We start from the raw sequence: 57,671 nt of genomic DNA, 5'->3' as shown, positions 1-57,671 counted from the left end.
GGGATTCCTTTTTTTCGCTCCCCATTCAAGTGAATAGGTTGTATGGAAAGGGACCGCATTATTTTGAGTTGGGAGGTGGTTTTACCTTTATGGCCTTCAATAGTGACACCTTTTCCTATTGTCAATCTGGTACCTATGACAATAATACCGGAATGTTTATTTGCGACAAGCAATTCACAAGCAGGAGTGACAGGACTGAGTTTATCCTGGAAATCGATGGGTCTCCCAATGTGATGGGAACGCTGAACTTAGGCTATCGAAGAATCCCGGTGGATGGCGGATTCACTTGGCGAGTGAACCTGAACCCGATTTTCAACTCCAATGGTTTCTGGCCATTATGGGTTGGAGTGGGTTTTGGCTATGCGTTCTGATGGAGAAAGATCGTCATTGGGGTTTTGAAGCTTTGCTTCAATTTGGATCAATTCCTCACTTGTCCATTTCCCCGGATCACCCATTTATAACTGGTCAATTCATGGAGTGCCATTGGCCCACGGGCATGGAGTTTTTGGGTGCTGATGCCGATCTCGGCGCCTAGTCCAAATTGGTTGCCATCGGTAAAGGCGGTCGAGGCATTCGCGTAGACAGCTGCGGCATCTACGGATTTCAGGAAAATATCGATATGATCGGGATCTTCGGAAAGGATGGCTTCGCTGTGTTTTGAACTGTTTTGTGCAATATGATCCAGAGCTTCTTCCAAATTTGCCACGGTTTTGAGGGACATCTTTAGGGATAAAAATTCCGTACCGAAATGTTCAGCCTTTGCCAATTGGATCCTCTCAGGTTCATGCATTTCTTTCAGTGCGTCGAATGCTTTTTCATCGGCATACAGGATAACTCCCTTTTCCAATAGGGGAGCGATGATCAAAGGCAAATCCTTCAACCGGTCCTCATGGATGATGAGGCAATCCAAGGCGTTGCAGACACTCACCCTTCGGGTTTTGGAATTTAAAATTATAGCTGTTCCTTTTCCCAAGTCTGCAGTTTCGTCGAAATAGGTGTGTACGATGCCCGCACCAGTTTCGATAACCGGTACTTTTGAATTTTCCCTGACAAAACTGATCAATCCCTGACTTCCCCTAGGAATGATGACGTCCACATAACCGACAGCTTCCAAAAGCGCTTTTGTCGCAGTTCTTTCCGCAGGCAAAAGTTGAAATGCCGCAGTGGGAAATCCGTTTTCATCAAGTGCCCGGTGGAGGAGCGTCATGATGGCCCGGTTGGAATGGTCGGCATCTGAACTTCCTTTGAGGATTAGCCCATTTCCCGATTTCAGGCTTAGGCAAAACACGTCGAAAGTGACATTGGGCCTGGATTCATAAATGACCCCGATTACGCCAAGGGGGACGGTGATTTTTTGAAGCAGAAGACCATTTTCAAGCTGTTTTTCCTCCAAAACCCGGTCGAGTGGACTGATCAAGCTTCTTACCTGAAGTATTTCTTTTACGATTCCATGGATTCTTTCTTCTGTCAGTTGAAGCCTGTCGTATTTTGGGTCTTGTGGGTCCATCCGCTCCAGATCCCTTTGATTGGCATCCAAAAGAAAAGGAATCTTGGAAAGGGTGAGTTCGGCAAGGGTTTGAAGTGTGTTGTCCACTTGTCCCGGAAGCATTCTGTTGAGCTTTCGTGAAGCTTGTTGAACGCTTTTGAAAAGAGGAGTGAGTTCAGACATGGTTGAAAAGATAAAGGTAATCGTAATGGATAAATGGTTTTTGATTCTTTTGTCCGATTGTTTCCAAAGCGGTTTTGGAAGAAATTTCGGCCCTTCCCAAGCCAAGCTTGTTCCCTTCCACATCGAGGATTCGGATGATGTCCCCTTTTGAGAAATCTCCTTTTATCTCCAAAATCCCGACAGGAAGCAGGCTGGATATATTTTGGGAAAAGAGGGCGGTTTTAGCGCCTTCGTTGATGATCACTTCTCCCTTGAAGTATTGGTCTCCATGAGCGAGCCATTTTTTGGGGCTCTGTTTGGAAGGTTTGGGTTCGAAGTAGGTACAAGTGATGGATTTTTCATGAAAATCTAGGAGGATGTTTTCTTTCTTTCCATTTGCGATCAATACTTGGATGCCGAGGTCCGCGGACTTCTTTGCCATCGACAGTTTGGTCAGCATTCCCCCTCTGCCAAAAGAGGATTTGATCGGACTGATCACATGATCAAGATCTGGCATTTTCGTCCCGATATGGGGGATCAATTTAGAAGTAGGGTCGGAGGGAGGACCATCAAAAACACCATCTACATTTGTCAAAAGAATCAAAGTATCGGCATTAACCATGGCGGCAGTCAGTGAAGCCAGTTCATCATTGTCTGTAAACATCAATTCGGTGATGGCCACGGTGTCATTTTCATTGACGATTGGGACAATATCCTGAGACAATAAACCAAGCAGACAATTTTTCATGTTCAGGTAATGCTTTCGGTCCCTGAAATCTTCTTTGGTAACCAAGATTTGAGAAATCGTGATCCCCAATTCCCGGAAAAGATTCTTGTAGGTATTGATCAGCTCAATTTGTCCAGCAGAAGCCCAGATCTGTTTTTTCAGGATCGGATCTATCTTTTCAGGCAGGGTGATTTCCTTCCTTCCAAAAGCCACCGCACCGGAAGAAACCAAAATGACCTTTTTTCCATTTTCTCTTAGAAAAGAAACTTGTTTGACCAAGGAAGCCATGCGTGCCAAATCCGGTTTGCCGTCTTCTTTTGTCAAGACGTTTGAACCGATTTTGATGACCATCAACTTGGATTTTTGTATTTCAGGACGCATTGTGGAGAAATGTATTTAAACCACAATATTAAAGGATATATTAAGAATTCGCTAAAAAGTCTTTCTGTATTTTGAATTTTGGGTGTGAAACCCTATAAAAATTTGAAATATTCGGAATTCTCTTTTTTTTGAATTGTAGGATGAAATCCGATTTGAAAAAAGGATTGACACTTCTGGAGAATTCGAAATTTAGCGGGTTGTATCCACCTGGTTTTTAGGAACTATGAAAAGCGGCTATACTACTTGCTTTGTGGAGAAATGGGGATGCACCATTTCTGGAGATTTTCAACGGGAATGCCAAAGCATAAGCGAAAAATCAGATGGGAATGCAGAAAAAACCTTGAATCAAGCGCAAATGACTTTAACCCATTTTATGCAATGCGAAGTCAATCCCAGCCTAATACCACTTAATAATAAGTCCTTGCTCACTATTTTTAGCTCACCCTATCGGAAGGTTACCTTATTCTTCAAATAGTCTGATTATCGTACAGTTTCAACCCTTATTGCGAATCCTACTGCATTTATCGGGTTTAAAACCAATGTTTTCTTTTGAAATACACGACCATGGACAAGGTCGTTCCCAAGAACAAAATCCAAATGCTGATGTAGCCATATTTCCAGGACAATTCCGGCATGTAATCGAAATTCATCCCATAAACACCGGCGATAAAGGTCAGCGGGATAAAAATGGTAGCGATGATGGTTAGGGTTTTCATCACCTCGTTTTGTTTCAAGCTGATGTTGGATATGAAAATTTCAACAAGTGTGGTGATGGATTCCCTTTGGATCTCGAGGTTTTCAATGATTTCGACACTGTGCTCGTACAAATCATTGATAAACGGGACGGTCTTTCGTTTAAGCAAGGGACTTTCCGATTTCCTCCAAGCGGAAATCATTTCCCGAGTGGGCCAAACATTGCGTTTTACTTCCAGTAGGGATTTGCGCTGGAGATAAATATCGGAAAGCTTGATGTTTTTGTTTTGGCTGATGATTTGATCTTCAAGCTCCTCTATTTTTTCCCCGACCATTTCCAGTATGGTATAATATTGATCCACGATGGCATCCAATAAGGTGTAGGTGAAATAGTCTGTCCCCATCTTTCTCATCTTCCCTTTCGGGTTTTCGAGGCGAGCCCTGATTTGATCAAAAATATCAAAGGGGGTTTCTTGGAAAGAAATCACAAAATTTTTCCCAAAAACCAGACTGACCTGCTCTACCTCAAGTTCTGTAATGTGGTCTTTCGTGTAAATCATTTTGGAAACAACCAATATCAAATGCTCGAATTCCTCCAGTTTGGGTCTTTGATGATTGTTCTTGATGTCCTCCATGGCTAAAATGTGGATGTCAAAAAGGACACGGATTTCTTCCAAAAGGCTTAGGTCTTCCAGCCCTGATATGTTCAGCCAGAATTTCCTTTCCTGGTGTAAAAATGGTTCAATTTCCTTGGTGTCCTTTATAAGGTACTTCTCTAAAAAATCCTCCCCAAAAACATATAAATCCATGAGGGTGGGTTGGTTTTGGGGCTCGCTAATTTCCATTTACAAGATTTTTTTTATTTTTTCTGGGGTCAGCGGTTTTTCGATAAACCCATTTACACAGGAAAATAGCTTTGCTTTTTGCCTGTCTTGGAAATCAATCGAACTGGAGAGCATCACAATCTTGTCATTCCTCTCCTGAAAAACTTCAATATACTTGCTTAGAAAATCCCAGCCATTCATCACAGGCATGTTAATGTCCAAAAATATGAGGATTTTTTCATCACAATTCAATGATTTTATCCTTTCTAAGGCCCTTTCGGCCACTAAAAATTCTTCAACTTGGGGGGATAGATTTAATTTTGATATTAATCTTTTGTTAATCAAATTATTGATGGGATCGTCGTCAACCAAAATAATTGAATAAAAAGATTGCATCAATAAATGGATTCGGGTGGTATTTGTTTCTATAAATAATGACAATATTATTACAAAGATAGATGAAATATTTACTTGAATTTACATAATTATAAAAAGATAAAAAAAGATTGAACTTATTTTTTTAAAATCAACTCCAAAATCTTGTAAGCCATTGGGGAATAGGGGTAAAAAAAAAGGGAACCCATTTTGGGTTCCCTTTTTTTTTAGGGGAATGAATTACATCATGCCACCCATTCCGCCACCACCCATTGGAGGCATGCCGGAATTTTCTTCTTTCACATCCGCAACCACACATTCGGTAGTCAAAAGCAGACCTGCAATAGAGGCTGCATTTTCCAATGCCAAACGCGTAACCTTAGTAGGATCGATAACACCTGCTTCGAATAGATCTTCGTAAATATCCGTTCTTGCATTGTAACCGAAATTACCTTTGTTTTCCTTTATTTTGTTGATGACAACAGATCCTTCGCCGCCAGCATTTTCCACGATAGTTCTCAATGGAGCCTCGATGGCAATCCTGATGATGTTGATCCCTGTGTCTTCATCTTCATTTAGACCTTTCAAGCCGTCCAAAGAAGCAGCAGCTCTTACCAAGGCAACACCGCCACCGACAACAACACCTTCTTGAACCGCAGCTCTAGTTGCATGCAATGCATCGTCAACTCTGTCTTTCTTTTCTTTCATTTCCACTTCAGTGGCTGCACCAATGTACAAGATGGCAACGCCACCGGACAATTTGGCCAATCTTTCCTGAAGTTTTTCTTTGTCATAATCAGAAGTGGTTTTCTCTACCTGCGCCTTGATCTCATTGATCCTGGCTTGGATATCGGCTTTTTCACCTGCTCCGTTGACGATGGTCGTGGTGTCTTTGTCAATGTTGACTTTTTCAGCAGTTCCCAAGTAATCCAAAGTTGCATTCTCAAGCTTGTAACCTCTTTCTTCAGAGATCACTGTTCCCCCTGTCAAAATTGCGATGTCTTCCAACATTGCTTTTCTTCTGTCTCCAAATCCTGGAGCTTTCACAGCAGCAACTTTCAAGGCACCTCTGATTTTGTTTACCACTAGAGTAGCCAAAGCTTCTCCGTCAACATCTTCAGAAATGATCAACAATGGTCTTCCTGTCTGTGCCACTGGCTCCAATACTGGAAGCAGTTCTTTCATGGAAGAAATCTTTTTGTCATAGATCAAGATAAATGGCTTCTCCAATTCAGCTTCCATTTTCTCAGTGTTGGTCGTGAAGTAAGGAGAAAGGTAACCTCTGTCAAACTGCATACCTTCTACAGTTCTCACTTCAGTTTCCGTTCCTTTGGCTTCTTCTACCGTGATGACACCGTCTTTACCCACTTTTTCCATGGCATCGGCGATCATTTTGCCGATTTCCTCGTCATTGTTGGCCGATACAGTGGCAACTTGTTCGATTTCTTTTCCAGTGGTGATATGTTTGGTAGTCGCTTTCAAAGAAGCAACAACAGCTTTAACTGCTTTGTCAATGCCTCTTTTCAGATCCATTGGATTGGCACCAGCGGCTACGTTTTTGATCCCAACATTAAAGATGGCTTGGGTCAATACGGTGGCAGTAGTAGTTCCGTCACCTGCATTGTCTGCAGTTTTGGAAGCCACTTCTTTTACCAATTGTGCACCCATGTTTTCGATTGGCTCAGAAAGCTCAATTTCCTTTGCAACGGTCACACCGTCTTTGGTGATGATGGGGGCACCGAATTTTTTGTCAATGATTACGTTTCTGCCTTTTGGACCTAAGGTCACTTTTACGGCATCGGCAAGAGCATCCACTCCTTTTTTAAGTCTGTCTCTTGCGTCGGTATCGAAAAATAATTGTTTAGCCATGATAATTGGTTATTTTGAATGTTTTGGATTGAATAAAATAGAGGGTGCTTAAAGGATCGCGAAGATATCCGATTCTCTCATGATCAGGTAATCCTGACCGTCTACAGAAAGCTCAGTACCTGCATATTTGCCATAAAGCACTTGATCACCTACTTTTACAGTCAGGGGCTCATCTTTTTTTCCACTTCCTACTGCCACGACAGTTCCTTTTTGTGGTTTTTCTTTTGCAGTATCCGGGATATAAAGACCGGAAGCAGTTTTCTCTTCAGCTGCAGCAGGTTCAACAAGAACTCGGTCTGCAAGAGGTTTGATGTTCACGTTTGACATAATTATTTTATTTTTATGTTAGTTCTAAAATTCTTTGACCTTATATCATTTCCTATGCCAATTGAAGGCGATTTGGATATCCTGACATAAAGGCGGAATTACTTCCCGCTTTGCTGTCATCCTTAAGAATCCATAGACTTTTTCACTGCCAATTTTTCCCAAGAACTTTTTTTTGATGTCAGTTTTCGTTAAATTTTTACAAAATTATTCCTATGAAAAACTTATCTGAAAACTGGATTACGGAAGGATGGATAGATTTTGAATACAAAAAATACCTCCTGCTGGCTTATCTTCAAGAAGTTTCCTCGCAATTCAAGGAAGTCAAACTTTATCCACCCTTGGCGGATCTCATCCGCCATCAATCCCGGCTCAAATCCTTTTTGGAAAACAGGGATTTGATGAAGGATGCTTTTCCAAAAATGCTGAACGAATCGGCATTCAAGGAAATGAAATTGAATTACAGGCCGCTTTATCAAGACGATGAAACCATGCGGCAACTTGAAGAAATCGTTGCTTATGCCCTGCCAAAACTTCAGCTTCACATCGAGGAGGGGAAAAACATCTATGATTTTTTGGAAAATGAAATGAAGATCGAACCCATTGGGCTGTCACCTCTTTATCAGAAGGAAGGCTATGCGTTTTTGTCTCTCGAAAAATCAAAAGACATCTATGTGTACCGGTATAAAATCAATCTCTTCCAGAACAGTGTGGATTCATTCAAGGGCATCATGATGGAGTTTGTCAAAAGGGTCAGACGAACCTTTGTCAATACCCTTGAGCAGGTGAAATTGGACTTGATCAAATCCTACCGGGAATTGCCCAATCCTGCAACTTATAGGATTCACAGCCGCTTCCAGATTCCTTTTCAGGAAAGCTTTCTTCCCATCAGCAAAAGACTTTTGCTCAAAAAAGTGGAATAAAAAAAGGGTCTGGAATTACTTCCAGACCCTTTTTTGAGGTTAGATTCTTTTAATTTTCGGTAGTATCCATCTCTGTTGGTTGCTCAGTAGCTGGAGCTGGCAAAAGACCTTCAGAGTCTCCAAAAGAAGGAGCTACGATTTGTTTTTTGGCGCTTTCCACGTTTGGAGAGGAAAACTGGTCTCCACTGGAGCTGGTATAAAAAGCTGATGATCCCAAGGAGAGTACCAAGATGGCGATAGCCAGGATCCAAGTTGATTTTTCAAGGATATTTCCAGTTTTGGTGACACCCATTACCTGGGAAGCACCCCCTCCGAATGCAGCACCTACGCCGCCTTTGGAGTTTTGAGAAAGGATCACGAGTATCAATAATACCGATAAGATGATGATGATGCTGATAAGTACGGTGAACATGTTTTTAAATTTTGTCTTCTAGTGCATTCAATAACTCCGTAAAGTAAACGCTTTTCTCTGGGAATTTCACCATCAATTTCCGATAAATTTCTTTGGCTTTTTGTTTTTTCCCCTGTTTTACCAGCAAAAGGGCGAAGGATTCCGAAATCAGATCATTATTCAATTGCGTACTGGTTTTCGACAAATCATCCTGTTTCTGGAAATTGGCCATCTCTTTCAAGCTGGCCAATTTGAATTCCCGTTTGCTGAAGGCCTTGATCATGTCAATCTGCGCCTTTTGTTTTTCATCGATGATCTCCTTCTTTTCCTTTTTCCTGAGGTTTTCTATCAGTTCTTCCCCATCTCGATTTCCAACAGGTATTTTCCTGGACAAAACCCGTTCATCGGCATCCTCTTTTGCGATGTCTGTTTGGATTTTGTTGGGATTGAGGGTTTCTTCGAGTTTTTTGAGTGCCTCGGCCCTTTCTTGGGGATTGACCAGGGGCACTTGATCGGGCATGAGGGATTTACCGTCCTCCAAGGAGTCCTCAGATTCAGGTAAAGGTTTTTTCGCTGAGGAAATTCTTTCTTTTTCTTGGGTTTTTAGAATCAATTCCTTTTTCAGAATCTCTAAAGGGGTCTTGGTTTCGACCAAAGATTGGAGCCATAGCCTGTTGGGGCTGGTGACAGCAGCCCAATGGAGAAAGTCCTTTTCCTGCCCACCGCTTTGGTCAAATTCGTATTTGGCCAGGAGCACTTTTGGAATCTGAAAATAAGGGAAAGTTTCATGCAGCTTCAGCAACTGGGAGATTTCCTCTCGATGAAGAGCATTGCTATGTTGAATGATTTCCAAAAACTGCTGGGCGTTCACGTGAGTGGGATTTAGTGGTTCTAAGATAGGTGTTTTTACCAGTTGGCAACCGTTGCCGTGAAAATATCCTGAATGATGTTTTCAAAGATTTCTTCAATCAGCTCTCCTTCCACCTGGAGAAGGGAGGTCGTCCTTACATCATAATCCCTGAAAAAGGAAAATGTCCTTTTCAGGTTTTCCTCCTCATTCGCCATATTGAGATATTCTACTTCCACCGAAATGGTAAGTCTCATTTGTCCAGCCCTGTCGGGCAAATTCGGGTCTTGGCTGGATACCGTGGCTTGTGGGGTAATCGAATACCTGCTGATGGCTCCCGCAAATTGAAGGTCGCCATTGTTCCTTACCAATTCCAATTGGGTGTTTCGCTGGTAATACTCCTTCATCGATTCCGTAAATAGCTGCCCCATGTTGGCAGGGCCACCACCGGAATCGTTGAAAAAGTTCTCCACCGAAAAACTCTTGGTCAACTCATAGTTGATGTTGGTTCCTGTGAAGCTGTATTTAATCGCGCATGAGCCCAGCAATATACCGGTCAGGATGCCCAATAAACTGCCTTTTTTCAATACCCTATTCAATATCATACTGTTTGATTTTTCTGTATAACGTCCTTTCGGAAATTCCAAGGTCGTAAGCAGCGTATTTTCTTTTGTTGTTGTGCTTGCGAAGCGCCCGGAGGATCATCTCCTTTTCCTTTTTTTCCAAGGAAAGGGAGTTGTCATCTTCTTCATGCAAGATATCCTCTACACTTTCTTCCTCATAATCATCATCATGGTCATTCTGTTTTTGAAGGTCAATGGCCAAAGGAGAGTGAACTGCCGGGGAACTGGATTTTTTGTCTTCAAAAGTGACCGGTGATTCCAGGTCTTCGAAAAGCCCTTGATGCTTGTTGATGATGGATGAATTCAATCCACCGGATTGGTAACTTTCCAGAACAAGTTTTTTCAGGTCATTCATGTCCTTTTTCATGTCAAAGAGCACCTTGTAAAGAATGTCCCTTTCTGAAAAATCCGTGGATTCATGCCCACCCGGCCCCGTATAGGTGGCAGGAAGACGGCTTTGGACCGAAGGTAAATATCGGTTTAAAGTCGATGCGCTAACTTCCCTTTCCTCCTCCAACAACGAGATCTGTTCTGCCAGGTTTTTCAACTGACGGATATTCCCCGGAAAAGGGAATTTGACAAGGAGTTTTTTGGCATCTTCATCCAAGGAAATCGGTTTTACCTTGTATTTTTCCGAAAAATCGGAAGTGAATTTCCGAAAAAGCAAGACCATATCCTCACCTCTTTCACGAAGCGGGGGGACGTAAATGGGGACTGTATTCAGCCTATAATAAAGATCTTCCCTGAATTTCCCCTTTTCAACAGCCTTGATAAGGTTGACATTTGTCGCGGCAATGACCCGAACATCCGTTTTCAAAACCTTGGAAGAACCTACTTTGATGAATTCCCCATTTTCGAGAACCCTTAGCAATCGGGCTTGTGTCCCCAAGGGCATCTCTCCAATTTCATCCAGAAAAATGGAGCCGCCATCCGTCACCTCAAAATATCCTTTTCGGGCTTCGTGGGCACCGGTAAATGACCCTTTTTCGTGACCAAAAAGTTCGGAATCGATCGTCCCTTCCGGAATGGCTCCGCAGTTGATGGCGATGAACTTGCCGTGTTTTCTGGCACTCAGCGAATGGATGATTTTCGAAAATGATTCCTTTCCACTTCCACTTTCCCCTGTGATCAACACGGTCATTTCGGTCGGAGCAGCTTGCATCGCTACTTGGATGGCATGGTTGAGCAAGGGGCTATTTCCGATGATGCCAAATCTCAATTTGACACTTTGGATTTCTGATGCTGTGATCATGTTGACGGTTTAAATTCAGGAAATGACTTCACCAAATAATGTTGCGGGGGTGCAATCCGTAATCTTTACGGTCACATAGTCTCCCTTTTGGAATTTTCCCCGGGGAATGATCACGACTTTGTTTGCGGAATTTTTCCCCTTCAATTGCTCGGAAGACCTTTTGGATTCCCCTTCAATGAGGATTTCCTGTGTCTTCCCAAGATCAAGTTGATTGCGTTCCAGAGATAGCGCGCTTTGCTTTGCGATGATTTCGGCCAACCTTCTTTTTTTCACTTCCAGGGAAATATCATCTTCCAGCTTTTTGGCGGCGAGGGTTCCTGGGCGTTCGGAATAAAAAAACATGTACGAAAAATCAAATTTCACGATGTCCATCAGCGTCAAGGTGTCTTGGTGCTCCTCCTCGGTTTCAGAACAAAAGCCAGCGATCATGTCCGATGAAATCCCACATTCCTCACCCAGTATCCTTCGGATGCTGGCCACCCTTTCCAGGTACCAATCCCGGTCATAGGTTCTGTTCATCAATTCCAAAACCCTGGAATTTCCGCTTTGAACCGGCAGGTGGATGTATTTGCAGATGTTGTCGTATTTTTGGATGGTGTACAATACCTCGTCCGTGATGTCCTTTGGATGGGAAGTCGAAAATCTGACCCGAAGCAGGGGGCTAACTTGGGCCACCATCTCAAGAAGATGAGCGAAATGCACCACTTGCGTCAGATTGTCTTCATTTTTGTTTAGCCTGGCCTTGTTGTTTTCCTCAGCGGACCATTTGTAACTGTCCACATTCTGTCCCAAAAGGGTGACTTCCTTATACCCCAGGTCAAAGAGTTCCTGAGCTTCTTTGACAATAGAGTGGGGGTCGCGGCTCCTTTCTCTTCCTCTGGTGAAAGGGACCACACAAAAGGAACACATGTTGTCGCATCCCCGCATGATCGATATCAAGGCCGAGACGCCATTGGAATTCAAACGTACCGGAGAAATGTCCGCATAGGTTTCTTCCCTTGATAAAAAGGTGTTGATCCCCTTGCTTCCGTCTTCTGCGATGGAAACCAGGTTGGGGAGGTCACGGTAGGCATCCGGTCCCGCCACTACATCCACGATTTTTTCCTCCTCCAGTAGTTTTTCCTTCAGACGCTCCGCCATACAGCCCAAAACACCGATGGTCAACTCTGGTTTGCTTTTTTTGAGGGTATTGAACTGACTCAGCCTTTTGCGGATTGTTTGTTCCGCCTTTTCCCTGATCGAACAGGTATTCAAAAAAATCACATCTGCTTGTTCAAAGTCGGAAGTGGTATCGAATCCATTTTCTTTCATAATGGATGCGACGATTTCCGAATCAGAAAAATTCATCTGGCAGCCATAAGATTCAATGTATAGTTTTTTGGTGTTTCCGTTATTTTCGTCTCCTGTCGTTTTGAAATCACAGGCCTGTGATTCCTCTGCCGTAAGGATGTCAATGTCTTTTATTATGTTTTCCATAAATCAGTAAACTTTCAGAAAGCGAAATTAATAAAATACGGACATAATGACAGTCTTAATTTTGGAAATATTTCACGGGCATCCCCACTCCAAAGGCGCTTGCAAGATTGTAATTCTCAGAGGCGACGCTCAGGAATGTCTATTCATCCCCTTTTTTAAATTTGAGATATCGAGGAAAAATTTTCGAAATTGGTGAAGAATGGGTAACTTTAAAATATGAGTATTTTGATTTTTATTAAAAACTATTGAAGATATGACCAAGAAAATATTGATGTTGGTGGGGGATTATGTAGAGGATTATGAGGCAATGGTCCCTTTTCAAGCCATGTTGTCGGTAGGATTGGCTGTGGATACGACAGCACCTGACCGCAAAAAGGGAGAAACCGTACCAACAGCGGTACATGATTTTGTGGGGGATCAGACCTATAAGGAAATGGTGGGACACCGATTTGGGATTACGGTCAATTTTGACTCCGTAAATCCAGCGGATTATGACGGATTGTACATCGCTGGGGGCCGTGCTCCCGAGTACACGCGTTTGAATAAAAAGGTGATCGAGATAACCCGACATTTTTTTGATGAAAACAAACCTGTAGCAGCTATTTGCCACGGGATCCAAATATTGACAGCTGCCAGGGTTTTGAAAGGGAGAACCCTGACGGCCTATCCCGCCATTGGTCCGGATATAGCGTTGGCGGGTGGGATTTGGGAAAATGTCCCTGTCGATCAAGCGGTTGTAGATGGTCAGCTCGTCACCTCTCCTGCATGGCCCGGACATCCTGCTATTTTGAAGGAATTCTACAAGATATTGGGCTTGAAAATATCTTCTTGATCCAAAGCAAACAATAATTTCCCCATCAAAAGGTTAGTAGATAATCATTACTGAAAAGCTTTTTATTTTAAAATTTTGATAACAACAACCAAAACAAGCCATCCATGTCTGACGAAACCAAGCACAATAAACTCACTACGGCATCCGGTAGGATTTATGTGGAAAATGAAAACTCGAAAACGGTGGGTCCAAGAGGTCCAATTCTTTTGGAAGATTATATTCTTCACGAAAAAATGGCCCATTTCAACAGGGAGAGAATTCCCGAAAGGGTGGTGCACGCCAAGGGTTCCGGCGCTTTCGGGACTTTTACTGTCACCCATGACATTACCCAATATACCAAAGCGAAAATCTTCAATAAAGTAGGAAAAAAAACAGAGATGTTTGCCCGTTTTTCTACCGTCGGTGGTGAAAAAGGATCTGCCGATACGGAGAGAGATCCACGCGGTTTCTCTTTGAAGTTTTACACAGAGGACGGAAATTGGGATTTAGTGGGGAACAATACACCAGTTTTTTTTGTGAAGGATGCCAAAAAATTCGGTGATTTTATCCATACCCAAAAAAGAGATCCTTTTACCAACATGAAATCCCCTACGATGATGTGGGATTTTTGGTCCCTCAATCCCGAATCCTTGCATCAGGTGTTGATCTTGATGAGTGACCGGGGTACGCCGGATGGTTACAGACACATGAACGGATATGGATCGCATACCTTTTCGCTGATCAATTCAAAAAACGAAAAGACCTTTGTCAAATTCCATTTTAAAACTGCCCAAGGCATCAAGAATTTCACTGATGCAGAGGCCTCCGCAATGAAGGCAAAGGACATGGATTATGCCCAAAGGGACCTGTTGGAATCGATAGAGAATGGGGATTGTCCAAAATGGAACCTCCGGATTCAGTTGATGACCGAGGAGCAATCAAGAAAAGTTGAATTCAATCCTTTTGACTTGACCAAAGTTTGGCCGCATAGCCTATTTCCCTTGATCGATGTTGGGGTAATGGAATTGAACCGCAATCCGGATAATTATTTCCAGGATGTGGAGCAAGCTGCCTTTGCACCGGCGCATGTGGTGGATGGGATCGGATATAGCCCCGATAAAATGCTTCAGGGAAGATTGCTTTCCTACCCGGATGCGCATAGACACCGATTGGGAGGGAATTATGAGCAAATTCCTGTGAATAGATGTCCCTATGCCGTCAACAACTATCAAAGGGATGGCCAAATGAGGATAGATGGGAACGGAGGCAGAAAGCCGAATTATTTCCCGAACAGCTTTGACAATATCGAAATAGACGAAAGTTACCGAGAGCCTTCAGAGCAATTGGAAAGCACCATCGCAGACTGGTATGACAGAAACTCCAAGGTCGGAGACAATGACCATTACTCTCAGCCTCGGGCACTCTTTCGGGATGTCATGTCAGAGGAGGAGCAAACCAATACGATCAACAATACCATAGGAGCGATGTCAGGCATTTCCGGCCCTATGCGGGAGGTGATTGTCAACAGACAGTTGTGTCACTGGTTTAGGATGGACAATGAATTCGGGTCAAGAGTTGCCGAGGGTCTTGGCGTGGACGTAAACGCCATGATGGAAAGCATGAATGTAATTCATGATTAAGGCTTAATTCTTTTCTCTTTTCCTAAAAAGGCCACTCTTGTGTAGCGAGAGTGGCTTTATTTTTGATCAATAAATTCTTTATTCTGTTATATTTGTTGATTACACTCACTAAAGCGCACTCTTATCAAAAAATTTTTCTATAAGCTGCTAAAAATCATAGGGATAACCTTGGCTATACTGCTTATCCTATTGGTTTCGCTGGTATTTTTTATCAGAAGTCCTTGGGGCCAAGGCATAATCGTGGAGAAGGCAACATCCTATGTTTCAAAAAAAACAGGAACCAAGGTTGAAATCGAAAAACTTTTTTTGACATTCCGGGGAAATGTATATCTGGAAGGATTATACATCGAAGATTTGGTTGGAGACACCTTGCTGTATTCCAAAAGCTTGGAATCGGGCGTGGCCATTATGCCCTTGATAAAAGATGGAGAAATCAGGATTTCCAAACTGGAATGGGAAGGATTGGTGGCCAGAATACGAAGGGATGAAAACACCGAGCAATTCAATTTCAACTTTTTTATCGAAGCGTTTTCTCCCAAAGAAGGGAATAAAGAAGTAGGGGTGAGTGTTTCCGATACTCCCGAAGGAGAAGAAAATGCCCTGTCCATTACTTTAGGGCCTGTAAGTTTCAAAGATTTCGACTTGATTTATCAGGATGAAGTGACCGGGATGGATGCATCCCTGATCATCGGTGAATTGGTATTGGAAACAGAGCAGTTGAATCTTGAAAAATTTGAATTCTATATCCAAAATCTAACCCTCCAAGACAGCAAAATCCATTACCATCAAACCAAACCCTTTCTACCTTCAGAGGTGGATTCCTTGGAAGAAACGCAAATGCCACTGTTGGTGGTGGAGAATTTCCTGATGAAAAACGTGGAACTCCTCTATCAGAATGATCCGGACAACCAAAAAGCAGACGTCAAAATAGGTTCGCTGACTTTCCAGATACCAGAGGCGGATCTTCAATCCCAAAAAATCTCCGTCAAAACCTTTGCCCTGAATCAATCCTCGATTCTTTTTCACGATTTTTCTGAAAAGACCGGCGCCCCCACAGCTGCAGTGCGCGTGGACGGTGATCCAACAGGATTTTCTTGGCCTGAATGGAACATTGAAATTGGGCAGTTTGATTTGGAAGACAACTACCTGGAATATAAAAGCAAGGATCAGCCTGTACGGGCTGGCTATTTCAACCCTGAAGCCATCCTCTTGGATCAATTCAATTTGTCGGCCTCTAATATTTTTCTGAAAAATCAAAAAGCTGGATTAAACCTTCGAAAGCTTGTTTTCACCGAAAGCGGAGGATTCCAGCTGAAGGGATTTTCTTTTAAAGCCAAAGCTTCGGATACTGCAATCCACCTTGAGGAATTGTCTCTGGAGACAAACCGCAGTATTCTTTCCGGGGAAGTGGATCTGTCCTTTGCCTCCCTCCAGGAGTTGATTGAATTTCCCGACCGGATCAAATTTGATTTGTCGGTGGATAAATTGCGGGCGGATGTCCGGGATGCTTATTATTTTGATCAGACATTGGCAAGGGAAGAAATGATCCGAAAACTTGCGGCATTTCCCTTTGACCTTTCCCTGAGGGCGAATGGGGATCTTTCCCAAATCGATATCCCAAAACTCAATCTTTCATGGGGGCCCAAAACCGTTTTGAACGCAAATGGACAGATCACCAATCCTATGGATACGGACTTGTTGGGATTTGATTTCCCCAAATTGAACCTGAAAACCGACAGGAAAACAATTGCCAAATTTGTCGAGGAAAAAAATCTGGGCATCCGTTTGCCTGAGGATTTGGAGATTCAGGCCTATGCCTCAGGAAAACTGGATGATCTGGTGGCTTTTGTCCAGCTGGACACTGAATTGGGCCAAATAATTCTTGATGGAAAATACCGGGATATTGGGCAGCTCGCATTTGAGGCGGATTTGAAAGTGAAAGATCTACAATTGGGCGAGATTATAGAAAACCCAGAGATTGGTTCTTTGACCTTCCAGATTCAGGCTTCAGCGGAGGGCGAATCGATGGGTACGCTGAATGCATCTCTGAATTCCACCTTTGAGAAGCTGAATATTTATGGAAGGGATTACGCCGGCTTGGCCTTGGAAGGCCAACTCGAATCCGGTGTGGGGGAAGTGAAAATGTGGTTGAAGGAAGAGTTTTTGGATTTTGAACTGTTGACAAAACTTGACCTCGATACGGTCAATTCCAAGATTGACCTGACCTTGGATCTTGTAGGGGCCAATTTTTTTGAATTGGGACTCTCTTCACAAGATCTCCGGAGCAGTTTTCGCTTCAATGCACAATTTGAAGGAAATCCTTCCAGTTTTGATGTGAAAACCTCCCTTGAGAATTCCATTGTGATCATTGACCAAAGAACCTATCCTTTGGGAGCACTCGATTTGGTGGCGCATGTCAGGGAAGACAGTACCAGTGTGGATATCAAGAGTTTGATGGTCAATGGGAAACTAAGATCCAATACCTCACCCCAAGGATTATCTGAAGCGATTCAGCGCCATTTAAGGCAGTATTTGGATGAGAAAGATTCCGTAGTGAACGGGACTGTTGAGATGCGTTTGGACCTGGTCATCAATCAAGCGCCCATCCTGAACCAGGTATTGTTGAAAGGATTGGATCAACTGGACAGTGTGAAATTAAGGGTGGATTTCAAAGCAAGTGAAAACAAGCTGGACGCTGATTTGGATTTGCCTTATATTAAATATGGCGCTGTCGAAATAGACAGTCTTGGGCTAAGGGTCAGATCTGACCAAGAGGATTTGAATTTGGCATTTGGATTCTTGGCACTGGAATCCAGCCCCTTGTCCATGGGGAGGACGTATTTCACAGGCGAGCTGGAAAACTCCAGGTTGTATTTCGATTTCAATTCCTTTGATGGGGAAGAAAAATTGATGCACTTGGCGTCCGATATCGGTTTTAGCGGGGATACCCTAAGCATCCATATCAGTCCAAAAGATTTGCTCCTGAACAAGGAAGCTTGGCAAATACCTGAAAACAACCTTATTGCCTTTTCTGACAAATACCTTCATTTTGAGGAATTCAGATTCTTCAGGGAGCAACAGGAACTGGAGATCAGGGATGACTTGGCTGAAATTGAGGACGATCATTTGGCCCTTGTTTTCAAGGGGTTTAGACTGGAGACTTTTACCAGTTTGTTGAATCCCGATCAGTTCGTTGCAGGTGGTCTCATGGATGGACAGTTTATCGTCGAAAATCCTTTCGGTGCCACTGGTTTGTTGGCGAATCTGAAAATCACGGATTTGAAGGCCTTGGATGTTGCCTTGGGGAATCTGAGTCTGGATGCATCTTCCAGGACAATGGGGGATTATGAAGTCAATCTAGCACTCAAGGATGGAGGAATCGACCTTGACCTCACCGGTGATTTCAAGGCAAATGAGGAAGCGGGCACATTTGATCTTAACCTTGATTTGAACAAAATAAATATGGAGGTCTTCGCAGGACTTTCGGGAGATGAAGTGAGAGATGGCTCTGGATATATTTCTGGTAACATCAAAGCCAGTGGATCTACCACCGACCCGATTTACTCAGGGGATATCCGGTTCAACCAAGCGGGCTTTGTCCTGTCGCAATTGAACTCCAAACTTTTGCTTTCCGATGAGGCGATCCGTATTGATAACGATGGGGTGTATTTGAAGAATTTCACCTTTTCGGATGCTCAAAACAATACATTTTCTATAGACGGAAGTGTCTTCACAGAAACTTATACCAATCCGTCTTTTGATCTAAAGATAAACGCCAAGAATTTTTCAGCAATAAATTCTACCATCAAGGACAATGATCTCTTCTTTGGCAAGGGGATTATCGATGCGGATGTGACTGTAAAAGGGGACCTCAATCTACCAGTGGTTGTGGCCACTCTGGGCGTAAAAAGCGGAACGAAATTGACTTTTATTGTTCCGGAATCCCAATTGGATCTGGTGGAGAGAGACGGGATTGTGGTGTTTGTAAACCGTCAGGATCCTTACGACATTCTTACGCGATCCATAGAAGAAACCACTTCCGGGTTTGTTGGCTACGATATTCGGGCAAGGTTGAATATTGATCCAGCCGCGGAATTCAACATCGTGGTGGATAAAAATTCAGGGGACAATCTCCTTGTTTCCGGTCAGGCCAACCTCAATATGGAAATAAATCCGAATGGAAGGATTACACTCAGTGGTTTGTATGAAATCAACAAAGGCCATTATGAAATGTCGCTTTACAACTTGGTCAGCAAAAGGTTCGAGATTGGTCAGGGAAGTAGGATCACCTGGAACGGGGACCCGATGGATGCAGATCTCAACATCAGTGCAATTTATGCAGTTAGGACTGCCTCTTCCGAATTGATGTCCAGCCAACTTTCTGGAGCCGATGCAGGGTCTAGGACGCAATACTTACAAGAATTGCCTTTTTTGGTGTTTTTGAATGTCAATGGGCCACTGCTAAGACCTGAAATATCCTTTAGATTGGATATGCCCGAAGACCAGCGTGGAGCCATTGGTGGTAATGTGTATTCCAGGGTTTTGCAGGTAAATGACCAGGAAGACGAATTGAACAAACAGGTGTTTTCTCTTTTGGTTCTCAACCGTTTTTTCCCAACAACGGGAAGCGATGGCTCCGGTGGAGGAACCTCAGCGATCGCACGGAACAGTGTGAGCCAGGTGCTTTCCGGGCAGCTGAACGCACTCTCCAGCAATGTTTTTGGAAAAAGTGGACTGGAGTTGGATTTTGATTTGGACAGTTTCACGGATTACCAATCGGGTCGGCCACAAGACAGAACGCAATTGAACGTGAGTGCTCGGAAAAGACTGTTCGATGATCGGCTGATCGTCCAGGTGGGAAGTCAGGTGGATATTGAGGGAAGTTCTCAAAGCCCGGATCAGGAAAATGCAGTTTTGGGAAATATAAGCCTTGAATACATGTTGACCGAAAATGGCAGGTATCGTCTCAGGGCTTTCCGGAGAAACCAATTCGAGAGTATCATTGACGGCCAGTTGATCGTGACAGGCTTTGGCCTGATTTTCAACAGGGAGTTTAACAGATTTACTGAATTGTGGCGCGGTATTGATTTGAACAAGGACAATACCAATCCAATAGAGGAGATTGAAAATCAAAATCGCGAAAATTCCGAAGGAAAAAAAGAATCCAAACCTTCCAAAAAGGAAAAAATTAAGGAGGAAAATGAAGATTAGGAACATATATATTGTCTTTTTGATTTTTTTGAACAGTCTATTTATAGGATGTAGTGTAAAAAAATATATCCCTGAGGATGAATTTCTCTATGAAGGTGCCGAACTGAAGTTGGAAACGAAAGAAAGGGTTTCCGACCTTAAGGCAATTGAGTCCGAGGTAGAGGGTTTGATCAGGCCCATTCCAAACAAAAAGATATTGGGAATGTACGTGGGGCTCTGGGCGCATTATAAAGGGTCCAAGGAGAAGCCTGGTTTTATCAATCGGTTTTTGAAAAAAAAGCTGGGGCAGGAACCGGTTTACTTTAGTGCTGTTGATCCACAAAGAACCGAAGAATTGATTTTGAACCGTTTGGAAAACAGAGGTTTTTTTTATTCCGTCACCAATTCAGATGTGACCCGAAAGGAAAAATTCGCCAAGGTGGATTATACGGTGAAGATTTCAGCGCCCTATACATTGGTCAATTTTAAGATAGACCGGGATTCTCTGGAAATTGACAAGCAAATTATCGCTTTGTTGGAGGATACTCAGATCAAGGAAGGAATGAGGTTTGATCTTGCCACACTTCAAGAGGAGCGTTTGAGGTTGGATGGAGCATTGAAGAACAAAGGGTATTATAATTTCAATCAGGATTATCTCGTATTTGAGGCGGACACCAATATCAGCGATACCCTAAGGAAATTTGACCTTTTTCTCAGGTTCAAGAAAAGTGTACCGACTTCCGGCATCATTCCCTACAAAATTGACAGAATCAAGGTTTTCCCTAACTATTCCATTGATGATGAACGCGAAAAATTGGATACCGTTTTCCTGGAGGGAAAGGAATTTATCCAAGGGAAAGTGGTGTTCAAGCCAGCTCTCCTGGATGAATACATCCTGATAGACAGCGCAGACTATTTCAGTCCAGAAAAATCAAGGCTCACCAGTAACCGTTTGAGCTCTATTGGCAATTATAGATTTGTCAACCTTCGTTACACCGAAGTGGAAAACCGGGGAGATCAGGGATCACTTGAAGCAAGCATTTACCTTTCGCCGCAGACCAAGCGCTCGGTAAGGGTAGAGCTTCAGGCGGTATCCAAATCCAATAATTTCGCGGGTCCGGCATTAAACGTTACCTATCGCAACAGAAATCTTTTTCTGGGTGGGGAATCACTGAACATAACAGGGAAATTTGGCTACGAAACGCAGATTTCAAGTGGGGAAAGAGCGGGTTTGAATTCTATTGAGTTGGGCCTGAAAGCAGACTTGATCTATCCAAGGGTGGTCTTTTTTATCCCAATCAAAGAACGTTTCAGCTATTCGGTGCCGAAAACCAAAATCAGCTTGGGTACCGAATATCTCAGCAGGGGAGGCTTGTACAAGTTAAATACATTCTCCGGTAACTATGGTTATTTTTGGAATGCAAACCGTTTTGTTTACCATGAAATCAATCCGATCAGTATCAATGTGGTGAACTTGTCCAGAACATCGGATGAATTTGAGGAAATTTTGAACAAAAATCCCTTTTTGCGCAGCAGTTTTGACCAGCAGTTTATTGCGGGAATAAATTACACGTTCAATTATAACAAGTTGTCAGACAAATTCAGGACCCATGGGATTTTTGTGGCGAGCACAGTTGATTTGGCTGGAAATGGAATTAATCTGGCCAACAGGGTTTTTGGTGGAGACCCGAACACTTTTTTGGGTCTAAGATATGCGCAGTATTCACGGGGCGATGTTGATTTTAGATATTATCTCAGGATGAATCAAAAGCACACCATCGCAACCAGACTTTTTGGAGGAGTGGGGATTCCTTATGGCAATTCCAATTCCTTACCCTTCGTCAAACAGTTTTTCTCTGGGGGACCAAACAGCGTCCGCGCATTCCGGATCAGGTCCATTGGTCCGGGCACTTACCGTCCCGAAGAATTCAATTTGGGCTCTTTTTTCGACCAGGCAGGAGACATCAGGTTGGAGGGAAATATCGAGTACCGCTTCCCGATTGTGTCAATATTGAAAGGGGCGTTTTTTATGGATGCCGGGAACGTCTGGTTGATGAACGAAAACGAAGCCCTTCCAGGGGGTAAATTCACCTCGAAATGGTGGAACGAACTTGCAGTAGGCACAGGGTTTGGCTTGCGGTTTGATATCGAGTTTTTTGTGATCCGCTTTGATCTCGCCACACCCCTTAGGGTTCCATCATTGCCCGAAAACGAGCGCTGGGGAAATTCCTTCGATTTCCGGGACCGAAATTGGAGAAGGGAAAACCTGGTGTTCAATTTTGCCATCGGCTATCCTTTTTAACCCGTTTTTCTCGGGCTTTAACTCGTTTTATGCCGGGTTTTAACCCCTTTTATGCATTTATATTTCTACTCGATCCTCAAATTACTTAGGAATCAGTCGGTTCTTCGAAATTTTGACTTCACCGATCGGTGCTATCCGTTTTTCTTTAAACCTGGATTTGCATTATCAATTCAATTTAAGGATGTAAATTCCTGATAATGATATATTTGGTTAATTTTTTTGACTTCACCACATAGGTGTGATGCCTTATTTTTCAAAAAGCCTGATTTTCTTGCAGGCATTGCTCTAAGGGAAACCTCATGGTTCTTTGAGTTAAACCTCTTCTTCAGGTCGAAACCTCATGCTTTTTGGATAGGGGAAAGCATGCAGCAATTCGCCCGTCCTTATTTTTTCCTGGATTTGGTTCCAATGGTCTGGATTGAACAGCTTTTCGTGAAACGCCAAAAAATGGGGCTTCACATCGGCACGGCCAATCATAAAACGTCTGAAGTCCTCGGGAAACACATCGTTCTTGGCAATGTCATACCAAGGTGCCGATGCATAGATCTGCTCATAGTTTTCTGCCTTAGGTTTCCACCTGAAATTCATGTCGGTCAAAAACTCGATTTCGTCATAATCATAAAAAATAACCCGCTTTTGCCGCGTCACGCCGAAGTTTTTGACCATCATGTCTCCGGGGAAAATGTTCGCCTGTGCCAATTGGAGGATGGCATTGCCGTATTCCTCGACCACGTGTTTGGCCTCTTCCAGTGTACAGCTGTCCAGGTAGATGTTCAGGGGGACCATTCTCCTTTCGGTATAAAGGTGTTTGATGATCAATTCATCCTGCGTGAATTCGAGCAGGGAATTGCAGGTGTTTTTCAATTCGGTGACCAATTCCGGGTGAATCCTGTCGAGAGGCAATCGAAAAAATTCGAACTCATGGGTATCAGCCATCCTTCCCACCCGATCGTGGAGGGAGACCAATTTGTATTTTTGCCGGACTTCCAGCCTGGTCATGCTTTTTGGGGGTTCAAAATGGTCCTTGATCATCTTGAATACGATGTTATAAGAAGGCAGTGTAAACACCGTCATGACCATCCCCTTGATCCCCTCTGCTTGGATAAAGGGATCCGAAGTCCGCTCGAGGTGGTTTAGAAAATCCCGATAGAATTCGGTTTTCCCATGCTTGTTGAAGCCGATGGCATTGTAGAGTTCATGGATGAGTTTTTGGGAAATCACAGAGTTCAGGAAGGCGATGATTTGGGATGGAATCTCTGCCTCCACCATGAAATAAGACCTGGAAAAGCTGAAAAGCCCACTCATGATGTTGGGGTCAAAAATCAGGGTATCTACATAAATGCCTTTGGGGCCATTCATGTAGGGAATGATAAAAGGCATCCATTTTCCACCAATTCTGGTTCTGCCGATCAGATAGGCCGCTTTGTTTCGGTAAAAAACACTCTTGAGCACTTGAGTGGTGGTTTCCGAAGTGGCTTGAAAACGGGTAAGGATCACCTCCCGGACGGCTTTCACCAGGTACTGGATGTCCTTTTCCTTTTCCATATAGGGAACACCGAAATCAAAATCCGCAACGATTTTTCTGATGATTTTCTGTAAACCCCATTGGGAGGGATAATTGTAGAACAAATGTTCTTGAGGATGAATGTCACAGGTGTCATAGCCTTCACGCACAAACATCAATTCATCGGAAATGGCCAATCCCGGAAATGTTTTTCTGATCACCGAATTGAAAAAGGTCTCCGCAAGTTCTTTGTCTTTTCTTTCTGTAATTTCCCAATTGTAATCAGATTTTATCTCTTTCCACAACATGATATTCCCCACCTGATCCTTTAAAATTCCTTCCAAAATGAGGCGGGTAGCATACACCTGATCCTTGTAAAGGAGTAATCTCCTCCTGTGGTTTTGTTGACTTGCATTCCAATCCCTTGATTTAAAGAAATGTGGGGCATGGCTGGTCAATTCCTTAAAAGAATTGATGTAGCTTTCAAATCCCTGATGGATGAGATGAACGATGGTTTTGCTTAATTCGGCATTCATGAAAATTCTCTTTTGATTTCGGCCAATCTTTTTTCCTTCTCTTCCTTTTTGTTCTGTGCTTCAAGAATGTGTGCAGGAGCAACTCTCACCTCGCAATTTTCTACGGGACACCTTTGACAGGTTGTCCCCACATGTTTGAGGAGGATTTTGGAATCATTATGGAACTTCACCTTTTTCTTGAATTGGGAATTCACTTTTAACCCAAATGAAATACTCACCTGCTCTTGCTTTTCCAGACCTGATCTGTACGCGATGGCAAAAACAAAATAGGATTGTCCATCTGGATAGAAGGAATACTGGCCTTTTCCGATTCGGTTCTTGTTGTGTATCTCAAACTCCTTGAAAATCGTAGCCGAAACCCATCTGCGGCAGTAATCCTCCTTGTTTTTGGAGGCGTGCGGATGGTGAATTCCCGTGAGATGCAATTCCTTGTTCAGGGAGAAATCCCCTGAATTCAAGTTTTTGGTGATTCTTAAGAAGAACAATTCCTTGAGACCAAAATGCTTTGGAAGAATATTCGTCATTCTGTAAACCAGTGTTTCGGGAGTGACATTGTACTTCTCGATCAAGGACAAAAGTTTCTCTTCATCTAATTTGTCCTGTGCAAAAAAAGACTCCAAGTCTTTGGTGATTTCTTTTTCCGGAATCAAAAGTGCGCAACTAAAATAGCTCGCTTTGAAGTTGTTCAATACTTCCTCAAAGGAATTGACGCTAACCCAGGAAGAGGTATAGGCCCTTTTCTGGAGACTCAAATGATTGTATCCAAGTTCCCTGCCCAAGGCAAAAACCCTTTGGTTTTCAGTCAAATGGGGGTTCAAAAGCAATTTTGGATTTTTGCCAGGGAATAAAACCGTCCGTGTTCCCTTGAGGCTCTGATCGAGATCAAAATCAAAAGACTCGATTTGATAATTGTACTTTTCCACCAAAATCTGATGCAGAATGGCTGAATTGGGCAAGTGAACCAAAGAGTTTAATTTTTTGAAGTTTTCTACCTCAAGCTCGATTTTAGGGAAATAATTGTCATGCATCTCTTGGTAGGCGCGGAGGGAAGAAAGGAAAAATTCCTCCTTGGAGATGTCGTATGCCCTGCTGATGTCCATTAGGGTGATGATAAAGGCATTCAGCTTAGACGGAGCATCGGAAAGCAATTCAATAAATGAGCTGACATCTATCCCGAACAGTTCCAGGGGAAGTTCAGAAAGGATGTCCGATTGGAGCAAATCAGAGATGGTTTTCATTTTGTCCTCCAACTTGAGGGAAACCAAATAATCATAGTTTACCCCCAGCACTTCCGCCAATTTGAATATTTTGTCAGATTTGGGGTATTTTTTTGACTTTTCAATCTCATTCAGATAGGAGATGGAGATTCCTGTCAATTCGGAAAGTTCCAGAAGAGAAAGGTTTTTCTCCTTTCTGAGATGCTTGACTTTCAATCCGAAAATTATCCTGATATGCTCTTCTTTCACGATTTACCTTTTTTGATTAAGCGAAGATATTAAAAATATCAGTTGAAATAATTTTTTGTGAAAAATCATAAATAAAAGAAAAGTAATAAAAAGCGAAATTTCGCTTTTTATATTAAATTCGTTTTCCTACATTTATCACATCAATCACATAAACCATTTATCATCATGACCATAGCAGTATCAGATACTTTACAGTTAAAGGTTTTGGGAGAGATGCCCAAAGCGTATGAAAAGATTCTAACGCCCGAAGCATTGGGGTTTTTGGCTTTTCTTGAATTGAAGTTCAGGGAAAAGAGGTTTTCAATTCTTGTCAGAAGGCAGCGAGTCCAGCAGCAGCTCGAAATGGGGGAGTTGAAATCGGTGTTGGCGGAGATTCCGGATGTAAGCGGGAATTGGAGGATCGCGGCCATACCGGAAGATTTGGAAGATAGGAGAGTGGAGATCACAGGTCCTGTGGATCGGAAAATGGTCATCAATGCGCTGAATTGTGGGGCAAAGGTTTTTATGGCGGATTTCGAGGACGCTACTTCTCCCACTTGGGACAACATCATTACCGGACAAATCAATCTTTACGATGCCATCCGAAATCAAATTGATTTTGAAGCCGAAAACGGGAAATCCTATGCGTTGAATGCCAAGCATGCGGTATTGAAAGTGAGACCAAGAGGTTGGCATTTGGAGGAAAAAAACATGGTCATCAACGGGGAACCACTTTCCGCATCATTGGTTGATTTTGGATTGTTTTTCTTCCACAATGCAAAAAAATTATTGGAAAATGGCTCAGGGCCTTACTTCTACCTGCCAAAGTTGGAAAGTCATTTTGAGGCCCGTTTGTGGAACGATGTATTTGTAGCGGCTCAGGACTACTTGAAAATCCCTCAAAAGACGATCAAAACCACTGTTTTGGTAGAAACCATTTTTGGGGCTTTGGAGATGGACAATATCGTCTATGAGCTTAAGGATCACCTCGTGGCCCTCAATGCCGGTCGGTGGGATTATATTTTCAGCATTATCAAAAAATTCAGAAATAATCCCGCCTTCATACTTCCCGATAGAAGCTTGGTGACGATGGAAACGCCCTTTATGAGGGCTTATGCCACCAAACTTGTGGAAATATGTCATGCACGGGGTGCGCATGCCATCGGTGGGATGTCTGCTTTTATCCCCGCCAAAGATGCAGAAATCAACCGCATGGCTCAAGAAAAAGTGAAGGCGGACAAAGAGAGGGAAGCCTCCATTGGGTATGATGGCACCTGGGTAGCCCATCCATTTCTGGTACCCATTGCTGAAGAAGTTTTTACAAAGGCCTTTGATCAGGGACATGTCAATCAAAAAAATAAGCCACCATTTCATTCAGGATTTGAAACAGAGGATTTATTGGATGTGAGGATTCCAGATGGGAGCATCACGGAATCCGGAGTGCGGACCAATATCAATGTGGGTATTCTTTATTTGGAAAGCTGGCTTTCTGGTGTGGGTGCAGCAGCATTGTATAATCTGATGGAAGATGCCGCCACGGCCGAGATTAGCCGCGCCCAACTTTGGCAATGGATCAGGCATGGTGTCCAAACCAAGGACGGCCAAACCATCACCGGAGAATTTTATTTGAGCCTCAAACTCCAGGAAATGGAAAAAATAAAAACCCTTTTGGGGGAGGAGAGGGCCAATGGAAGGGCTCTGCAACAGGCATCTGCGCTGATGGATAAGCTGGTGCTTTCTAACGACTTTGTCGATTTTCTCACGCTCCCTGCCTATGCAATGCTTTAAACTATAATGACCTTATTCTTAAATCACAACAATCAATTTAACCCTAACAATTATGAAAAATCAATCAATCGAAAATGCCTTGGCGATGGAAAATGACTGGAAAAACAATCCAAGATGGAAAGGCATCCTTAGAAATTATTCTGCACAGGATGTTTTGCGACTCACCGGAAGTTACAAGTTGGAGTTTTCCATTGCCAGAATGGGTGCAGAGCGGTTTTGGGACAAACTAAACAATCAACCCTTTATTGCAGGCCTTGGCGCACTGACGGGGAATCAAGCCATCCAGGAAGTCCAAGCAGGACTGGAGGCCATTTACCTGAGTGGCTGGCAAGTGGCTGCAGATGCCAATTTGGCTGGTCAAATGTATCCCGACCAAAGTCTGTATCCTGCTGATTCAGTTCCCGCAGTGGTCAGAAGAATCAACAATGCGCTTTTGAGAGCAGACCAGATTCAGTCCGTATCGGGAAACACGGATTTGGAATATTTGGTCCCTATCATTGCTGACGCCGAAGCTGGTTTTGGTGGAAACCTGAACGCATTTGAGTTGATGAAAATGATGATAGAAGCAGGCGCCTCCGGTGTCCACTTTGAGGATCAGCTGTCTTCTGCCAAAAAATGCGGCCACTTGGGAGGCAAAGTATTGGTCCCGACACAAGAAGCGATCAATAAACTTTTGGCGGCAAGGTTGGCAACAGACGTATGTGGTGTTCCCACTATTGTCATTGCAAGAACGGATGCTGACGCAGCCAATTTGATCACCTCGGATATTGATCCCAGGGATCACAAGTTCATTACGGGGAAAAGAACCTCGGAAGGTTTTTATGAAGTGAATAATGGAATCGAACAGGGAATTGATAGAGGACTTTCCTATGCACCCTATGCTGATTTGATTTGGATGGAAACCTCTAATCCTGACCTGGGTTATGCGAGGGAGTTTGCCCAAGCCATCCATGAAAAGTTTCCTGGCAAAATGCTGGCCTACAACTGCTCTCCATCCTTCAACTGGGCGGCGCATCTTTCGAAGAGCGAGATGCTGACTTTCAGGGAGAATTTGGCTGAACTGGGCTATAAATTTCAGTTTATCACCCTAGCCGGATTCCATGCACTCAACACCAGCATGTTCGAACTTTCTCTGGCTTACAAAGACAGGGGAATGGCGGGGTACTCCGAATTGCAAGAAAGAGAATTTTCTTTACAAAAAAATGGCTTTAAGGCAGTGAAGCACCAAGCCTTTGTTGGGACGGGTTATTACGATGCAGTTCAGCAAGTTGTCACTGGTGGAGAATCTTCTACAATGGCTTTGAAAGGGAGTACAGAAGAGGCGCAATTTTAACAGAATAAAATTTTCGCAATCGATTGTTTGCAGTTTTTAAAAACATTTTATACCTTTCGATCATGTTATTCATACTTTGAATATCTACAATAGGTTTAATAGGTTTGAGAGATAAAAAAGGTCCAGGCAATGTCTGGACCTTTTTTGATTTTTAGCCAAAACATGCTTGATTTGTATTGCGGTTTTGCTTTTTGGCCGCTGGTTTTTTCTGCAAAAGCGTTGAACCCGTTTTATGCATTCCGAACTCAATTCAAGCTTGTAATTAACGGATAATGAATGAGGGCTTGACTATTTTTGAACATGCTCTTTTGGCATGAAGAATTAGTCTCCCTATAGTCTGATTTTCTTCCAGCTTCGATCCCCTTTGGAAATGGAATGCATATTTCGGGTTTAACCCGTTTTTCCATTAACTTTGGATCCGGAATGTCTGGCTTGACTGTATTTGAGGCTTGATCCAATAAAAGCAATGAACAACACATTCAATTTTTGTCTACCAAATCCCACTCTGAAAAAATGGAAGTAGTTTTCTTCAATCGGACATCAAATCCCATTTGGTTCTTTCTTTTGATCTTGGCTTTTTCTTGTTCTTCTGATAAAGAAACAAAGGAAGAAACCAGTGAAGCTCTGATCTTGACCGTGGAAGAAAAAGAAATGACCATGGTCCTGGAAGGTTTGGGGCAATTTCCGGAATGGACGGCCAATTGGAAAAGCATTGAACCTGGATTCGACGCAACGGCTTTCGATTTTGCAAGAGGCTATACCTATGAGGTGTTGGAATGGCCTGAGGAAAATTTCATCATGCCCAACACTGCCTTTTATCCCTATCTGGTTCCTCAGCCAGATGGCAACGGCGTAGTAGACATCTACAGCTATAAAGTTTCCTTCAATGAAGAAGGAAAGCCGTATTTCAATCCGGATTCCGAAGTCATTTATTTCAAATCCAACGGGATGCGGGAAAGACTCCTTTTCATTGGGCCCTCTGGAGCTTTTGAGGAGGCCATTTGGGTAAGCCCCGATCACCTGCTGGTGGCAGGGATATTTGAAGAGGAAACCGGGGTCAGGCCCATCGTTTGGCTGATCATTCCAGGCGAAAATCGATACCTGTATTTTGAAAGTCCCGTGGTCTCCAGTCAGTATCCCCGAGAAGGATATCTAAAGAAGAAATTAAATAAGATCAATTTTTTGAAATGAAACTCGATAAAGTCATTCGTAAACTCGAAGAAGCTTTGAAAAAGCCCTTGCCTGGAAAGATGGGGCAGGGGACAATGGCGCCAAAACCGATTGATGCGCGCAGGTTCTCATTGAACATTCCTGAAAACCATCGAAAGGGGGCCGTATTGATGCTTTTCTATCAAGATGAGGAGGGTTGCTTGGTCCCATTTATCAAAAGACCGACCTACGAAGGCGTCCACAGCGGACAAATTGCTTTTCCGGGCGGAAAATGGGAATTGACCGACCTGAATCTCGGAGAAACGGCACTGCGGGAAGCGGAAGAAGAAATAGGGGTGGACCGTAACAAAGTGGAACTGATCGGCAGGTTGACGGATCTTTACATTCCGGCGAGCAATTTCATGGTTTCCCCATTTATCGGTTTTACCCATGAAAAGCCGGAATTCAGACCGGATCCCTTTGAAGTGGAAAGGATCATCACTTTTCCTTTAAGTGACTTGTTGGACCAAAAAATCAGAAAAATGGGGTCCGTAAATATTGATTCGGGACTCAAATTGGAAACGCCTTATTTTGACATTGACCAAGAGATGGTTTGGGGCGCCACGGCGATGATCCTGGGCGAGTTTATGCAACTCTGGGAAAATTCCAGAGAATGATTTTTTGGGCATCTGATGCATTTGTGGTATTTATGCATTCTCAAATGAACAGATAATGCAGGAAAATAGCCCACTGATCACCAATGATGCCGTAGTTTTTGGAATTTTGATGACCATATTGGCCTTGGTTTTTGCCACGGCTTCCAGCAAGAGAAATTTTTGGCTTAAATTTTACCGGGTTGTCCCTTCCATTTTGCTTTGTTATTTTGTACCAGCGCTGCTCAATTCCTTTGGATTGATTTCAGGCGAAACATCCAGACTTTACTTCGTGGCGTCAAGGTATCTGCTACCGGCATCCTTGGTTTTGCTTACCTTGGGTATAGACTTCAAGGGAATTCTAAAATTGGGGCCAAAAGCCCTGATCATGTTTTTGGCAGGTACATTGGGAATCATCTTGGGAGGCCCCTTGGCTTTGTTGGTGGTTTCAGCAGTTTATCCGGAGATTTTGGGAGGTGTTGGGCCGGACGAGGTGTGGAGGGGTTTAGCGACCATCGCCGGGAGTTGGATTGGTGGAGGAGCGAATCAGACAGCCATGCTGGAGGTTTTCGGAGCAAGTCCAGCCTTGTTCAGCCAAATGATCGCAGTGGATGTCTTGGTCGCCAATGTCTGGATGGCAGTGTTGCTCTATTGGGCTGCGAAACCCGAAAAAATTGACAAGCTCTTCCGGGCTGACAGTTCTGCAATTTTGGAGTTGCAGGAAAAGGTAGAAAAATACAGGGAGAGTATCCTCAAGGTGCCCAATATGGCGGATACGATGAAGATATTGGGCATTGGCTTTGGTCTGACGGGTCTGGCGCATTTGATTGCGGACAATGTGGCGCCCTACATCGGCGAAAATTATCCCCAAATGGCCCAGTATTCATTGGATTCAACTTTTTTCTGGATTGTCATCATTGCCACGACAGGAGGATTGATGCTTTCCTTTACCAAATCAAGGGAACTTGAAGGTGCCGGAGCCTCCAGGTTGGGATCGGTTTTGCTCTATGTTTTGGTAGCTACCATTGGGATGCAGATGGATTTGATGGCTATTTTTGACAGTCCAATCCTGTTTCTGATCGGGATCCTTTGGATGTTTTTCCACATCACCATCATGCTCATCGTTGCCTATTTGATCAAGGCTCCTTTCTTTTTTGTGGCTGTGGGGTCTCAGGCCAATGTGGGAGGTGCAGCTTCTGCACCCATCGTTGCCTCTGCCTTCAATGCCTCCTTGGCTCCAGTAGGGGTTCTGATGGCGGTATTGGGATATGCGGTGGGTACATATGGGGCCTATTTGGCGGGATTGCTCCTGCGTTTTGTCCATGGACTATAAGAAAAGTGCCAGGGAAAAATACGGGTTCGAAAATTGCATTGAAGCAATTGCCTTAAATTTATCACAGAGACAATCAAATTATGCCAACTTATAGAAAATTCATTTTCGTATGCAACGGATCCGATTGTAAAAAATCAGGTTGTAAAAACCTCCAGTCTGAAATCAAGGAGTTGATCAAATCCGAGGACCACAAGGGGAAGTTCAAGATCATCAAAACCAAATGTATGGACTTTTGCAAATCCGCACCCGTGGTGGTGATCAACAATGAGGTGATCAAAAAAGCTGATTTGACGGATTTGAAGAAAAAAATGCTTTAGGCTTGTAATTTTTGCTTTTGAAAATTCCTGAGGCGAGATTTTGAAAGGACAAAGCCATTCAGGTTTTTCATTTTAAGATGGCTGTGTTTGTAAACCTGTATTATGCATTCTCCATTTCACGCTGAAATTGATTCACCATCAGTCTTTTTTGTAATTTCTGACTTCACCATATAAGCTCCAGTTGGTCTAAAGAGGGGCTGATTTCCTGCAGTTTCAAGCCCTATTCGGAAATTTAATGCATTTTTCGGGTTCAATTCCACCCTGAAATTGATTCATCATCAGTCTTTTTGTAATTTCTGACTTCACCATATAAGCTCCAGTTGGTCTAAAGAGGGACTGATTTCTTGCAGTTCGAAGCTCTATTTGGAAATTTAATGCATTTTTCGGGTTCAATTCCACCCTGAAATTGATTCATCATCAGTCTTTTTTTAATTTTTGACTTCACCATATAAGCACCAGTTGGCCTAAAGAGGGTCTGAATTCCTGCAGTTTCAAGCTCTATTCGGAAGAGGAAAGTATATTTCGGGTTGAACCGTTCCTGAAAAACCCAATCTCCTAAATCATGTCTGCTTGATTCAATCCGTTTTATTCATTACGGACTCAACGCAATATTGTAATTGAATGACAATCAATTGGATGTTGACTATTCTTGATTTCATCCTATTGGTGTCAGGAATTATTCTTCCAATCGGCTGATTTTCTTTCAGTTCCAATCCCATTTGGAAACCTATTGCATATTTCGGGTTCAAATTTTTTTGTTGGGACCATAAAAAAAAGGCTTTCCAATCATTTGGAAAGCCTTTTTTGGGTAAATAGAAATTTGTTTATTCTAGAAATTGAAGCTCATTCTGGCAAAGATAAACCTTCCGTTGAAGCCCATTTGTTGGACTCTTCTTGAGTAGACAAATCTTCCTGCACTGAAGTTTCCACTGTGGTTGTGCATGTCTTGATAGACATCAAATAGGTTGTTTGCACCCACATTCAATCTCAAATGATCCGTGAATTTATAGCTTAGCGTCACATCGGTGACCACTTTGGGACTAAAAGTCTGGTCAAGTGTTTCCCTATTGCCTGTAAGCGTATTCACCGGCCAAGTACCTGGATCATTTCCCATCGTTGGATCAAGGAACACCACCTGCCCAAATCTAACGGCTCTTGCCATAAAAGTGAATTTCCCCACGTTATAGTTGGCCATAAAACTCACTTTGTCCCTTGGATTGGCTACTTCGATCCTGCTTTGGTCTTCTCTGTTGAAATAGTTGCCCAATTGTCCAGTTTGCTCCAATATCGGAGACCCTTTGATAATCGCTTTGCCATCACTGTCTTTCTTGACGGTGTTGTTGATAAATGTACCGGCCAAGATAAAACTGATCGAAGAGGTGCTGTTCAGGTTGACATTGTAGGTGATGACAGATTCAATTCCCCTTGCGCGGGTGTCAATGGCATTGGTGAAGAAATTGGCGGTAGTGGCGTTGGCTGCTGCCAATTGTTGCCGAATGATTTCATTGCCACCGTCGTTGAAGTTGTTGGTCAATACAATCCTGTCATCGATGTCTATTTGATAGGCATCCACGGTGATTTCCAGATTTTCCGTGGGCTGTAAGGTCGTTCCGATGGTATAACTCCTGGAGGTTTCTTGTTTCAAGGTGGGTATGCCCAAGATCCTTGCAGGCTCACTGTTGTTTCTGAAAGTCCCACTTTCTATCGGGATAAGGCCACTGCCCGGCACTGTGACAAACAGCGTATTCACCCTGGAGTAATAAATCTGCTGCATGGAAGGCGCTCTGAACCCCGTACTGGTGGAGGCTCTCAAGGCGAATCCTTCAGCGATTTTATATCGGGAAGCGAGTTTGTAGTTGAAGGTACTTCCGAAATCGGAATAATCTTCGAATCTTATGGCGGCGGCTACGTTCCAGGATTTGGTGAATTCCTGCTCCACATCAAGATAAACTGCCTTGTTGTTTCTGTTGAAATATCCAGCGGTAGAAGGGGTGAAGCCGCCAAATACTTGAGAGCCAGCTGGAACACCTGCGTCAGGATTGAAATTTCTGTAGGAGGTTTCTTCACCTGCCCTCACTCCGAATTGCTCGAACCTGAATTCAGCACCTACCGCCACATTCAGACCTGCCAATACATCGTATTTTCTTGCCGCATCGAAGTTGATCGTGTTCTGGAGAAAATTCAATCCCCCGGCATCAAATTCTTTTTGGAAATTGGCCGTCTGAAGTGCTTGGGTGTAATTCACGGATTCGGTGATTTCGAAATCGAAAATGTTTTGTCCAAAAGTATTGCTCAAATCAAATCTCCATTCACCAAGTGTGCCCATAAGTCCAATGGTATTGGAAAGGTCAGTGATGTCCGTATTGATTTTGGGCAAAAAACCATTTGGGTAAACCTGAAATACATTTCCACGAACTGCTGCGGGAACACTGTTTGGATAGCGATAAAAACCTGCAGCGTTTCCTTTTTTATTGTTGTATCCTCCAAAGGAGTAAATTTCCATTCCGTTTTTTAGCGGAAGCGAAAAATTGATCATGATGCCTCCTCCGTTTACTTCAGAGTTGCCAATACGCATGTCAAAATCATCACGCGAAAGACCTCTTGCCAGCAATTCGGCATTGTCCACATTTACTCCGCCAACAGCAGGAAAGATCTGTCCGGCATACGTACCTGTTCTGTTGGTGAAGCCTCTTTTGACGTACTCGCCGGTAACGTTCAAAAAACCTTCCTTTCCGACTTTCATGCCATAATTCAAACCTGCGCTGACCATCGTTCCATCTGTTACGCTCACGCTTGAATTTTCCCCACCGCTGACGATGAAGTTTTTGTCATAATTGGTGACATGCGTTCCAGAAGCAAAGGATCCACTGAGTCCCACTGATTTTTTCAGGATAATATTGACTACTCCTGCGATCGCGTCGGATCCATATTGTGCAGCTGCTCCATCCCTCAGGATCTCGATTTTTTCCACTGAGTTTGCAGGAATGGCATTCAAATCCGTACCGACTGAACCTCTGTTCACAGTACCGTTTACGTTTACCAAGGCGGATTGGTGCCTTCTTTTTCCATTCACCAAGACCAAAACCTGGTCCGTTCCCAAACCCCTCAATTGTGCAGGGTCAACATGGTCAGAACCATCGGAAATGGTCTGCCTGCTGGATTGGAAAGAAGGGGCAATATAGGTCAGGATTTGGTTCAAGTCGACTTGACCCAAAGCGTCGATTACCTTGGATACCGGTATGATATCCACCGGTACGGGAGAATCTATCCTTGATCTCGCACCTACTCTGGTTCCCGTCACAATGATTTCAGACAAATCCGTGTCATCCGCAAGCATTGTGACATTGATACTGGATTGGTTGGCAATATTCACCTCTTGGGATCTCAATCCGATAAACGAAATCACCAAAATATTCCTACCAGCGGGTACGTCGATTGAGAATTTACCTTCCATATCTGTCGTGGTGCCAGTGGTCGTCCCCTTGATCAGGACAGCTGCTCCAGGCAAGCCCAATCCATCTTCTTCTGTGATCACTTTCCCAGTGACCGTTCTTGTTTGTGCTTGTAGGGTTTGAGAAAAACTCAGTCCAATGCACACCAATAAAAAGAGTAATGATTTTTTCATAGAGTTTCTTTTAAGTTTTGAATGATATTTTAACTAAATTTAACTGTATTTGTTTAGAAAAGGAAAAGTCAGTCTTTTTTAATTGACAATTCAATGTTATTCAGAACCTTAATTGGAATATTTGAATTTTTCAATAGGAATTGAACAGTGAAAAAATTCAGGATGAAGTATCGTATCAATGGGTTATTGGTCGTTCTTTCCAAACCATCCACCATTTTCGCAAACCAAGAAATGCCATAGGTCTGAAAAAATTCTTGCCTCAACCATTTATTATGCGAAAACCAAAATAATATACAATCAAGGTGGCTCCGACAGGACATCACCTATTGCAACTCTTTATCGGGAAGGCATCTATTTCAGTAAATGAGCATCTTCCAAACGGGGGAGGATCAACCTAAAATTGGTCGATCACTCCTTCCGTTTAGGAAAATAATTGTTGAAAAACAGCGAAAAATAGCGATGTTCAAGACTGGTTTTCTAAAGTACGGGTATCTTTTTTATTGGTCTGGAGCAGTCAATGTTTTTCAATTCCCGTCCATCCAATTATTAAAAGGAAGTTGCAGGATTGCTTTTAGGTTTTTAAAGGATGGTTTCCACCCGCACGGCAGTTCCACTGGCAGTTACCATCAGCATACCTTCTCGGATGGTTTCATAGTCCAGGTCTATTCCAACGACGGCATTGGCGCCAAATGCTTGTGCTTGCTGTTGTAATTCTGCCATTGCAGTCGATTTTGCTTCTCGCAAAACCCTTTCATAGGCGGAAGATCGGCCCCCGACAATATCGGTGATGCTGGCGAAAAAGTCCTTGAAAATGTTTGCCCCGATGATGGTTTCTCCCGTGACAATGCCCAAATAGGCGGTGATTCTGTAGCCTTCAAGGCTTGGTGTGGTGGATACTATCATTTTGTTGTTTTGTTTTTTTGCTGAATTTAAAAAATACATCGATTGAGTCAACGAAAAGACAAGGTTTTTTGAAACCAAAAGAAAGGAACGCAATAAGATCTAGGAATTAGAGGAAGAATCGGGAATGAAAATCAAAGGGTTTTTCAAAAAAAGAGCGGGTAATCGGGTTCGAACCGACGGCCTTCAGCTTGGGAAGCTGACGCTCTACCAACTGAGCTACACCCGCTTTTATAGCGCAAATTTAGGCTGAATTTTGTGACTTTTTCAAATCACAATGGATATTAAATTTGGATTGATTTTCCTCTCTTCCAATCCCCTGATTCTCAGGATCAATCTCCCTTCCTCCAGCAATTGGCTTAGGTTTGTTAGGATGGGGTCAAGAAGGTATCCAAGTGCTTTAGGGAAGATTTTATAGGTTATGTCATCCATTTTGAAACAAGTGGGTTGCGTGAAAACTCTATTATTTTTTTAAGGAGACAAAGAAATTATTACAGGAGAAACCCATTATTTCGATTTAAAGAGCAGGGAACGGGGGGATCTTTAAATCCAGAAACAGCGGCTTCCCAATTTTTGATTACCTTTAGGTGCTATTGAATAATTTTTAACACCCTTCCCTTCTTATGCAGACTGATCTTAAAATTGCCGTGTTGATAGATGCCGATAACGTTCCCGCCACCCAAGTGAAAGAAATGATGGAGGAAATCGCCAAATACGGCAACCCCACCATTAAGCGGATTTACGGGGATTGGACAAAGCCGCAACTTGGGAAATGGAAAAATGTCCTGCTTGAAAATGCCATCAGCCCCATTCAGCAGTACAGCTATACCACAGGCAAAAATGCAACAGATTCGGCGATGATCATTGACGCCATGGATATCCTCTATTCAGAAAGGGTAGACGGATTCTGTTTGGTATCCAGCGACAGTGATTTCACCAAGTTGGCGACACGTCTGAGAGAAGCGGGGATGTTGGTCATCGGAATCGGGGAAAAGAAAACGCCTGAACCATTCTTCGTTGCCTGCGACAAATTCATCTATCTTGAAATCCTGACCCAACAAAGTGAGGATCAGGATGATCCAAAAGAAAAGAGCGTTCCGAGACCTCAAGTGGACAAGATCAATCCGAAATTGATTCGATTGATCGCCAGTACGATTTCGGATTTGGCAGATGAGGAAGGATGGGCTTTCATGGGAGACGTGGGCAATCTGCTTCAAAAAAAGCAACCCAATTTTGACGCGCGAAACTTTGGTTTCCAAAAATTAACACCCTTGATCAGCGCCATCAACAAATTCGAAATCGAAAAAAGGGAAAACCAGAAAGGAAGGTTTAAATTGATCTACGTAAGGAATAAGGCCATTTAGTCTGAAACTGTTTTCACCCAAAGAGGTAAGTTTCTCACGGAGTACGCAAAGGTTTTTTTGATTTTAAAATCAGGGTTCGAAACCATTGTTTTTTTTGCGGTCTTTGCGAAACATGCTTCTTGCTTTGTGAAAACCTTCATTCTGCGGAATTTCAACGCAAAGGGCGCTAAGTTTCACGCGAAGGACGCAAAGGTTTTTTGGACCTGATCTCAGGTTTGGATTTGAGGGAGGGGTTTGGATGTGTTGTTATTTTCTTTGCGTTCTCTGCGAAACACGTTGCGTGCTTTGCGAAAAACCTGTTTTTGCTGAATTTTCAACACAGAGGGCGCTAAGTTTTACTCGAAGGACGCAAAGGTTTTTTGGACCTAATCTCAGGTTTTGAATTGAGGGAGGGGTTCGAACCCATTGTTTTTTTTGCGGTCTCTGCGAGAGGTTGTTTTAACGCAGAGGGCGCCAAGTGTCTCTGGAAGGTCGCAAAGGTTTTTTTGTTTTTAAAAATCGGTTGGTTTTCGGAAGATTTGGGAGGATGTATTTTTTTCTTTGCGTTCTCCGCGAAAAACTCTACGGACTTTGAGAGAAATTATTTTAACGCAGATTGCGCCAAGTGTCTCGGGAAGGCGGCAAAGGTTTTTTGGTAGTTTTAAAAATCGGTTGGTTTTCGGAAGATTTGGGAGGATGTATTTTTTTCTTTGCGGTCTCTGCGAAAAACTCTGCGGACTTTGCGAGAAATTATTTTAACCCAGAGTGCGCCAAGTGTCTCGGGAAGGTCGCAAAGGTTTTTTGGTAGTTTTGAAAATCTGTTGGTTTTCGGAAGATTTGGGAGGATGTATTTTTTTCTTTGCGTTCTCCGCGAAAAACTCTGCGGGCTTTGCGAGAGATTGTTTTAACGCAGAGGGTGCCAAGTGTCTCGGGAAGGTCGCAAAGGTTTTTTTGTTTTTAAAAATCTGTTGGATTTCGGAAGATTTGGGAGGATGTAATTTTTTTCTTTGTGTTCTCCGCGAAAAACTCTGCGGACTTTGCGAGAGATTGTTTTAACGCAGAGGGCGCCAAGTGTCTCGGGAAGGTCGCAAAGGTTTTTTGGTAGTTTTGAAAATCTGTTGGTTTTCGGAAGATTTGGGAGGATGTATTTTTTTCTTTGCGGTCTCTGCGAAAAACTCTGCGGACTTTGCGAGAAATTATTTTAACGCAGAGTGCGCCAAGTGTCTCGGGAAGGTCGCAAAGGTTTTTTGGTAGTTTTGAAAATCTGTTGGTTTTCGGAAGATTTGGGAGGATGTATTTTTTTCTTTGCGGTCTCTGCGAAAAACTCTGCGGACTTTGCGAGAAATTATTTTAACGCAGAGTGCGCCAAGTGTCTCGGGAAGGTCGCAAAGGTTTTTACTGTGGTTTTTAGAATCTGTTGGTTTTCGGAAGATCTGGAAGAATTTGTTTTTTCTTTGCGTTCTCTGCGAAACACTCCGTGGTTTTTGCATGAATTTTTTAAACGGGTGCCTCCAAGGATTTTTGACAGCTTTATTGTTGATGTTGAATAAATTTTAGTGTATTCAATTATGGACTATTTCTTTACAAACCTCAAGAAATACACGGTGAACTTTGTCCGAAATTTCACCTAGACATTCCACCAATAGGTGAATTTCAATGCCAATGCCCGGTTCTTTACATAGAAAGGTGCTGGAAGGTAGTTGTCTGTGTAAACCAAAAAGAGATCGGAGGCGGGTTTGAATCGCCATTGAAAGCGGGTATTCAAGTTGATGTTTTTGATCTGCTCGTTGTATTGGACAAATGCCGTGAAAAAGACCTTGTTGGTCATCGTTACATCCAGTCTCGGCCCCACCAACCAAAACCTGGTTTTTCCCCATGTCTCTGGCAAATGGATTTCATTATAGTTGGCATTTAGGGTAAGACTGAAAAAGGGCTGGAACCTGTAGCCGAGTTCCGCAGCCACATTGTATCGATCTCCGTCTGCATAATATCCTCCCATCCGTGTCGAAAAGGCATAGGTGAAAATGCTCTGGGGCTTTGATGTATATTCCGTTCCCCAGGAATTCCATTTGTGTTGGGTTCCAGTGGCCAAGGTATCCCCGCTATAATTCGTGGGATCAAATGGCCTTTGGAGTTGGACGTAATCGTGTGCGGTCCATGCGCTGAAAACACTTTGGCTTCTGAACCTCACCCGATACAACAGGTAACTTTCGTTGTCGGTTTCCTTCATATCCGTATTGAAAAAGAACTTGGTGTTGAATTCTGGACCGTGGCTGAGGATTTTTTTACTTTTGGGGAAAAATAGGTACCCGATGCTGGGGTTGATTTTGTAATATCCGTTTCTTGGCACGTAGCCAACTTCCGCAGTGTAGTTTTCGGACACGTATTCATGCTGCCAATTCCAAGTCAAGTTTCCGCTGCTATACCGCAGGTTTGCCGCATGGACCATGCTTTCTCCGGTTTGGCCGGGGCTGTAGGATTTTAGGACCAAGGCCTTTCCTGTCCAAAGGTTGTTGGAGGAAGCCAGATTGTACTCCAAGCCCACATTTCTGTTGAATCTGGAATAAACGGGTTTGTCTTCGCTGGGGTCAGGGCGATAGTTTAGGGATTCTTTGTTTACAAAGATGACGCCGATATTGGACCTGGAGAAGACCCTTCTTTGGAGGGCCAAAACACTGAAATTTTGGGCAGGCAATCCGGATTCATCCACCTCACCGGTTTGCATGTTCATGGCGCCGATCCTCCAATCTTTGTTGATTTTACCACTTAGCCTTGCCCCAACATTGATGGGTGCATTCAAGCCAATTCTCCTCGAGAAAAATGGACGGATGCTCTCGTAGCCAAAATTGGCAAACAAATCTCCGTTTTCCAGAAAGAACTGTCTCCTTTCGGGAAAGAACAATTCAAATCGGTCCAGATTGGTCACTTGTCTGTCCACTTCCACCTGTGAGAAATCAGGGTTCACCGTCAAATCCAGATTGAGGGAAGAGCTCAAGGCGATCTTAGCATCCAAGCCAACATCCCTCTTGAATACTTCTTGGCCACCTTCGGAGATGTTTTTGGTTACTCCCCCCATCGCATAGGGGATCAGGGAAATATTGGAACCTACTTGAGGCGGAGGATTGTCCCAGATCAAAGTACCCGTATAAGCCAGAGATGCTGAGGGAAACTGCCTTGGAACCGGCGCCCAACTTGATTTTTCGGTTGTTTTGAGATCCATCCGGCTGAAATTGATTCCCCATTCGGTAATTCCTTTTTTATAACGAATGGACTTGAATGGAATGGACGCCTCAAAAACCCACTTGTCGGGGTAGTTCCTCACGGTGGATTCCCATTTGTTGTCCCAGCTCAAGTCGATTTTTCCGCCTTCGAACATGATGCCATCCCATTGGGCACCGGCTGCATTGGCGCCGAAAGAAAATCCATTGGTTTGGTCATCGAAGGGATCCATAAAGAGGAGAAAATTGTCATTCTTGCCAAATGAAAAATCCCTGCGGAGGGATTCTACCATATAAGGCCCCTCCATGCCATGGTGATTGACGACGACCAAATAGAGGTTGTCCGCATCATAGGTCATTCTCACATCGGTTTTGACATGGGCAAAACTGGTGTCCATCGGGGTAATCATGAAAAATTCGCTTGCGACCGAAGCATCCAACCATGCCTGCTCATCCAACACGCCATCGATGACAATGGGGGAACTCGCCAATCGGATCGGCAGCTTGTATTTGTCATTTATCTTCTGACCGAAAAGTATAGCGACCAAACTAAAATATAGTATGGTCAAAACGGTAAGTTTCTTCATTAAATTCTGGCGATTGGGTTATTGAATTGTTCCAAAGGTACTGTGAATTGAATGACAAGAATAAATTTTGTGTGTGAATGCGTCGTAGGAGGGGATGAATGGGAAAATGCATCTGAAATTTCGCGAAAAGTAAATCTTTAATTTATGCAAATCTTTAATTATTTATCTTAAATCAATTTTATCTAACTTGAAAAAAATTAAATTGAAATAAGCTATTTATCTTTTTTTGGAAGGTAAAAATCCCAAACCTTCTCTTGCTAATTTTCTTCAGATGAAAAAGGCCTTTTTACTATTTAGGTCTGGGTTACCCATTTATTCAATTTAAGCTCATGCTTTAAATAAAATTTATATGATGAAGGTAACAACTAGTTCTGTCTTTGATATACTGTCCCATTGGAGGGTCTATTTTCAAGGAGGGAATGCGGCGATGATTGCTGAAACAAAAGAGCCTTTCCGCTCTGAATTGTTCAGTATGGACCAAATCTATGCCCATGGTAAAGTACTGGCCAAATCCCATAAACTTCAGGTTGAAAAACCGGCAGACAAGTTGCTCAAACGCTTGGATGAGAATGAAACGACACTGGTCGAGGCCCGAAACTTATTGGTGGAAAGCATCCGGCTGGGCAAAACCATTACGCCTGCCGCCGAATGGCTGCTGGACAATTTTTACCTGATAGAAGAGCAGGTGGTCATTGCAAGAGACCATTTACCAAAAGGATACAGTGAAACCCTCCCAAGTTTGGGGAATGGATTGTCTTCAGGATTGCCACGTGTGTACGACATCGTGTTGGAAATTATTTCCCACAGTGACGGTCGGGTGGATGTAAAGAGCTTGAGCAATTTCATCTCCGCCTATCAGACCGTAAGCCTCCTTACTCTTGGAGAACTCTGGGCCATTCCGATCATGCTTCGCTTGGCCGTGATCGAAAATTTACGCAGGATTGCCAATAAGATCGCACTGGATATGGTGGATCATAACTTTGCCGATTATTGGGCAGACAGGATGATTGCCACGGTGAAGGAAAGTCCGGGAAATTTGGTTTTGGATCTTGCCGACATGGCAAGGTCAAATCCTGTTTTGGTCAGCCCTTTTGTAGCTGGCATGGTGAGGAAACTTCAAGGGAAGGGACCCGCTCTGGCATTGCCTCTGACATGGATGGAGCAAAAGCTTGTCGAAATGGGCTATTCCAGCAATGAACTTGTCGGCAAGGAAAACCAAAAGCAGGCAGCCAACCAAGTTTCGGTAAGAAACAGCATCGGGACCCTGAGATTTTTGGGAGCCAATGATTGGCGTGAATTTGTAGAAACACTCAGCAGCGTGGAGGAAATCCTGAGACAGGATGTTTCCGGCACCTATCCTTTCATGGATTTTGCGACCAGGGACAGGTACAGGCATGTTGTAGAAGCCATTGCCAAATACAGTCCATTTTCCGAAACTGAAGTTGCCCAAAAGGCGGTGGATTTGGCACACGAAAATGCGATTAGCCAAGGTATTGAGGCCAGGATGTCCCACGTGGGTTATTTCTTGGTGGACAAAGGGTTGGAACAGACAGAAAAAATCTGTGAAAGAAGGTACACCTTCACCCAAAAATTCAAAAGATTTTCCGGGAAAATACCCATGTTTCTTTATTTTTTCTCCATTGCTGCACTGACCGGAATTGCCTCTTATGGCATGCTCCATTTGGTCAATCGCTACAGTAATTTCGAATGGCCGATCTTGGCAGTGCTGGCATTGATTGCGGTTTCAGGTGCGGCACAGCTTGCGGTTTCATTGGTGAATTGGATCGCAACGATCAGTGTTAATCCCAAAATGCTGCCCAGAATGGATTTCTCAAGGGGTATTCCCACAGAATTCAGATCCCTGGTGGTCATTCCGACAATGCTTTCGAGTAAGGCTTATATCGAAGAACTCGTTGAGGCCTTGGAGATCAGGTTTTTGGCCAACAAGGAGAAAAATGTGCATTATGGTTTATTGACCGACTTTATGGACGCGGGCTCTGAATTAATGCCGGAAGATGATGGTTTTCTCGAACTTGTCAGTGAAAAAATAGAAGTACTGAATCAGAAATATCAAAACGAAGAGGATATATTTTTTCTTTTCCACCGTCCAAGAACCTGGAATGAACGGGAAGGAAAGTGGATGGGCTATGAAAGGAAAAGGGGGAAATTATCGGCTTTGAACGCCCTTTTAAGAGGGAAAGATAAAAATGAGTTTTCCTTGATCTCTGGAAATCAAAGGATATTGTCACGTGTAAAATATGTGATCACGCTTGATTCAGACACACAATTGCCCAGGGAAACGGTCTGGAAATTTATTGCCACCATGGCACATCCGCTCAACCATCCTGTTTTTGATCCAAAAAGACAGATAGTGACAGAGGGATATGGTATTCTTCAGCCCAGAGTGGCTGCGGCCATTTCTAAATCAGCAGTATCCTTATATTCCCGAATGCAGGGAGATGTCACCGGCATAGATCCCTATACCAGAGTTTCCTCCGATGTGTACCAAGATCTTTTTGGGGAAGGATCCTTTATCGGAAAAGGAATCTATGATGTGGATGTATTTGAACAGGGATTGAACGGGGTGTTTCCTGAAAACAGGATATTGAGCCATGATTTGCTGGAAGGCTGTTATGTGCGTTCGGGCTTGCTTAGCGATGTGCTGCTTTATGAGGAAAATCCCTCCCAGTACCATGCCGACATCAAACGTTACCACAGGTGGACAAGGGGGGATTGGCAGATTGCAGCCTGGATTTTTCCTTTTGTAAAGGATGCAGATGGCCAATGGAAAAGCAATCCGCTTTCCAGCCTTTCCAAATGGAAATTGTTTGACAACCTGAGAAGGAGCTTGGTGCCTCTTTGTTTGCTGTTGGTTTTACTGATGGGTTGGACCATTTTGCCTTTTTCTTGGTTCTGGACTGCAGCCGTGACTTTGATAGTATTGTTGCCATTGATGATGGCCGCAGGCTGGCAATTGCTCCATAAACCCATAGAGCTGAATTCAACTGCACACCTTTCGGAAGTGGGTGGTGTGGTCAGGGATTTCTTGATCAGGTTTGTTTTTGGACTTGCGGTTTTGCCCTATGAGGCTTTCGTTTTTGCAGATGCAGTCTTTCGGACCATTTGGAGGATTTTCATTTCCGGAAAAAAATTACTGGAATGGACGCCTTCAGCCAATACGGCAAGGAAAACCGAAAATAAGCTTCTACAGATATACGGGAAAATGATTTTCCCTCCACTTTTGTCACTGGTTTTGATAGGGATTTTGGTTTACAACAGCCAATTTATATCCCTACTGGTGGCTTCTCCGATTCTATTGTTATGGCTTATGGCTCCTGCTCTTGCATGGCGTCTTGGCAAACCCAAATCTGAGAAAAATGTGCGATTACCTGAAGATGAGCTCTTTTTTCTGCACAAAACAGCCAGAAAAACCTGGTCGTTTTTTCAGCAGTTTGTTGCCGAGCCTGACAATTTCCTTCCTCCGGATAATTTCCAGGAAGAACCTGTTGCCAAAATCGCCCACAGAACTTCACCCACGAACATGGGGCTGGCTTTGTTGGCAAATCTATCCGCGTATGATTTTGGATACATTGGGAGCGGTGAACTGGTCAAAAGATCCAGGCAGACGATGTCCTCGATGCTGGAACTTGAAAGGTACAAAGGTCATTTTTACAATTGGTATGACACTGTTTCCTTGACCACTTTACAGCCCAAATATATTTCAACAGTGGACAGTGGCAATCTGATCGGGCACTTGCTTACTTTTCGGCAGGGGCTATTGGCTTTGCCCGAAGACCCGATTGTGGGCAAGCGGGTAATCGAAGGACTCAGAACTACCGCCGGGATTGTAATGGACTTTTCTGTTGGAAAACAAAATGAAATTTCTGCAAAAATCATGGGCATGCTGGAAACAGCATTGGCTACAGAAACCCTTTCTCTGAGAAAACTGAAAAACCTGCTAGATGATTTGGTTTCTTTTATTGAACAGGGAGAAACCCAAAATCCGGGAATTGAAACTGAATACCAAAGGTGGATCAAAAGGTTGTTGACCCAAATCAAAAATACACGGGAAGATTGGCTTCTTCTGGCGCCTTGGTTGGAATTGACCCCAGTTCCAGAACAATTTGGACTTCTTGCGCCAATAATCGACAACCCAACTTTACACGCCATCCAAACCGCATCAGAAACCTATTCCCAAATACTGGATGAATATGCCATGGCGCAAAATAGTCAAGAGCAAAAGGAATGGTTGGCCCAAGTAAGGGAAGCCTTGGCACAGGGAGGCATTATGGCAAGCAAAAGGAACCTTTTGATCACCCAACTTGCCGAATACTGCGAGCAACTGTCTGAGGTTGACTACGACTTTCTTTTTGACAAATCCACAAGTCTCCTCAGTATTGGTTACAATGTCGAAGAACGAAAAAAGGACAGTGGAAATTATGACCTGCTGGCTTCAGAGGCACGGTTGGGGATTTTTGTGGCCATTGCCCAAGGCAAGTTGCCACAGGAAAGTTGGTTTGCCCTCGGGCGCTTGTTGACCGATTCGGGTGGAGGTCCGATTTTACTTTCTTGGAGTGGGTCAATGTTTGAATACCTGATGCCCCAATTGGTGATGCCAGTTTATGAAAACACTCTGCTTTTTCAAACCAACAAAGCCACAGTCAAAAGACAAATTGAATACGGTGCGCAACGGGGGGTGCCTTGGGGAATTTCCGAATCCGGGTACAATCAGGTAGATGCCAGTTTGAATTACCAATATCATGCCTTTGGCGTTCCTGGAATCGGTCTTAAGCGTGGTCTGGAAGAGGATTTGGTGATCGCCCCGTATGCAACGATGATGGCTTTGATGGTTTCACCCAAAAAAGCCTACCAAAATCTTGAATTGCTTTACAAAGAAGGTTTTGAAGGGGAATTTGGTTTTTATGAAGCCATAGATTATACCGTAAGCCGTCTGCCTAGGGGAGAGAAAAATGCCATTGTACGCTCCTATATGGTACATCATCAGGGAATGGGGCTCTTGTCCCTGGCTTATTTGCTTCTGGATCAGCCCATGCAGCAGAGATTCGTTTCTGAACTCCGCTTTCAGGCGACGATTTTATTGCTTCAGGAGCGGATACCGAGGACGACTTTGTTTTTCGCCCACACTGCCGACCTGATGGATGCTTCAGTAACGGATGATGGGGTCAAGGCCCGAATCATCCAGACACCAAACACCCAAATGCCTGAAGTACAATTGCTCAGCAATGGAAATTATCAAGTAATGGTCACCAATTCCGGTGGAGGTTACAGTCGATGGAAAGATATCGTCGTGACGCGTTGGCGGGAAGATACTACCCAAGACAATAGGGGTATTTTCTGCTATATCAAGGATATCAGCAGTGGTGTTTTCTGGTCAAATACCTATCAACCCACCATGCATCCAGCGAAAGTGTATCAAGCGGTTTTTTCCCAGGGTCATGCTGAGTTTTACAGACAGGATTATGGAGTGGAAACCAAAACTGAAATTGTCATTTCTCCTGAGGATGATACCGAAATGAGAAGGATCAGAATCACCAACAAGACCAACTTCACCAAGATCTTGGAAGTGACGAGCTACGCCGAAATTGTGCTGGCCAGCCAGGCTTCTGATGAAGCGCATCCTGCATTCAGCAATCTTTTTGTCCAAACAGAAATACTTCCGGAAGACAAAGCGGTAATATGTACACGCAGACCCCGGTCGGAAGGAGAAATTCCCCCGTGGATGTTTCACCTGATGGAGACCCATGGAGCTGAATTGGAAGAGGTTTCATACGAAACCGATCGGATGGAGTTTATTGGAAGGGGAAACACCCTGGCCCATCCGCAAGCCCTGAAGGTGAACAGGTTGTCGGGGAAGCAGGGGTCTGTCTTGGATCCAATTGTCTCAATCCGTTTAAAAATCAGCATCAAACCCCAACAAACCGGAACGGTAGACTTGATCTATGGGATCAGCGATACGAGGGAAAGCTGTGAGGCGCTGATGCACAAGTACCGTGACCGTCATCTAAAAAAGCGTGCCTTTGAACTTTCTTGGACCCATAATCAGGTGCTTTTGAGACAGATCAATGCCACCGAGTCAGATGCGCATCTTTATGACCGCTTGGCCGCTTCTTTGATTTATCCCCATCCTTCGCTTCGGGCGGATCCATCGGTCATCCTTGCCAATTCCAGGGGACAGTCCGGGCTTTGGAGCCATTCGGTCTCCGGAGATATCCCTATCGTTTTGTTGCATATTCAAAATCCCGAAAACATGGAGCTTGTCAAGCAAATGGTCCAAGCTCATGGCTATTGGCGTCTCAAGGGCTTGGCAGTGGATTTGGTCATTTGGAATGAGGACCATGGAGCTTATAGAAAGGTTCTTCAGGAACAAATCCTTGGTCTCATCACCATGGAGTCTTTCAGACATGAAACCAATAACAAACCTGGAAATATCTTCGTCAAATCCGCTGATCAGCTTTCTCCGGAAGACAGAGTCCTTTTCGAAAGTGTTGCCCGCATCATCATTCACGATAGCAACGGAACATTGTCCGAACAAGTGAACAGAGAGATTGTACCCAAAGCACTTCCGCCACTATTGGAAGCGGCTTCCATGCCTGAATTTGGGGACCTAACGCCAATGGTACTGCCTCGCGACTTGTTGTTTTTTAATGGGACGGGTGGATTCTCTCCAGATGGAAAATCCTATAAAATCCTAACAGACAAGGTGAAAACCACACCAGCCCCATGGGTAAATGTGATTGCTAACCCTGGTTTTGGTTCGGTCATTTCTCAAAATGGGTCTGCGTATACCTGGTCAATCAATGCGCACGAATACCGCATTACCCCATGGCACAACGATCCTGTCTCCGATACAGGAGGGGAGGCCTTTTACCTCCGGGATGAAAAAACAGGTCATTTCTGGTCACCTTCTCCCTTTCCAAGAGCGGGGAAAACACCCTATATCACGACACACGGTTTTGGATATTCCACTTTTGAGCATTCAGAAATGGGTCTTCATTCGGAAATGTGTGTATTTGTGGATAAGGACCTTCCTGTAAAATTCATTGTTCTGAAAATCAAAAACCAATCGGGAACGCATCGAAAAATTTCAGCTGTAGGTTTCATGGAAATGATTTTGGGGGATCTTCGCTCCAAAACAAACATGCATGTTTTTTCCGAATGGGATCAGCCCAATGGGGCGCTTCTGTTCAGGAACAGGTACAATACCGCATTTGCTGAGAAGATATGCTTTTTCAAAGTGGAAGGAGCTGAAAGATGTTTCACCGGCGATCGCGGAGAATTTATCGGAAGAAACAGAAATCTTGAAGATCCCCAAGCCCTTCACCGGACCAAACTTTCTGGTAGCCTAGGCGCAGGGTTGGATCCCTGTGCAGCATTACAGGTCAAGTTCGACTTGCTTGAAGGGGAAGAAAAAGAGATAATCTTTCAACTAGGGACCGGAAATAATCCAGCCGAAGTAGAAGCGCTTCTCCAAAAGTTTGCTGACCAGGAATCTGTGAAGACTTCCCTTCAGGCAGTAAAGGAATATTGGGAAGAAATGGTCAGTACGGTGCAAGTGACCACGCCTGACCCTGCCTTGGATATATTGACCAATGGTTGGCTGACTTACCAAACGATTGCCTGCAGGATATTTGCCAGAAGCGGATTCTATCAATCCGGAGGTGCATTTGGTTTCAGGGACCAGTTGCAGGACGTATTGGCACTGCTTCATTCCAAACCCATGTTGGCTCGCGAGCAAATCCTTCTGAGTGCCTCCCGTCAGTTTGTGGAAGGAGATGTACAGCATTGGTGGCATCCACCAGAAGGAAGAGGCGTTCGTACCACCTGTTCGGATGATTTGCTTTGGTTGCCTTATGTGCTTTCCAGATACATCACAGATACAGGTGATTCCCAAATACTCGATGAACAGGTTGGTTTTCTGGAAGGCAGATTGTTGGCAGAAGGTGAAGATTCCATTTACGACCTTCCCTCGACAAGCAACCTGAAGGCAAGTCTGTATGAACATGGTGTCCGCGCCATTAACCAATCTCTTCGGTTTGGTAGCCACGGCCTTCCCCTGATAGGTTCTGGAGACTGGAATGATGGAATGGATCAGGTGGGGCACAAAGGCCAGGGAGAAAGCGTATGGCTTGCTTTTTTCCTATATGATGTATTGAGTAGATATGAAGCCATTGCATCAGGTTATGGAGATTCTCTATTTGCCGACACCTGCAGGACAACAGCCAAGACCCTGAAAGCGAAAATTGAAGCATCGGGATGGGATGGGGAGTGGTATCTTCGGGCCTTTTTTGATGATGGCAGCCCTTTGGGTTCCAAACAAAATGTGGCTTGTCGCATTGATGCCATTTCCCAAAGCTGGGCGGTCTTGTCCGGCGCCGGTGACAGTCAGAGAATCTTGACAGCCATGGATTCCTTGGAAAAACATCTGGTCAGAAAAGACCTCCAACTCATCCAATTGCTGGATCCACCATTTGACAAAGAAGGACCGAACCCAGGATATATCAAAGGATATGTCCCGGGTGTAAGGGAAAATGGAGGGCAATATTCCCATGCCGCCATCTGGACGCTGATGGCCTTTGCCGCACTGGGCCAAAGAGAAAAAGTCTATGAACTATTCAGTATGGTTCAACCCATCGGTCATGCCTCTGATGCCGATAAAGTCAAGGTTTATAAAGTAGAACCTTATGTGATGGCAGCGGATGTCTATGCCAATGAATCCCACGAAGGTAGGGGAGGGTGGACCTGGTACACGGGTTCCTCGGGATGGATGTATCAATTTATCACAGGTTCTCTTATCGGGATGAAAATCCAGGGCAATGTACTGAGCTTCAATCCTTGTTTCCCTTTGTCTTGGCCATCGGTATCCGTCATTTACCGAAAGGGAAGTTCCACCTACCGGATCACTGTTTTCCAGACAGCGGCGGAAACCGAATCTTGGTGGAAAATGGATGATCAAAAAGGATTGGGTGCTTCAATAGTTTTGGAAGATGATGGAAAGGAACATATAATCGAGATGCAGGTGCCGATTTGACCTGAATAAATCCGTAAGGTAATTTTCTGTTCATTCAATTCAAAACCACCCAAAACTGAAAAATTTGGGTGGTTTTTTTGGATTCTAAATTGTCCGCATATTTCATTTCCTTTAAAAGTAAAAATCAGATAGTTTTACCGAATAGTGTTTAAAACAATTGAATTGAAAAAATCGTCCAGCCTCTTCGTAAAAAATGCCTTTACCCAAATGGACAAATTTGTGGTGTCGGCGTTATTGGGGATTTATGTGGCGATCATCCTTTTTGGATTGGACAAAGGCTTTGATTTTTCCGATGAGGGCATGTACCTGATGCTGACCGATCCCCATCAACCCAATCAGTACGGCTTGTTGAATTATGATCTTTTTTTCAAATTGTTTTACCGGTTTACTGGTTTCCAGTTCGGTATTGTGCAACTCAGGATTTTGAGATTGATGTTGTATTTTATGGCGGCGGGTTTTGTTTTCCGGTTTTGGCTTGCTCTCTTTCCCGACGATTGGCAAAAAGGAACCGGGATGCAGATCGTTCCCCTGATTTTGATTTCGTTGTTTGGCGGATACGCTTTCTTGCCACAGTCTTTGTCCTACAATTCTCTGACAGTAGTCTTGACCTGTTTTCTTTTTGGGGTTTATGGAACGGCATATTGGAAGGGAAAAAGCAGTCTCATCACAATGCTTTTCACCGGAACATTTCTTGCTTTTTTGTTTTACATCAAAATCACGGTCTTTTTTGGCTTTTTGGTGCTGATTCTTGGATTTGACTTGTTCGCAAAAAAGAGAATAATCATCAGCCTTCTCCTGTTGCTGCTTCCTTTGGTGATCATGGAAGCCATATTTGGTTTGGTTTTGGGGAAATCAGGACTGTTGTCAATGATTGAAGGGTTCCTATTCAGCCAATTGCGGGAGGGGTATGGGTTGTTTCATGTGTTGAAGTCCGTTCTGGTGGGGATTTTTTGGAGTGGATTGATATTTGGATCGGGTCTTCTGGGCGCTCTTTTTTTTCAAAGCAACAATAGAAGGATTAAAACAGCCTTTGCCTTTTGCTCCCTTTCCATTGCCTTTTTTTGTATTTATTGGATCACCATTACGGAGGAATCGACGTTTTACCTCTTATTCGGTATCCTGTTTGCCATGGGGTTTTTGACAATGAACAAATCAACCAAGGCAAGCCTTCCCAAAATCAAATTCCTGCTCTTGGTTTTGTTTTTCTTGCCTTTTGTTCTCCATTTTGGGAGCAATGTGTATTTTATGCGGCTCGGCGTGCATTATCTTTTTTTATGGATCCTTTGGATCATGGTTTGGCTTAAAGTGTATGGAGAATTTCACCAACTCAGAATAGCGGTTTTGGCCATCTGTATTTCTTTTCTCCCATTTGTTTTGGATGGTTTGTGGTGGCGACCTTTTGGTATAGAACCGATCTTTCATCAGACGGAAAGGTTTGTTTATCAAGGAAAAAAAGTCATTTTCCTCGATCGGGAACAAATCCTGTTCCTCCAAAATCTCGAAGGGATTTTAGAAAAACTTCAAGCCGAAAACTTACAGGTACTTCCGCTCTATAGTATACCGGGACCTTTGTATTTACTGAATAGACAAATCCCCAAGACGCCGGGGATCTGGAACCCTTCCCACTTTGAAGCCTATTTTGCAAAGGATCTCAATGCAAAGGTGATTTTATTCAACGGTTTGGATTCATTGCCAGAAGCAGTTCAACAAAATTACTTGCGATATGAACACCCGGAAAAGCCTTTGATTGGGGTAGAAATATATGTTTTAAAGGAAAACCATGATTGAAAGGGGAAATAATCCGATGTCCTGTCTCGGGGAGATTTCCATCGCTGGATGGTCCTTGGTCATCGTGGTTTTATGGCTGCTGATGTTTCCATATCTCTGGCTGGGGGAGCAAGTCCCCATCATCGTGTCGGACAATTTGGATTCCAATGTCGCCTGGTATAAAATGCTCAGGGACCAGGGAATGATTTTTTCGGGACCAATGGAAATGGTAAAGGGCATGGTCATCGAAACCCCAAGGATGTCCTATCCTTCCGGCTTGAACTTGGAATTGTTGCTCTATTTCTTTTTCCCTCCCTTTTTGGCTTATGCCCTCAATAAATTTCTGATTGGGTTGATCGCTTTTGCCTGCATGTTTGTTTTCCTATCGCATCAAAAGCCAGAAAACAGTGCCTCCCTGACCAAGGTTCTCTTTAGCCTCGTCTGGGTAACTTTGGTCTTTTATCCACACAGAGGGATTTCCATTGCGGCATTGCCACTGATTTTTGTGCTAATGGACCAGCTGCGCTTCCAGAAACTTTCCGCCCTTCATTTCGGGATCATTTTTGTGTATGCGGGTTATTCTATGTTTGCCCTAGCAGGTTTCTTTATCTGGGTAACCTTTTCCATTTGGTCCATTTTCTGGATGTGGAGGGATCGAAAATGGCATGTTCCGCATATTTTTCTTTTGGGATTTTGGTTGTTTTGTTCCCTTGTCCAGGAATATCAGTTGTTGTATGCATTGTTTGGAAACCATGGTTTTGAAAGCCATAGAAAGGAACTTACATTTTCTTGGGGTTTATGGACCGATTGGACCCTTTGGGGAATGCTCAAATCCGGGGATTACAGCGGGGCTTTCTATTCGGTGATTTATCCACTGCTGGCAAGCGTTCTTGTGATTTTAGTAGCAGTCCAAAAAAAGCTAGACCAGACAAGCCTGCTTTTGTTGGTTTCATTGTTGGGGATACTCCTGTGCTGTTGGGGGATTTCCAATCTTGGATTCTTGGACCAAATGGGGACAGTCATATCCAAATTGAATTCCATTAACCTGTTAAGGTTCAATCACCTGCTTCCCTTTCTGTTGTTTGCTCTTCTCGGCACCCTGATATTGCAAATGGATTTCCGATTCAAAAACCTCTTGCTGATGGGGCTTATTGGATTGAATATTTTCGTGTATCAGTATGAATGGAGACATTGGGTCAGTCGAGTTGTCCCTTGGACCGAGCGGCAAGTTCCAAGTTTCCAGTCTTATTTTGCGGTAACCCAATTTGAGGAGATCAAAACCTATTTGGGGGAAGAGTGGAAGCATGCAGTGATTGGCCATCTCAATTTTCCTCCGGCCGTGAGTGCTTACAATGGATTGACCTGTCTGGACGGTTACCTCCAAAATTATGATTTGACACACAAACATGCTGTGGGAAAAGCCATCGCCCAGGAGATAAACAAAAATGAATTCTTGTTGGATCAATTTTACCTTTGGGGAAATAAATGCTATTTGCAGAACGCCACCTATCCGGATGATTTTACAGCTTTCAAATGGAGGGTTCACCAACCCATCCAAGACCTTGATTTCGATTTTACAACCTTGAAAAATGACCTGAAAGTGGATTATCTCCTTTCCTCCGTTTTGGTGGAGGTGCCGGAACTTGTCTTGTTGCATTATTTTCAAAATGAATTATCCGCTTGGGATCTTTATCTCTATCAAATCAAATGATTGCTAAAATCACCACTTACCATATATTCATCCTTATTGGGGCAATTCTGTATATGGTCGCCTACCTGCTTCCGTTCAGGTTTCAGGTCAATGATGACGTCTTGATGATGTGGTTGGTATCGGGCGCCTATACGGGAGAATTCGAAACTTATGCGGTGTTTATCCATCCCTTGCTCTCCCATTTTTTTGCTTTTTGCTACCGCAATTTCCCATCCATTCCCTGGTATCCCTTGACTTGGTTTCTGGTGGTGTATCTGGCCTATGTGCAGTGGGTGCGGATCGTACTTTCCCAGGAAAAGCTATTGAATCAAAGGATTTTCTGGATTGTATTGTTTCTGACCTATGCCATCCATCATCTTTATTTCCTCCAGTTTACAGCCGTTGCCGGGATTGCTGCATTTTCAGGAATTTTGGGTCTTGTTCTCCAGCTGCAGGGCAAAAAGGGGACTTCTAGTTTTCTTGCCTACGTCCTGATCCTCCTTTCGGTCCTGATCAGAACAGACGCCTTTTTCCTGATGGTCATCGGATTTGGCACCTATTGGCTGTTGCATCAAGGGTTCAAGGAAATCCATCTGGTGATTTGGAGGCAAAAATGGCTGATTTTCGGGGTTTTATTTCTGATTGGTTACCGAGTTCACTACGAAAATCGGGAGGAAATCAAAGACTATGTCGCCTTCAACAAGGCCCGGTCGGGCGTCATTGACCATCCAGTTTTTCAGATGAATAAGGCGCTGATCGACAGGGAGGAGGAGCCGGAATGGTTTTATTTCAAGGAATGGCTTTTTGAGGATGCCCAAAAAATATCCACAGCGGATCTGGTCGAAAAAAAGAAGGGATTGAACAAGGGATATTTCGATTTATTTTATTTCAAAACTGCTTTGTCAAGGGTTTTGGTAAGCACCAAATATGAGTATTATAAAAAAGCGCTCTTTTTCTTTTTCTTTTCCCTGGCCTTATGGGTTGGATTCCGACAAAAAAAGACGTTTTGGTTTCTCTTCATTTGGGTGGTTTTCTTTTTGTCGGTCAACCATTTTTTCTTGTTAGCAGGCAGGGTGCAGACCTTGTTTATCCTGATTTTGTTGGGTGTTGCCTTCCTCAACCGGTTGGCAAAAATACCAATGATCCTAGGGTCAGTGTTTGTCCTCCTTTGTTTGGCGCTAATGGGTATTCATTCCCTCAATGTTGTGAAAGCGGAGGCCAAATGGGCGGTATGGAACAAGGATTTTTATCAGCTTTTGGATCAGGTCCCTGATGGGGAAAAGGTTTTTGTGCATGCGTACAGTGTTGAATTGCTGAATCGAAAGTATGATTTCCAAAATCCACCGCCGATGCTTCAGACGGGCTGGATTTCCCGTAGTCCCATGCAAAAAAGGGCTTTTCAGAGGTTCGGGGTCAATGCTTTCAGAGAAATTGACCGGTACTACTTGGTCCAGCAAAAGGCGGATGAGTCCAGTCAGATGCCCGGCTATTTTCAGTATTTAGAGTTGGAATTGACTAAAACCAAAATCCTAAGCAATACTATATTTGAAATGTTGAAATATGAAAAATAAGGAATTTTTAAAGGTGGGGATAGTCAATGGATTCCTTTCCATGTTGTATTTTTCGATAGTGCTTTTTGCCTTTTCCTGGATTTTCAAATACAATTTTTCCACGGATATGAAGGGCCATGTTTATATCTATATGGACTTATTGGAAAAAGATATACTTCCAATGCCGCCCCTTTATTATTGGACCATCGGGCTTGTCGATAAATTCTGCTCATTCCGGTATCCTTTTGTATTGGCAGCTATCCTTGTATTGGGATTTGCTTCCCTAGCCAAATATTTCATTTCTCTCTTTTATCTGAAATCCCAAGCAATTGATTTCCGCGCACATTCTTGGTTTTCTGGAATGCTTGTTTTTGGCTTGATGTTTTTCTTTCCAGTTTATGCATATCGCTTTGAAGGACTTTATTGGTATCTGGGCAAGTTTACGCCCAATGTCTGGCACAATTCCACCACGATCTTTGTATTTCCTTTTTCCATTGCCTTGTTTTTTGTTAGTTTAGAATGGATTGGATCTCCCAAACAAAAGTGGTGGTGGGCGCAATTGCTGTTGGGCGTCTTGGTATTGTCGATCAAACCCAGTTTTCTTTTTGTGTTTATTCCCGCCCTGCCCTTGATTGATCTCCTCAAAAGAAAGCGATTTGACCAAAACTTTGCTCTGACAGTATTGCTATCAGGAATGCTCTTGGGAGGTGTGTTCTTTCAGAAATACCTGATTTATCATCAAAATCCCTTTACGGACCAAGTATTTGGTGTTTCGGCTAAATCTGAAATTATTTTAGCACCTTTTGAGGTTTGGGATTTCTATGTGGAGAACAAATTTCAGGATGTGGCCACCAGCTTTCTGTTTGTTTTCGCGGGGATTTTTTTGATGGGAAAGCGGTTGTGGAATGACTGGCATTTCCAATATGCCTTGATTATGGTATTGGGAGCCATATCCATTTATTTTTTGATTGCGGAATCCGGAACCAGGATGCTGGATGCCAATTTCTATTGGCAAATCCCCATTTCCCTATTTATCCTCTATCTGGTCTTCGTAAAACATCTCCTTTTGGAAATCCAATCTGTCCCAAAGATCAGTGATTTGCCATGGAAAACCCAAATGCTCCTTTTTCTGTATTCCCTTCATGTATTTTCAGGCATGCTGTATCTCATCCGTCTGCTGTGGCTGGACAAGTACCACTAGGTATTTCCCAAGGGCCCGACTGGGTTCGTAGTATTCCGGAAGGTTTAAAGGTCATGAAATATGATGTTGTCTATTGTGTTTCCAACGATGAATGGGTTTTCAATCAATTTCAAATTCAAGTCTTTCAGGCTTGGTCCTGAGGTCGTTTGGCTTGTATTTCCATTGTCATTAGCTCCATCCGTTCCATCCGTGGTCTGTGTCCTCGCAGACCACTTCCCAATTACCGTCCAATATCCGCGAAGTCTGAAGGACTTCAACCTTGAATAGCCGCGGGTTGAACCCGTGGGAATTGGAATGTCGTGGTTGTTTGTCTTTGGCTAAAGAAAAAGATTGAATCCCGAAGGTTTTTCGCCAAAGCAGGTAGTTGACATTAATCGCGATTTTTTT

Annotated in this window: 35 protein-coding genes, 1 tRNA gene and 1 pseudogene (1 of these 37 running past the window's edge); 18 read left to right on the top strand and 19 right to left on the bottom strand. The window is 43.6% G+C overall.

Going from position 1 to position 57,671, the window contains the following annotated elements; genetic code table 11:
- Nucleotides 1–371, top strand: the 3' portion of a protein-coding gene (locus tag F824_RS0109460) for a hypothetical protein (protein ID WP_031327171.1). 205 nt of this gene lie to the left of the window's left edge; 371 of the gene's 576 nt are visible here — the last part of the coding sequence; its start codon lies beyond the left edge, outside the window; its stop codon occupies nucleotides 369–371.
- A 47-nt stretch (nucleotides 372–418) separates the two neighbouring features.
- Here the strand turns inward: F824_RS0109460 and F824_RS0109455 are convergent, their stop codons facing one another.
- The 6 genes from F824_RS0109455 to F824_RS0109425 all read right to left on the bottom strand — a co-directional run bounded on the left by F824_RS0109455 (nucleotide 419) and on the right by F824_RS0109425 (nucleotide 6,844).
- Nucleotides 419–1,669: a glutamate-5-semialdehyde dehydrogenase gene (locus F824_RS0109455; protein ID WP_019597640.1), complete on the bottom strand. Its 1,251-nt coding sequence runs from the start codon at nucleotides 1,667–1,669 to the stop codon at nucleotides 419–421.
- Nucleotides 1,662–2,756, bottom strand: coding sequence for a glutamate 5-kinase (gene proB, locus F824_RS0109450; protein ID WP_019597639.1), 1,095 nt, complete (start codon nucleotides 2,754–2,756; stop codon nucleotides 1,662–1,664). Before proB ends, F824_RS0109455 begins: the two co-directional genes overlap by 8 nt.
- A 530-nt stretch (nucleotides 2,757–3,286) precedes the next feature.
- The gene (corA, locus tag F824_RS0109440) at nucleotides 3,287–4,294 is read right to left on the bottom strand and encodes a magnesium/cobalt transporter CorA (RefSeq protein ID WP_019597637.1); all 1,008 of its coding nucleotides are present in this window, start codon (nucleotides 4,292–4,294) and stop codon (nucleotides 3,287–3,289) included.
- Nucleotides 4,295–4,669, bottom strand: a complete 375-nt coding sequence (locus tag F824_RS0109435) for a response regulator (RefSeq protein WP_019597636.1) — start codon at nucleotides 4,667–4,669, stop codon at nucleotides 4,295–4,297.
- 219 nt (nucleotides 4,670–4,888) lie between these two features.
- Complete coding sequence (groL, locus tag F824_RS0109430; protein WP_019597635.1) at nucleotides 4,889–6,517, bottom strand: chaperonin GroEL; 1,629 nt, start codon at nucleotides 6,515–6,517, stop codon at nucleotides 4,889–4,891.
- A gap of 48 nt (nucleotides 6,518–6,565) precedes the next feature.
- Nucleotides 6,566–6,844: a co-chaperone GroES gene (locus tag F824_RS0109425; protein ID WP_019597634.1), complete on the bottom strand. Its 279-nt coding sequence runs from the start codon at nucleotides 6,842–6,844 to the stop codon at nucleotides 6,566–6,568.
- 212 nt (nucleotides 6,845–7,056) lie between these two features.
- Here F824_RS0109425 and F824_RS0109420 point away from each other — a divergent pair, with 212 nt between their 5' ends.
- The gene (locus F824_RS0109420) at nucleotides 7,057–7,764 is read left to right on the top strand and encodes a hypothetical protein (protein ID WP_019597633.1); all 708 of its coding nucleotides are present in this window, start codon (nucleotides 7,057–7,059) and stop codon (nucleotides 7,762–7,764) included.
- A gap of 49 nt (nucleotides 7,765–7,813) precedes the next feature.
- On the opposite strand, the gene secG is transcribed toward F824_RS0109420, so the two are convergent.
- Genes secG through miaB form a run of 5 tightly spaced genes read right to left on the bottom strand, consistent with a single transcriptional unit; the run spans nucleotide 7,814 to nucleotide 12,353 of the window.
- Nucleotides 7,814–8,176 carry a preprotein translocase subunit SecG gene (secG, locus tag F824_RS0109415; RefSeq protein ID WP_019597632.1) on the bottom strand — a complete coding sequence of 121 codons (363 nt, stop codon included), beginning with the start codon at nucleotides 8,174–8,176 and terminating at the stop codon, nucleotides 7,814–7,816.
- A gap of 4 nt (nucleotides 8,177–8,180) precedes the next feature.
- Nucleotides 8,181–9,026, bottom strand: coding sequence for a hypothetical protein (locus tag F824_RS0109410; protein ID WP_019597631.1), 846 nt, complete (start codon nucleotides 9,024–9,026; stop codon nucleotides 8,181–8,183).
- A 35-nt stretch (nucleotides 9,027–9,061) separates the two neighbouring features.
- On the bottom strand, nucleotides 9,062–9,607 hold the full coding sequence (gene lptE, locus F824_RS0109405; RefSeq protein ID WP_019597630.1) for an LPS assembly lipoprotein LptE: 546 nt from the start codon (nucleotides 9,605–9,607) through the stop codon (nucleotides 9,062–9,064).
- Nucleotides 9,594–10,877, bottom strand: a complete 1,284-nt coding sequence (locus F824_RS0109400; RefSeq protein ID WP_019597629.1) for a sigma-54 interaction domain-containing protein — start codon at nucleotides 10,875–10,877, stop codon at nucleotides 9,594–9,596. The genes lptE and F824_RS0109400 overlap by 14 nt, the downstream gene beginning before the upstream one ends.
- A gap of 15 nt (nucleotides 10,878–10,892) precedes the next feature.
- Nucleotides 10,893–12,353 (bottom strand): tRNA (N6-isopentenyl adenosine(37)-C2)-methylthiotransferase MiaB, encoded by a 1,461-nt coding sequence (gene miaB / locus F824_RS0109395; RefSeq protein ID WP_019597628.1) that lies wholly within the window; start codon nucleotides 12,351–12,353, stop codon nucleotides 10,893–10,895.
- 253 nt (nucleotides 12,354–12,606) lie between these two features.
- On the opposite strand from miaB, the gene F824_RS0109390 reads away from it, so the two are divergent.
- The 4 genes from F824_RS0109390 to tamL all read left to right on the top strand — a co-directional run bounded on the left by F824_RS0109390 (nucleotide 12,607) and on the right by tamL (nucleotide 22,296).
- Entirely contained in the window at nucleotides 12,607–13,185 is a 579-nt protein-coding gene (locus F824_RS0109390) for a DJ-1/PfpI family protein (RefSeq protein WP_019597627.1), read from the top strand.
- 104 nt (nucleotides 13,186–13,289) lie between these two features.
- The gene (locus F824_RS0109385) at nucleotides 13,290–14,804 is read left to right on the top strand and encodes a catalase (RefSeq protein ID WP_019597626.1); all 1,515 of its coding nucleotides are present in this window, start codon (nucleotides 13,290–13,292) and stop codon (nucleotides 14,802–14,804) included.
- Nucleotides 14,805–14,972: 168 nt separating this feature from the next.
- Nucleotides 14,973–20,015, top strand: coding sequence for a translocation/assembly module TamB (locus tag F824_RS0109380; protein ID WP_019597625.1), 5,043 nt, complete (start codon nucleotides 14,973–14,975; stop codon nucleotides 20,013–20,015).
- Entirely contained in the window at nucleotides 20,005–22,296 is a 2,292-nt protein-coding gene (tamL, locus tag F824_RS0109375) for a translocation and assembly module lipoprotein TamL (protein WP_026333609.1), read from the top strand. The genes F824_RS0109380 and tamL overlap by 11 nt, the downstream gene beginning before the upstream one ends.
- Nucleotides 22,297–22,608: 312 nt before the next feature.
- Here the strand turns inward: tamL and aceK are convergent, their stop codons facing one another.
- Together aceK and F824_RS0109365 are read right to left on the bottom strand one after the other, a co-directional pair.
- Complete coding sequence (aceK, locus tag F824_RS0109370) at nucleotides 22,609–24,336, bottom strand: bifunctional isocitrate dehydrogenase kinase/phosphatase (RefSeq protein WP_019597623.1); 1,728 nt, start codon at nucleotides 24,334–24,336, stop codon at nucleotides 22,609–22,611.
- Complete coding sequence (locus F824_RS0109365) at nucleotides 24,333–25,802, bottom strand: helix-turn-helix domain-containing protein (protein ID WP_019597622.1); 1,470 nt, start codon at nucleotides 25,800–25,802, stop codon at nucleotides 24,333–24,335. Before F824_RS0109365 ends, aceK begins: the two co-directional genes overlap by 4 nt.
- A 165-nt stretch (nucleotides 25,803–25,967) precedes the next feature.
- Between F824_RS0109365 and aceB the strand changes: the two genes are divergently transcribed.
- From aceB to F824_RS0109325, 6 genes are all read left to right on the top strand, one after another.
- Nucleotides 25,968–27,569, top strand: coding sequence for a malate synthase A (aceB, locus tag F824_RS0109360; protein ID WP_019597621.1), 1,602 nt, complete (start codon nucleotides 25,968–25,970; stop codon nucleotides 27,567–27,569).
- A gap of 52 nt (nucleotides 27,570–27,621) precedes the next feature.
- Nucleotides 27,622–28,902 carry an isocitrate lyase gene (gene aceA, locus F824_RS0109355; RefSeq protein WP_019597620.1) on the top strand — a complete coding sequence of 427 codons (1,281 nt, stop codon included), beginning with the start codon at nucleotides 27,622–27,624 and terminating at the stop codon, nucleotides 28,900–28,902.
- A 513-nt stretch (nucleotides 28,903–29,415) separates the two neighbouring features.
- On the top strand, nucleotides 29,416–30,093 hold the full coding sequence (locus F824_RS0109340; protein WP_019597617.1) for a hypothetical protein: 678 nt from the start codon (nucleotides 29,416–29,418) through the stop codon (nucleotides 30,091–30,093).
- Nucleotides 30,090–30,728 carry an NUDIX hydrolase gene (locus F824_RS0109335; protein WP_019597616.1) on the top strand — a complete coding sequence of 213 codons (639 nt, stop codon included), beginning with the start codon at nucleotides 30,090–30,092 and terminating at the stop codon, nucleotides 30,726–30,728. Before F824_RS0109340 ends, F824_RS0109335 begins: the two co-directional genes overlap by 4 nt.
- A 55-nt stretch (nucleotides 30,729–30,783) precedes the next feature.
- Entirely contained in the window at nucleotides 30,784–32,037 is a 1,254-nt protein-coding gene (locus F824_RS0109330; RefSeq protein WP_019597615.1) for a DUF819 family protein, read from the top strand.
- An 80-nt stretch (nucleotides 32,038–32,117) separates the two neighbouring features.
- On the top strand, nucleotides 32,118–32,354 hold the full coding sequence (locus tag F824_RS0109325; protein WP_019597614.1) for a (2Fe-2S) ferredoxin domain-containing protein: 237 nt from the start codon (nucleotides 32,118–32,120) through the stop codon (nucleotides 32,352–32,354).
- 829 nt (nucleotides 32,355–33,183) lie between these two features.
- Here F824_RS0109325 and F824_RS0109310 read toward each other — a convergent pair.
- The 4 genes from F824_RS0109310 to F824_RS27470 all read right to left on the bottom strand — a co-directional run bounded on the left by F824_RS0109310 (nucleotide 33,184) and on the right by F824_RS27470 (nucleotide 37,311).
- Nucleotides 33,184–35,979 carry a TonB-dependent receptor gene (locus tag F824_RS0109310; RefSeq protein WP_019597612.1) on the bottom strand — a complete coding sequence of 932 codons (2,796 nt, stop codon included), beginning with the start codon at nucleotides 35,977–35,979 and terminating at the stop codon, nucleotides 33,184–33,186.
- A 579-nt stretch (nucleotides 35,980–36,558) separates the two neighbouring features.
- On the bottom strand, nucleotides 36,559–36,882 hold the full coding sequence (locus F824_RS0109300; RefSeq protein ID WP_026333606.1) for a YbjQ family protein: 324 nt from the start codon (nucleotides 36,880–36,882) through the stop codon (nucleotides 36,559–36,561).
- Nucleotides 36,883–37,035: 153 nt separating this feature from the next.
- A tRNA-Gly gene (locus F824_RS0109295) sits at nucleotides 37,036–37,108 on the bottom strand.
- 38 nt (nucleotides 37,109–37,146) lie between these two features.
- Complete coding sequence (locus tag F824_RS27470; protein ID WP_019597609.1) at nucleotides 37,147–37,311, bottom strand: hypothetical protein; 165 nt, start codon at nucleotides 37,309–37,311, stop codon at nucleotides 37,147–37,149.
- A 191-nt stretch (nucleotides 37,312–37,502) separates the two neighbouring features.
- Between F824_RS27470 and F824_RS0109285 the strand changes: the two genes are divergently transcribed.
- The gene (locus F824_RS0109285) at nucleotides 37,503–38,243 is read left to right on the top strand and encodes an NYN domain-containing protein (protein WP_019597608.1); all 741 of its coding nucleotides are present in this window, start codon (nucleotides 37,503–37,505) and stop codon (nucleotides 38,241–38,243) included.
- A 1,606-nt stretch (nucleotides 38,244–39,849) separates the two neighbouring features.
- Here the strand turns inward: F824_RS0109285 and F824_RS0109260 are convergent.
- A complete protein-coding gene (locus F824_RS0109260) occupies nucleotides 39,850–42,027 on the bottom strand; it encodes a DUF5916 domain-containing protein (protein WP_019597603.1) in 2,178 nt (725 codons plus the stop codon).
- A gap of 349 nt (nucleotides 42,028–42,376) precedes the next feature.
- On the opposite strand from F824_RS0109260, the gene F824_RS25725 reads away from it, so the two are divergent.
- The 5 genes from F824_RS25725 to F824_RS0109235 all read left to right on the top strand — a co-directional run bounded on the left by F824_RS25725 (nucleotide 42,377) and on the right by F824_RS0109235 (nucleotide 57,284).
- Complete coding sequence (locus tag F824_RS25725) at nucleotides 42,377–51,076, top strand: glycoside hydrolase family 94 protein (RefSeq protein ID WP_019597602.1); 8,700 nt, start codon at nucleotides 42,377–42,379, stop codon at nucleotides 51,074–51,076.
- Between the two features lie 162 nt (nucleotides 51,077–51,238).
- Nucleotides 51,239–52,864, top strand: coding sequence for a hypothetical protein (locus tag F824_RS0109250; protein ID WP_139189766.1), 1,626 nt, complete (start codon nucleotides 51,239–51,241; stop codon nucleotides 52,862–52,864).
- Nucleotides 52,857–54,554, top strand: a complete 1,698-nt coding sequence (locus F824_RS0109245) for a DUF6044 family protein (RefSeq protein ID WP_019597600.1) — start codon at nucleotides 52,857–52,859, stop codon at nucleotides 54,552–54,554. Before F824_RS0109250 ends, F824_RS0109245 begins: the two co-directional genes overlap by 8 nt.
- A complete protein-coding gene (locus F824_RS0109240; RefSeq protein ID WP_019597599.1) occupies nucleotides 54,551–56,104 on the top strand; it encodes a hypothetical protein in 1,554 nt (517 codons plus the stop codon). The genes F824_RS0109245 and F824_RS0109240 overlap by 4 nt, the downstream gene beginning before the upstream one ends.
- On the top strand, nucleotides 56,094–57,284 hold the full coding sequence (locus tag F824_RS0109235) for a hypothetical protein (protein WP_019597598.1): 1,191 nt from the start codon (nucleotides 56,094–56,096) through the stop codon (nucleotides 57,282–57,284). Before F824_RS0109240 ends, F824_RS0109235 begins: the two co-directional genes overlap by 11 nt.
- Before the next feature lie 168 nt (nucleotides 57,285–57,452).
- Here F824_RS0109235 and F824_RS27805 read toward each other — a convergent pair.
- Nucleotides 57,453–57,671, bottom strand: a pseudogene (locus F824_RS27805) (hypothetical protein); the annotation flags it as partial.

This window comes from Rhodonellum psychrophilum GCM71 = DSM 17998, assembly GCF_000381545.1.
GTDB classification, from domain to species: Bacteria; Bacteroidota; Bacteroidia; order Cytophagales; family Cyclobacteriaceae; genus Rhodonellum; species Rhodonellum psychrophilum.
This window is presented reverse-complemented; position numbering and strand designations above follow the sequence as displayed.

Bases quoted from the DNA above. Each gene is read 5' to 3' on its own strand.
- F824_RS0109455 (WP_019597640.1), bottom strand. From the start codon at position 1,669: ATGTCTGAACTCACTCCTCTTTTCAAAAGCGTTCAACAAGCTTCACGA.
- proB (WP_019597639.1), bottom strand. From the start codon at position 2,756: ATGCGTCCTGAAATACAAAAATCCAAGTTGATGGTCATCAAAATCGGT.
- corA (WP_019597637.1), bottom strand. From the start codon at position 4,294: ATGGAAATTAGCGAGCCCCAAAACCAACCCACCCTCATGGATTTATAT.
- F824_RS0109435 (WP_019597636.1), bottom strand. From the start codon at position 4,669: ATGCAATCTTTTTATTCAATTATTTTGGTTGACGACGATCCCATCAAT.
- groL (WP_019597635.1), bottom strand. From the start codon at position 6,517: ATGGCTAAACAATTATTTTTCGATACCGACGCAAGAGACAGACTTAAA.
- F824_RS0109425 (WP_019597634.1), bottom strand. From the start codon at position 6,844: ATGTCAAACGTGAACATCAAACCTCTTGCAGACCGAGTTCTTGTTGAA.
- F824_RS0109420 (WP_019597633.1), top strand. From the start codon at position 7,057: ATGAAAAACTTATCTGAAAACTGGATTACGGAAGGATGGATAGATTTT.
- secG (WP_019597632.1), bottom strand. From the start codon at position 8,176: ATGTTCACCGTACTTATCAGCATCATCATCATCTTATCGGTATTATTG.
- lptE (WP_019597630.1), bottom strand. From the start codon at position 9,607: ATGATATTGAATAGGGTATTGAAAAAAGGCAGTTTATTGGGCATCCTG.
- F824_RS0109400 (WP_019597629.1), bottom strand. From the start codon at position 10,877: ATGATCACAGCATCAGAAATCCAAAGTGTCAAATTGAGATTTGGCATC.
- miaB (WP_019597628.1), bottom strand. From the start codon at position 12,353: ATGGAAAACATAATAAAAGACATTGACATCCTTACGGCAGAGGAATCA.
- F824_RS0109390 (WP_019597627.1), top strand. From the start codon at position 12,607: ATGACCAAGAAAATATTGATGTTGGTGGGGGATTATGTAGAGGATTAT.
- F824_RS0109385 (WP_019597626.1), top strand. From the start codon at position 13,290: ATGTCTGACGAAACCAAGCACAATAAACTCACTACGGCATCCGGTAGG.
- tamL (WP_026333609.1), top strand. From the start codon at position 20,005: ATGAAGATTAGGAACATATATATTGTCTTTTTGATTTTTTTGAACAGT.
- aceK (WP_019597623.1), bottom strand. From the start codon at position 24,336: ATGAATGCCGAATTAAGCAAAACCATCGTTCATCTCATCCATCAGGGA.
- aceB (WP_019597621.1), top strand. From the start codon at position 25,968: ATGACCATAGCAGTATCAGATACTTTACAGTTAAAGGTTTTGGGAGAG.
- aceA (WP_019597620.1), top strand. From the start codon at position 27,622: ATGAAAAATCAATCAATCGAAAATGCCTTGGCGATGGAAAATGACTGG.
- F824_RS0109340 (WP_019597617.1), top strand. From the start codon at position 29,416: ATGGAAGTAGTTTTCTTCAATCGGACATCAAATCCCATTTGGTTCTTT.
- F824_RS0109335 (WP_019597616.1), top strand. From the start codon at position 30,090: ATGAAACTCGATAAAGTCATTCGTAAACTCGAAGAAGCTTTGAAAAAG.
- F824_RS0109330 (WP_019597615.1), top strand. From the start codon at position 30,784: ATGCAGGAAAATAGCCCACTGATCACCAATGATGCCGTAGTTTTTGGA.
- F824_RS0109325 (WP_019597614.1), top strand. From the start codon at position 32,118: ATGCCAACTTATAGAAAATTCATTTTCGTATGCAACGGATCCGATTGT.
- F824_RS0109310 (WP_019597612.1), bottom strand. From the start codon at position 35,979: ATGAAAAAATCATTACTCTTTTTATTGGTGTGCATTGGACTGAGTTTT.
- F824_RS0109300 (WP_026333606.1), bottom strand. From the start codon at position 36,882: ATGATAGTATCCACCACACCAAGCCTTGAAGGCTACAGAATCACCGCC.
- F824_RS27470 (WP_019597609.1), bottom strand. From the start codon at position 37,311: ATGGATGACATAACCTATAAAATCTTCCCTAAAGCACTTGGATACCTT.
- F824_RS0109285 (WP_019597608.1), top strand. From the start codon at position 37,503: ATGCAGACTGATCTTAAAATTGCCGTGTTGATAGATGCCGATAACGTT.
- F824_RS0109260 (WP_019597603.1), bottom strand. From the start codon at position 42,027: ATGAAGAAACTTACCGTTTTGACCATACTATATTTTAGTTTGGTCGCT.
- F824_RS25725 (WP_019597602.1), top strand. From the start codon at position 42,377: ATGATGAAGGTAACAACTAGTTCTGTCTTTGATATACTGTCCCATTGG.
- F824_RS0109245 (WP_019597600.1), top strand. From the start codon at position 52,857: ATGATTGAAAGGGGAAATAATCCGATGTCCTGTCTCGGGGAGATTTCC.
- F824_RS0109240 (WP_019597599.1), top strand. From the start codon at position 54,551: ATGATTGCTAAAATCACCACTTACCATATATTCATCCTTATTGGGGCA.
- F824_RS0109235 (WP_019597598.1), top strand. From the start codon at position 56,094: ATGAAAAATAAGGAATTTTTAAAGGTGGGGATAGTCAATGGATTCCTT.